41 protein-coding genes, 3 tRNA genes and 2 pseudogenes are annotated in these 54,182 nt (G+C 30.6%); 26 read left to right on the top strand and 20 right to left on the bottom strand.

Going from position 1 to position 54,182, the window contains the following annotated elements; genetic code table 11:
- Positions 1 to 293 precede the first annotated feature (293 nt).
- The 10 genes from L3J35_09535 to L3J35_09490 all read left to right on the top strand — a co-directional run bounded on the left by L3J35_09535 (position 294) and on the right by L3J35_09490 (position 18,461).
- On the top strand, positions 294 to 3,407 hold the full coding sequence (locus L3J35_09535; GenBank protein ID MCF6366427.1) for a hypothetical protein: 3,114 nt from the start codon (positions 294 to 296) through the stop codon (positions 3,405 to 3,407).
- 38 nt (positions 3,408 to 3,445) lie between these two features.
- Positions 3,446 to 6,091 carry a TonB-dependent receptor gene (locus L3J35_09530; GenBank protein MCF6366426.1) on the top strand — a complete coding sequence of 882 codons (2,646 nt, stop codon included), beginning with the start codon at positions 3,446 to 3,448 and terminating at the stop codon, positions 6,089 to 6,091.
- 24 nt (positions 6,092 to 6,115) lie between these two features.
- Positions 6,116 to 7,330 (top strand): hypothetical protein, encoded by a 1,215-nt coding sequence (locus L3J35_09525; protein MCF6366425.1) that lies wholly within the window; start codon positions 6,116 to 6,118, stop codon positions 7,328 to 7,330.
- Between the two features lie 3 nt (positions 7,331 to 7,333).
- On the top strand, positions 7,334 to 7,978 hold the full coding sequence (locus L3J35_09520) for a hypothetical protein (GenBank protein ID MCF6366424.1): 645 nt from the start codon (positions 7,334 to 7,336) through the stop codon (positions 7,976 to 7,978).
- Between the two features lie 40 nt (positions 7,979 to 8,018).
- Positions 8,019 to 11,003, top strand: a complete 2,985-nt coding sequence (locus tag L3J35_09515) for an MFS transporter (GenBank protein ID MCF6366423.1) — start codon at positions 8,019 to 8,021, stop codon at positions 11,001 to 11,003.
- Between the two features lie 12 nt (positions 11,004 to 11,015).
- A complete protein-coding gene (locus L3J35_09510; protein MCF6366422.1) occupies positions 11,016 to 14,216 on the top strand; it encodes a SpoIIE family protein phosphatase in 3,201 nt (1,066 codons plus the stop codon).
- 108 nt (positions 14,217 to 14,324) lie between these two features.
- Positions 14,325 to 15,422 carry a redox-regulated ATPase YchF gene (gene ychF, locus L3J35_09505; GenBank protein MCF6366421.1) on the top strand — a complete coding sequence of 366 codons (1,098 nt, stop codon included), beginning with the start codon at positions 14,325 to 14,327 and terminating at the stop codon, positions 15,420 to 15,422.
- An 83-nt stretch (positions 15,423 to 15,505) separates the two neighbouring features.
- On the top strand, positions 15,506 to 16,456 hold the full coding sequence (locus L3J35_09500) for a PKD domain-containing protein (protein ID MCF6366420.1): 951 nt from the start codon (positions 15,506 to 15,508) through the stop codon (positions 16,454 to 16,456).
- A gap of 20 nt (positions 16,457 to 16,476) precedes the next feature.
- Positions 16,477 to 17,397 carry a leucine-rich repeat domain-containing protein gene (locus tag L3J35_09495; protein MCF6366419.1) on the top strand — a complete coding sequence of 307 codons (921 nt, stop codon included), beginning with the start codon at positions 16,477 to 16,479 and terminating at the stop codon, positions 17,395 to 17,397.
- Between the two features lie 104 nt (positions 17,398 to 17,501).
- Entirely contained in the window at positions 17,502 to 18,461 is a 960-nt protein-coding gene (locus L3J35_09490; protein MCF6366418.1) for a SpoIIE family protein phosphatase, read from the top strand.
- Positions 18,462 to 18,463: 2 nt separating this feature from the next.
- Here L3J35_09490 and L3J35_09485 read toward each other — a convergent pair whose 3' ends face one another.
- From L3J35_09485 to L3J35_09475, 3 genes are all read right to left on the bottom strand, one after another.
- On the bottom strand, positions 18,464 to 19,189 hold the full coding sequence (locus L3J35_09485; protein MCF6366417.1) for a thioredoxin domain-containing protein: 726 nt from the start codon (positions 19,187 to 19,189) through the stop codon (positions 18,464 to 18,466).
- Positions 19,190 to 19,319: 130 nt separating this feature from the next.
- A complete protein-coding gene (locus tag L3J35_09480) occupies positions 19,320 to 19,979 on the bottom strand; it encodes a LysE family translocator (GenBank protein ID MCF6366416.1) in 660 nt (219 codons plus the stop codon).
- A 47-nt stretch (positions 19,980 to 20,026) separates the two neighbouring features.
- On the bottom strand, positions 20,027 to 21,808 hold the full coding sequence (locus L3J35_09475) for a lysophospholipid acyltransferase family protein (protein MCF6366415.1): 1,782 nt from the start codon (positions 21,806 to 21,808) through the stop codon (positions 20,027 to 20,029).
- A gap of 262 nt (positions 21,809 to 22,070) precedes the next feature.
- Here L3J35_09475 and L3J35_09470 point away from each other — a divergent pair, with 262 nt between their 5' ends.
- The gene (locus L3J35_09470) at positions 22,071 to 23,009 is read left to right on the top strand and encodes a hypothetical protein (GenBank protein ID MCF6366414.1); all 939 of its coding nucleotides are present in this window, start codon (positions 22,071 to 22,073) and stop codon (positions 23,007 to 23,009) included.
- A gap of 287 nt (positions 23,010 to 23,296) precedes the next feature.
- Here L3J35_09470 and L3J35_09465 read toward each other — a convergent pair whose 3' ends face one another.
- From L3J35_09465 to dut, 3 genes are read right to left on the bottom strand one after another with little or no spacing between them, the layout of a single operon-like run.
- Positions 23,297 to 25,618 (bottom strand): T9SS type A sorting domain-containing protein, encoded by a 2,322-nt coding sequence (locus L3J35_09465; protein ID MCF6366413.1) that lies wholly within the window; start codon positions 25,616 to 25,618, stop codon positions 23,297 to 23,299.
- 55 nt (positions 25,619 to 25,673) lie between these two features.
- Complete coding sequence (locus tag L3J35_09460; protein MCF6366412.1) at positions 25,674 to 26,249, bottom strand: non-canonical purine NTP diphosphatase; 576 nt, start codon at positions 26,247 to 26,249, stop codon at positions 25,674 to 25,676.
- A gap of 57 nt (positions 26,250 to 26,306) precedes the next feature.
- Positions 26,307 to 26,738: a dUTP diphosphatase gene (gene dut / locus L3J35_09455; protein ID MCF6366411.1), complete on the bottom strand. Its 432-nt coding sequence runs from the start codon at positions 26,736 to 26,738 to the stop codon at positions 26,307 to 26,309.
- A 104-nt stretch (positions 26,739 to 26,842) separates the two neighbouring features.
- On the opposite strand from dut, the gene L3J35_09450 reads away from it, so the two are divergent.
- A complete protein-coding gene (locus tag L3J35_09450) occupies positions 26,843 to 28,540 on the top strand; it encodes an MFS transporter (protein ID MCF6366410.1) in 1,698 nt (565 codons plus the stop codon).
- 63 nt (positions 28,541 to 28,603) lie between these two features.
- Positions 28,604 to 28,678 (top strand) — tRNA-Val (locus L3J35_09445).
- 373 nt (positions 28,679 to 29,051) lie between these two features.
- Here the strand turns inward: L3J35_09445 and aspA are convergent.
- The 5 genes and pseudogenes from aspA to L3J35_09420 all read right to left on the bottom strand — a co-directional run bounded on the left by aspA (position 29,052) and on the right by L3J35_09420 (position 35,766).
- Entirely contained in the window at positions 29,052 to 30,503 is a 1,452-nt protein-coding gene (aspA, locus tag L3J35_09440) for an aspartate ammonia-lyase (protein ID MCF6366409.1), read from the bottom strand.
- A 114-nt stretch (positions 30,504 to 30,617) separates the two neighbouring features.
- Positions 30,618 to 30,920, bottom strand: a pseudogene (locus L3J35_09435) (cyclic nucleotide-binding domain-containing protein).
- Positions 30,921 to 30,980: 60 nt separating this feature from the next.
- Positions 30,981 to 33,059 (bottom strand): helix-hairpin-helix domain-containing protein, encoded by a 2,079-nt coding sequence (locus L3J35_09430; GenBank protein MCF6366408.1) that lies wholly within the window; start codon positions 33,057 to 33,059, stop codon positions 30,981 to 30,983.
- Between the two features lie 62 nt (positions 33,060 to 33,121).
- Positions 33,122 to 34,258, bottom strand: coding sequence for a hypothetical protein (locus L3J35_09425; protein ID MCF6366407.1), 1,137 nt, complete (start codon positions 34,256 to 34,258; stop codon positions 33,122 to 33,124).
- Positions 34,259 to 34,305: 47 nt separating this feature from the next.
- On the bottom strand, positions 34,306 to 35,766 hold the full coding sequence (locus L3J35_09420) for an AAA family ATPase (GenBank protein ID MCF6366406.1): 1,461 nt from the start codon (positions 35,764 to 35,766) through the stop codon (positions 34,306 to 34,308).
- 114 nt (positions 35,767 to 35,880) lie between these two features.
- Between L3J35_09420 and L3J35_09415 the strand changes: the two genes are divergently transcribed.
- The 4 genes from L3J35_09415 (at position 35,881) to L3J35_09400 (ending at position 38,452) form a co-directional block, all read left to right on the top strand.
- Complete coding sequence (locus L3J35_09415) at positions 35,881 to 36,795, top strand: hypothetical protein (protein ID MCF6366405.1); 915 nt, start codon at positions 35,881 to 35,883, stop codon at positions 36,793 to 36,795.
- A gap of 151 nt (positions 36,796 to 36,946) precedes the next feature.
- Positions 36,947 to 37,801 carry a DUF3822 family protein gene (locus L3J35_09410; protein MCF6366404.1) on the top strand — a complete coding sequence of 285 codons (855 nt, stop codon included), beginning with the start codon at positions 36,947 to 36,949 and terminating at the stop codon, positions 37,799 to 37,801.
- Positions 37,788 to 38,318, top strand: a complete 531-nt coding sequence (locus L3J35_09405) for an RsmD family RNA methyltransferase (GenBank protein MCF6366403.1) — start codon at positions 37,788 to 37,790, stop codon at positions 38,316 to 38,318. The genes L3J35_09410 and L3J35_09405 overlap by 14 nt, the downstream gene beginning before the upstream one ends.
- A gap of 59 nt (positions 38,319 to 38,377) precedes the next feature.
- A tRNA-Asp gene (locus L3J35_09400) sits at positions 38,378 to 38,452 on the top strand.
- A gap of 110 nt (positions 38,453 to 38,562) precedes the next feature.
- Here L3J35_09400 and L3J35_09395 read toward each other — a convergent pair.
- The 9 genes from L3J35_09395 to L3J35_09355 all read right to left on the bottom strand — a co-directional run bounded on the left by L3J35_09395 (position 38,563) and on the right by L3J35_09355 (position 46,212).
- The gene (locus tag L3J35_09395; protein ID MCF6366402.1) at positions 38,563 to 38,970 is read right to left on the bottom strand and encodes a hypothetical protein; all 408 of its coding nucleotides are present in this window, start codon (positions 38,968 to 38,970) and stop codon (positions 38,563 to 38,565) included.
- A gap of 36 nt (positions 38,971 to 39,006) precedes the next feature.
- Positions 39,007 to 39,465: a hypothetical protein gene (locus L3J35_09390; GenBank protein ID MCF6366401.1), complete on the bottom strand. Its 459-nt coding sequence runs from the start codon at positions 39,463 to 39,465 to the stop codon at positions 39,007 to 39,009.
- Between the two features lie 66 nt (positions 39,466 to 39,531).
- On the bottom strand, positions 39,532 to 40,929 hold the full coding sequence (locus L3J35_09385) for a hypothetical protein (GenBank protein ID MCF6366400.1): 1,398 nt from the start codon (positions 40,927 to 40,929) through the stop codon (positions 39,532 to 39,534).
- Positions 40,926 to 41,429, bottom strand: coding sequence for a hypothetical protein (locus L3J35_09380; GenBank protein MCF6366399.1), 504 nt, complete (start codon positions 41,427 to 41,429; stop codon positions 40,926 to 40,928). The genes L3J35_09385 and L3J35_09380 overlap by 4 nt, the downstream gene beginning before the upstream one ends.
- Positions 41,426 to 41,737, bottom strand: a complete 312-nt coding sequence (locus L3J35_09375; protein MCF6366398.1) for a helix-turn-helix domain-containing protein — start codon at positions 41,735 to 41,737, stop codon at positions 41,426 to 41,428. Before L3J35_09375 ends, L3J35_09380 begins: the two co-directional genes overlap by 4 nt.
- Before the next feature lie 97 nt (positions 41,738 to 41,834).
- Complete coding sequence (locus L3J35_09370) at positions 41,835 to 42,980, bottom strand: hypothetical protein (protein MCF6366397.1); 1,146 nt, start codon at positions 42,978 to 42,980, stop codon at positions 41,835 to 41,837.
- A 23-nt stretch (positions 42,981 to 43,003) separates the two neighbouring features.
- On the bottom strand, positions 43,004 to 44,305 hold the full coding sequence (locus L3J35_09365; protein MCF6366396.1) for a site-specific integrase: 1,302 nt from the start codon (positions 44,303 to 44,305) through the stop codon (positions 43,004 to 43,006).
- 396 nt (positions 44,306 to 44,701) lie between these two features.
- Positions 44,702 to 45,310: a hypothetical protein gene (locus tag L3J35_09360; GenBank protein MCF6366395.1), complete on the bottom strand. Its 609-nt coding sequence runs from the start codon at positions 45,308 to 45,310 to the stop codon at positions 44,702 to 44,704.
- Between the two features lie 29 nt (positions 45,311 to 45,339).
- Positions 45,340 to 46,212: a hypothetical protein gene (locus tag L3J35_09355; GenBank protein ID MCF6366394.1), complete on the bottom strand. Its 873-nt coding sequence runs from the start codon at positions 46,210 to 46,212 to the stop codon at positions 45,340 to 45,342.
- 259 nt (positions 46,213 to 46,471) lie between these two features.
- Here L3J35_09355 and L3J35_09350 point away from each other — a divergent pair, with 259 nt between their 5' ends.
- The 9 genes and pseudogenes from L3J35_09350 to L3J35_09310 all read left to right on the top strand — a co-directional run bounded on the left by L3J35_09350 (position 46,472) and on the right by L3J35_09310 (position 53,773).
- Positions 46,472 to 47,878 (top strand): CCA tRNA nucleotidyltransferase, encoded by a 1,407-nt coding sequence (locus tag L3J35_09350; protein ID MCF6366393.1) that lies wholly within the window; start codon positions 46,472 to 46,474, stop codon positions 47,876 to 47,878.
- A gap of 97 nt (positions 47,879 to 47,975) precedes the next feature.
- Positions 47,976 to 48,359: a DUF4878 domain-containing protein gene (locus L3J35_09345; protein ID MCF6366392.1), complete on the top strand. Its 384-nt coding sequence runs from the start codon at positions 47,976 to 47,978 to the stop codon at positions 48,357 to 48,359.
- Between the two features lie 73 nt (positions 48,360 to 48,432).
- Positions 48,433 to 49,089: a hypothetical protein gene (locus L3J35_09340; GenBank protein ID MCF6366391.1), complete on the top strand. Its 657-nt coding sequence runs from the start codon at positions 48,433 to 48,435 to the stop codon at positions 49,087 to 49,089.
- Positions 49,090 to 49,283: 194 nt separating this feature from the next.
- Positions 49,284 to 49,586, top strand: a pseudogene (gene rplU, locus L3J35_09335) (50S ribosomal protein L21).
- A 444-nt stretch (positions 49,587 to 50,030) separates the two neighbouring features.
- Positions 50,031 to 50,291, top strand: a complete 261-nt coding sequence (gene rpmA / locus L3J35_09330; GenBank protein ID MCF6366390.1) for a 50S ribosomal protein L27 — start codon at positions 50,031 to 50,033, stop codon at positions 50,289 to 50,291.
- Between the two features lie 85 nt (positions 50,292 to 50,376).
- The gene (serS, locus tag L3J35_09325) at positions 50,377 to 51,648 is read left to right on the top strand and encodes a serine--tRNA ligase (GenBank protein ID MCF6366389.1); all 1,272 of its coding nucleotides are present in this window, start codon (positions 50,377 to 50,379) and stop codon (positions 51,646 to 51,648) included.
- 5 nt (positions 51,649 to 51,653) lie between these two features.
- Positions 51,654 to 52,106, top strand: a complete 453-nt coding sequence (locus L3J35_09320) for an FKBP-type peptidyl-prolyl cis-trans isomerase (GenBank protein ID MCF6366388.1) — start codon at positions 51,654 to 51,656, stop codon at positions 52,104 to 52,106.
- A 17-nt stretch (positions 52,107 to 52,123) separates the two neighbouring features.
- Positions 52,124 to 53,398 carry an IgA Peptidase M64 gene (locus L3J35_09315; protein ID MCF6366387.1) on the top strand — a complete coding sequence of 425 codons (1,275 nt, stop codon included), beginning with the start codon at positions 52,124 to 52,126 and terminating at the stop codon, positions 53,396 to 53,398.
- 291 nt (positions 53,399 to 53,689) lie between these two features.
- Positions 53,690 to 53,773 (top strand) — tRNA-Leu (locus L3J35_09310).
- Positions 53,774 to 54,182 lie beyond the last annotated feature (409 nt).

Below are 54,182 nucleotides of genomic sequence, written 5' to 3'. Positions count from 1 at the left end.
GTTTATCAAATAAAATCAGCGATATTAATAGCTTGTATAATTTGTTCTAAATTAACAATTTACAATCAAACTAACAACTTTTTTTCATTATTTCGAGCATTTTTTTAACTTCGTAAAGTAGAATTAATAAACCTTGCATAATTTTTGTTTAAAGTATGAAAATGTTTTGATAAATAGTGTTATAGAAAATAGTTTTATCTATAATCATTTGATTTGTCTGTTATTTTTTATAAATTTGAATGTCTGAAATAAGAAGCACACGATTTTCAAATTAATACTTAGATTTAAATTATATGGTCGGTTTAAAAGAAAATCAATTGCAAAACAATCCGTATCCGGGTATCAGGAGTTTTGAAATTGGTGAAAGTCATTTATTCTTCGGAAGAAGTAAACAAACTGAGGATTTACACAGGATTTTAAGGAAAACACATTTTATTGCAATAACAGGTGCTTCCGGAAGCGGAAAGTCATCATTGGTTAAGGCAGGTCTTATTCCTAAATTGCACGGAACTAATGATAATTGGTATCATCATATATTCAGACCCGGTAGTAACCCGATAGGAAATTTTGCAAAATCTGTTTATAAAACTTTTAAAATAAACGGAAATCAAAAAGTATTTGATACAAGCAATGAAGTAGAAAAAATACTGAGAACAGAAAATAATCCTATTGAGTATATATTCTCAAAAGCTAAGCCTGAAACCAATCATTTAATCTACGTAGATCAATTTGAAGAAATTTTCAGATTCAGACAAAATGAATATCAGGTAAATGCAGAAAGTGATTCAGAATTATTTGTTGATTTATTGGTGCAAGGTTCAAAATTATCAAACCTTCCTATTTACCTTATAATAACATTACGTACTGATTTTCTGAGTGATTGTTCTTATTTTTCCGGTTTAACAAAAATAATAAATGACGGACATTATTTAATTCCGCAGATGACTTCGGAAGAAAAAGAAGAGGCTTTAACAGGTCCTGCAGGAGTTGCAGGTGCTGTAATTTCCCCCGGTTTAAAAGAACTTATTAAAAAACATTTGAGAGAATATGATATCAGTTTGCCGGTTTTTCAGCATGCACTAATGCGAACATGGGACTATTGGTTGAATAATGCAGAGTATGGAAAACCAATTGATAATGAACATTATGAGGCAGTCGGCACAGTAACTGATGCTTTATCTGTTCATGCCGAGTATTTATTTTCTTCATTAAAAGATAATTCGTTAAAAAACATCGCAGAACGTATTTTTAAATCATTAACACATTTGGGAGATGATAACAGAGGAACAAGAAGCCCGAAAACATTAAATGAAATTATTGCAATTTTAAATGAACGAAAAGAAGATATAACAGAAGTCTTAGACAAATTCAGAGATGAAAAAAGCGGATTTCTATTGCCGGCAAAAAAGACAAAACTAACATCTGATACTGTTATTGATATTTCGCACGAAAGCATTATGAGAGTTTGGGGAAGACTTGTAAGGTGGGTTCAAAGCGAAACAGAATCTGCACAATTGTATTTACGAATATCAAAATCTGCAGAATTGTACCAAGAAGGGAAAACAGGTTTGTTAATAAATCCGGATCTTCAACTTGCATTAAAGTGGTTTGATGAAAATAAACCTAATGAAGTTTGGGCACAAAGGTATGATCCTGCATTTGACCGAGCAATAACATTTTTGGAACACAGTAAGAAAAAATGGGAAAATGATATAAAAGCAAAAGAAGAAAAACAAAAAAAAGGTTTAAGAAGAGCAAGGTTTATCGCAGTGTTTTTAGGCTCGGCTTCTTTAATTTCAATTTTATTCCTTGTTGTGGCAATGAACCTAAAATTTAAAGCTGACGGCAGTAAAAGGAAAGCATTAGAAAAAGAAAAAATTGCAACTCAAAAAAGTCTTATTGCCGAAGAAAAAAAGAGAGAGGCAGTTTCTCATAAAAAAATTGCAGAGCAACAACAACTTATTGCTATTGAACAAAGATTAATAGCCGAAGAAAACAAGCAATATGCCGTAAGTCAACAAAGAGAAGCATTAATTCAAAAAAGGTTGGCATTAATTGCGAAACATGATGCTGTAAGAGCAAGAGATATTGCAATGGAACTGCAATTAAAAGCCGAAAAATTAAGAGATGAGGCATATCAACAAAAATTAATTGCTGAAAATCAGACCACAAGAGCCGAGTTGTCAGAAGCAAAAACAGATACACTCAGGAAATTAGCAATTGCAAAATCACTTTCTGCACAAGCTGTTAAAATTTATCGCAATAATAAAAAAGCCCAAAAACTTAGCGAATATGATAAGAAATTACCTAGTTTGTTAGCTCTTCAATCTTATTATTTCAATAAAAAATACGGAGGAAATAAAAGTGATGCTGATATTTTTTCTGCATTATCAGAAGTTTCCGAAACAGGAGAAGTTCTGAGGGGTAAAAATATTCATACAGACGGAATAAGAGATTTAGCTGTCAGCCAAAGCGGAAAATATTTCGTATCATGCAGCGATGACGGTACTGTAAATTTATTTGATTTCAATAATCCCGAAACTCCGGAGAGATTAAATATGGGAACAAACGGAGATAACAGTATCAGGTCGGTTGATATTGATAAAGTAGGTAAAAATGTTGTTGCAGGTACTTACAGAGGTGAAATTTTATTATGGAAAAATGTTGCAATACAACCGAAACCAATCATTTTAAAAGGACATTCTTCCGTTGTAAACAGCGTAGTATTCAGTAAAGATAATAAAAAAATATTTTCAGCTTCAGGTGACGGAACAGTCAGAGAATGGGATATTAATACAAACTCTTCAAAAGTTATTTATAGGAGAAATACTCAATTACAGGATTTTCAGATTAGCCCGGGAGGAAAGTTTTATGCAATAGGAGCAGCATCAGGGGAAATTACAATTCTTTTCAGCGATGATACAAATAAACAAACAATTTTAAAAGGAGACAATCACAAGAAAGTAATCTCTTTGTTTTGGAAATCTGACAATGAATTAATTGCAGGTTATTCTTCCGGAAAAATAAGAATAATAAAGAATAACAAATTTATTGAGGAGTTCTATGCTCATCTTTCGGGTGTTACATCATTACAGTATGATAAAAACTTTAATAGACTAATTTCAACAGGCTATGACGGAACAATTAAAATATGGAATTATGATAACTTGAAATTAGAACCGATAACTTTATTTAAACACAGTTCTTGGGTTTATTGTGCAATTACAAATATTGAAGGAAAAAAACTGATTTCCGGAAGTGCCGATAAAAAAATTGTAATTACACCTATTAATATTGAAGATATTAAAAGTATAATCAGAAAAAAAGTATCTTCAAATATGAGTAAAAATGATTGGTACAGGTTTGTAGGAAAAGATATTGAATATAACTCGGAACTTCCTCAATAAAAAATTGATAATTTATACAGAAAGTAAAAAAGATGCTTATGAATAAATATATACTCTTAATCACAGCTTCCTTAATAGGGCATACATTATTTTCTCAAAATAATTGTGATTGGTCATCATTAAATGATGCTGATAAAAACTATCAGTCGGGAAATTTTAATGAAACAATAAAACTTATAAACCGATGTATCAGCGAAGGCTTTAATGAACAGCAGAAAGTTCAGGGATACAGGCTTTTAGCAAAAACATATTTAGCATTTGATAATGACAGCAGTGCAAATAAAGCCGTAAACGAATTATTAAGTATTAATCCTAAATTTCAACCGGACTATTTAACAGACCCGCCTAAGTTTATTCAAATTATTGAAAAAATTAAACGCTTAAAAAGTTCTATGCTTGTAACATCAGTTTCTAAAAAAGCAGAGAATATTTATGAAACACCCGCAACCGCAATGTTAATATCCGAAGACCAACTAAAAAACAGAGGATATTTAGATTTGGAAGCAATGCTTCATGATTTACCCGGTTTTGACATTTCAAGATCGAACGGAAATTTATATACTCACGCTTACCAAAGAGGTTATCGTTCAATTAATACAAACAGAACATTATTTTTAGTTGACGGAGTTGAAGAAAATGATTTATGGTCAAGCAATGTGTATCTTTCAAGGCAATATGCTCTAAGTAATATTAAAAATATTGAAGTAATATACGGACCTGCATCAACAATGTACGGTTCAAATGCTTTTTTGGGAGTTGTAAATGTAATTACAAAAGAACCTGCAGATTTTATTAAAGCAGGAAAAGTAATCGGAATTGATGCAAGAATCGGCTACGGTTCTTATAACACAAAGTTTTTTGACGGAACTTTTGCCGTAAGAACCAAAAACAATAATATCGCTTTTTCCGTAACAACAAGAGCTTTTTTCTCCGATGAACAAAACTTATCTGAATATGAACAACATGATTTTGCTCCTGCAACCTTTGAAAATAACGCAGACGATTATCATGCACTTCTGGATATTAAAGATACTGCTGCCGTAAACAACTTTTTGTCTGCAAATGCTGAAACAGGAACTTTTTATTACACCCAAAGATTTACACCCGACAGTGCTAATATAATTTTAACTGATGCCGGTATTCAACAAGCTATTAATTTTGACAATACTTTTTTTGAAAATGTATCTTATAAAGATATGACAGAAGCATATTCGGTAGATTTTAAATTAAAAGTATATGATTTTTTAATCGGATGGAATTATTGGAGTAAAGCAGAAGGAACAGGCGGTCAATATACTGACTTAGTGTACAGAACAGCAACAGAAGGCGGAACATGGCGACCTGTTCATAATTATTTTTACACGAAGTATGATAAAGATATTAACTCAAAACTTAATATCAGCAATTTTATAAGATTTAAAACCCATGATTTTCAGCCTGATAACAGCGTTGTGCCTTCTGTAACATATTTTAACGGAGGTTTAGATTTAGGTGCTTTAATTCATGATGTAGCACCTTTACCGATTAATGTTTATTTATTTCAAAAATCAAATCAATTAAGAGAAGAATTTAAAACATTATACCAACCCGTAAGTTGGTTAGATATTGTAGCAGGTTTTGAAGCAAGGTTCAGTTCAATTCAAGGAGACTATAATAAAAAAGTTATTGTCGGAAGCATGGAGGTGCCGGATTCAATTATTGCAGAAGAACAAGGAGCCGGAGGTACTGATATTCCCGGAGGAAATCAATTCTTTTCAAGAGATTTAGGGTTTTATACACAAGCAGGAATAAGTTTAATAAAAGATACTAAAATTTCACTCGGTATAAGATACGATAACAACTTAGTAAGACAAACAGAAGGCTACGGAAGTGCTTTTAACCCAAGATTTGCAATTGTTTACACTCCGGGTACGTTTATTTTTAAAGGAATTTATGCCGAAGCATTTAAAGATGCAACAAACAGAGAAAAATATTCAACATCTCCCGGCAAAAGAGAACTTGCAAATCCGCTTTTAGAACCGGAAAAAGTTAAAAACTATGAATTTGTTTTCGGGAAAAGCTTTTTTGAAAATTCATTGATGGTTAACGCTTCTGCTTATTATTCACAATACAGCAATATAATACAAGAAGTTTCTGTGCCTGTTGAGGGCGGAGGAACAACAAACCAAAATCAAGCAGTAGGAGAAGCCGAAATATTCGGAATAAATGCATTTGCCGATTATAAATCAAATAATTTTACGGCTTATCTCAACTACACTTATACAGAACCTTATGCAATCGACCCCGTTGATAGTGAGGACAATCCCCAATTAGACAGTCTTGGAAATATTTATCATAAACTAAGAATAAGTGATATTGCAAATCACAGAATTAATGCCGGATTTAACTATGTCTTCAAAGATGTGTTAAACATTAACCTCAGAGGAAATTTTGTCGGAAAAAGATTAACAGGTTATAACACAACTGTTCCTTCAAATCCGGATACTTTTAACCCTTATGTTGTATTTAACGGTGCAATAAGTTATTCTCCTAAGAAAATGGGACTAACAATACAATTGTCTGCATTTAACATTTTAAATAAAGAATACGCATCACCGGGCTTAGATTATGCAACAGGAGATTTGGCTTCAAGTCTTATACAAAACAAAAGAAATTTACATTTGAGTTTAATATACGAATTTTAAAGAATCAAATTAAGCATTAATTATATGGATAGAATAGCTGATTCATTAAAAAACAGCAGAATAGTTTTCTGGGAAGAAGTTGCCAGAGACGGAGCACAAGCTAAGACAATTATGTCTGCTGCTCAACGTATTGATATAGCTCGAATGCACGGAAAGATGTTTAATGAAAACGGTCCGGATCATTTAGTTTTTGCAGTAGGGTTTGTTTCCATAGGAAAAGAAGAAGCCGAAACTATTAAAGAAGTTGCCGATAATGTTGACAACTGCTATCTTGCAGTAAATTGCCGAAGTAATAAAGATGAAATAAATCAAAGTTTTGATGTTATCAAAAATGCAAAATACGGACGAATTGCATACGTTTTACCTGCCTCTGAAAGGTTATGCCGATTAATGCTTCATAAAACACAAAAAGAAACATTAAAAGCCGGTGTTGAAATGGCAAAATATGCACTGGACAAAGCACAAGGTTTACCCGTTGATGTTCAGCTTGCTGCTGCCTTTGATGCAGATCCGTTATTTATTGCAGATATGGCTTCCGCAATTTCTGAACAAGGTGTTGCAACCGTTGGAATGGGAGACACAAGGGGAAGTATTTACCCGAAAGAAACAGCAAGATTTTTAGATGTTGTACTCCAAAAAGCTGATGAGAATGTCCTGTTTTCTGTTCATTTTCATGATGATATGGGTTTTTCGCTTGTTAATAATTTAGCAGCAATAAGAAGAGGAGTTTTTATGCCTTCAACTTCCTGGTTAGGAATAGCAGAAAGAAACGGTTTGTTAAGAACAGAACTTCTTACCGTTCATTTGGCTTATGAGCCTGAAAAATTAGTAAGTAAATTAGATATTGACGGAAAAGGTTTATTTTTATCTCCTCCAAAAATAAAGATGTTAAAAGATATTGCTCGAAAAGTTTCCGGTTATACAGGCATAAATTTAAAAACAACAGATCCGATTATAGGAACAGGTGTGAATTCTATTTCAACCGGAACTCCGTTTGTAGATACTTGCAGTTTTCAACCGTTTGACCCGAATGAAGTATTGGGAATTCCCAGAAAAATACATGTTACACAATTAGCAAGCAAGCGAGTTATTAAAGAAGTGAGTTCTGAAATGGGATTTCAACTGTCTGATAACCAAATTTCAAAAGTTTTACTCGAAGTAAAATCAAAAGCATATAAACTTAACCGATCAATTTTTCCGGAAAATGAACTTATTGAACTCTTTAATAATATAAAATAGTTTATGAGAAGAATATTCATCATATCATCAGTTTTATTGTTTCTCGGACAAAGTTCCTGGTCGCAAGAGAATTTTGATATGTGGTATAAACTTTCTCCCGAAATAAGAATGAACAGAGAAAATAAGGCTTGGGAAATAAGATGGCGACCTGATGACCACATAATAATTCCGAGTATAAAACAATACATAGGGAAGAATAATATCGGCAGAACAGATATAATGATTGGTGCAAATATCGGCAGTTTTAAGCTGTTTAATTACTGGAAACTTGACGATTTAGGAAGAGTTTGGTCAGGGATACGCTTTGATTATAACACGGCAATGTTCAACAAAAAACTATTAATTAATATTCAAGAGCGTCTTTTTTTCGGTTTGAATGAAAAATCCGATAATCATTATTATTTGATACAATATATAAGGTATAAAGTTTCAAAAAAAGTGCAAGCAGGAGTTTTAAGTTACGGAAAATGGGAGTTTGATGCACCTTTTAATGAACAACATTGGTTTGTAGGTCCTACGGCAAATTTCGGATTACCGTATAACTTTAATTTTCATGTTGCAATAACAAAAAGTATTTTTTTTAATAATACTTACATGACATTTATTCGAGTGGGATACCGAATAAAATTAAAAGACAAAGGGAATTAAGAAGAGAAATAATAATTATTAACCTTTTAATATTATAATTTTGTCAGGAAAGTCGAAAATATTCAATATAATAAATATAAAAGAAGGCGAAGGAACTCTTGTTTTTTTACCTATTATTTATTCTTTTTTTACGGGTGCCGCATTAGCATTTTTTGTTACAAGTGCCACTTCACTTTTTTTAAGCAGTTTTGAACGTGAAATGTTGCCTCTGGCTTTTATTGCAGCAGGTGTTTTGGTTTGGTTGTCCGGTTTGCTGTATTCATATTTTCAAAAGAAATACAAATACACGAGTGTTTTAACCGGAGGATTACTTTTATTATTAGTTTCTGTGTTGGTTTTCCTTAGCTTATATATAAAAACAAATTCGATAATAACAATCTTTTTATTGTATGCTTGGATTAGAGTTTTTGCATATATGCACGCAATAACATTTTGGGGATTAGCAGGTCGCCTTTTTACCTTAAGACAAGGAAAACGTGTTTTCGGCTTAATTACCGGAGGCGAAGTTTTTGCAAGTATATTAAGCTTCTTTTCTGTTCCTTTTCTTTTAAAGATTATAAATACGGAAGATTTATTATTTATTTCCGGTGCTGCTTTAATTTTGGGGTTTTTAATGTTAATTTATATTGTAAGAAAATTTAAGAATAAACTTTCAGACCAAAAAACAAAAGAAGTAAAACAAAAGATAAGAACAGATAAAGGCAAAGTTGTTTTTTTAAGAAACAGATATTATAAATTATTCTTTTTAATAGCCTTTTTACCTATTTTTGCCCAGTATTTTGTTGATTTTATTTTTCAGGCACAAGCAAAAATCGAATTTCCGGTAAGAGAATCTTTAACATCATTTGTCGGTTTATTTTTTGGTGTAAGTGCAATCGTAGAATTTATTCTTAAAACATTTGTTTCAGGAAGGCTAATGAATAAATACGGAATGAAATTCGGACTTGTTGCATTTCCCGTAATGTTGGCTTTCAGTTTTGCATTAGCATCGATTTTCGGACTTTTCTACGGTGCTGTTTCTCTATTTTTCTCATTCGTAAGTTTGGGAAGATTATTTACAAGAGCAGTAAGAACATCATTTAATGACCCGGCTACTCAAATTTTATATCAACCGCTGCCTCCGGAAGAACGAATTGTTTTTCAAAATAAAGTAGAAAGCGGACCCAAAGCATACGCAGGAATTGCCGCAGGGATATTATTATTTGCATTTACAAAAATATCTTGGTTTACCCTTGTTTATTTTTCAATTTTTCTGCTGATTTTTATCTTTTTCTGGTACAAAAGTGCAACAGCAATATTTAAAGAGTATAAGCAAATATTACAAACAGTTCTGCTAAAGAAAACCGGCAAAAAAATTAAAACAGTTAATGAAGAAATATTTGAATTTCTCAAAAATAAAGCAGAAACATTAAATGATAAAACAAAAGATATCGTAAGCTATATGTGTAACTCTGTTTTCCCGTACAGGAAGAATCTTATTTTTGCTGAAGAAAAAGAAATAAACAAAAAATATAAATTAAAAGAACTTATTGCTTTTGCAAATTCAGAAAATCAGGATGAACGAGAAAAAGCAGCAAAATTGTTTGAAGATTTTAATATTTATAAAGTTGAGATATTTCTTACAAAATTACTTACCGATGAAAATTTCAATGTTAGAGCACAAGCAATTTTAACTGCAGGAAAACTTAAAGAACCTGAATTATTCAAATATTTATTTGCGAATTTAAGAATCCCGGAATATCACGATATTGTTTTTTCCGCAATTATTAATATCGGAAAAAAAATACTGCCCGACTTAGATAAATTCTTCTATACTATTGAGCATATCCCTGACATTCAGATGTCTGTAATTAAAATAACAGAACTGATAGGAGGAGAAAAAGCAAAAGAAATATTACATACAAAAATAAATTATACAAATAAAACAGTAAGCAACAGAATTATTGATGCTTTAAGCAGGTTGTCATTTCAAGCAAAGAGGGCAGATATTTCGCACCTTTCAATAAAATTGGAAGATGAAATCGGAAACTTTGTTTATATAACGGCTTGCCTTGCCGATTTAAAAAAACAATTTAATGAAAATAACGATATATTAAGGGCTGTTAACCATGAAAAAAAGAATAAAACAGAGCGTATTTTTACAATCTTATCCGTTTTATATGATTCAAAAGCAATTGAACTGATAAGAACAAACTTAGAAAACATCGATTCTGATTCAAAAGGATATGCTCTGGAAATAGCCGATATAATAATTTCGGAATTACATAAAAAAATATTAGCTCCTATTTTTGACGATATTCCCGAAAGTGAATTGGTCAATAAATATAAATATTCTTATCCTCAAGAAAGATTATCTGTTAAAGAAAGATTAATTGACATTATTAACTCCGATAACTCAATAACCGTAAATTACACAAAGGCTTTAGCTGTTAATTTGCTGTCTTCTTATAAAACAGATGATGTTTTTCAGGTATTAAAAGCAAATATTATTCATCCGAATTTAATTATACGAGAAAGTGCTGCAATTACTCTCTATAATATGGAACCCGAAATTTTCAACCATCAGGCAAAATTATTTAAAACAAAAATTAAAGGGTTTAATGACTTAATTAAAAAAGTTACTATAAGCGAAGAAAATCAAAACTTATTAGTTCTTGAAAAACTTAAATTGTTAAGATCGCTTGACATTTTTTCAAATCTAAGTTATGAGAAACTCACAAAATTTGCCGTTCATTCAGAAGAGTACACCATAAAAAAAGGAGAAAAAATGAATTGCGAGGGAGAGGATAAAAATACGATTTATTTATGTATTTCAGGGCATATCTTTGATAAAGAAAGAAATATAGAAATTAAAGAAGGCAAAATAATAAGTTTATACAGTAAAAACGGGAATATTAATAAACTTAATTTTATTGCAGATGAACCTACGTTTATGTTTAAAGGGAAAATTTATTTGTTAAATAATTTATTTGCAGAAAATATCGAGTTTGTAGAAAAACTGACAAAAAATATTATACACAGCTAATAAGAAAATAAGATGCTTCGAAATATCAAATTGAAAATAAGTATTGTGTTGTTGTTATTTGTAACAATAAATAGTATTAATGCTCAAAATTTTAATAAATACAGAGGCTTACCTTTTATCAGGAACTTTACACCTGAAGAGTATAATGCTCATGAGCAAAATTTTGACATAGTTCAAGATACTTCCGGAATAATGTATTTTGCTAACTTTTCAGGAATACTGCAATATGACGGAACAAAATGGATAAAAACAACTACAAAGTCAGGTATGAGAGTACTATCTCTTGATGTTGACCTTAACGGAAGAGTTTATGCCGGCGGCTTAGAAGATTTCGGTTATATAGAACATTTAAAAAACGGAACAAACTCGTATGTTTCATTAGCAAATAACTCAGAAGAAGAAATCGGGATGATTTTCGAAGTTTTATGTAATAAAGATGCAGTTTATTTTATTGCAGCTGAAACTATGTATGTTTATAAGGATTCAACAGTTTCAAAAGTCAAATTTGAAAGTAAAGTTAAATCCGCATTTCTTATGGGAAATAATCCGGAAAAAAATCTGTATCTGTTTTTTGAAAAAGATTTCAAGAACAAAAATAAAATACAAAACGGTTTAGTTTTATACAAAAACGGTTCATTTCAAAGCGTTAAAGACAATTCAGAATCTCAAATTGTTGATGTTCAAACAATGTTTAATAATGTTGACGAAGAATCTTTTGTGCTGGGTACCGCAACCCAAGGAATGTTTCTTTTAAGAAATAATACAATTACTGAATTTGAAATTCCGATAAATGATTTTCTGAAAAAACAAGGACATACCTGTGGCTCAAAAATTTCCGAAACAAATTACGCCTTAGGAACACATACCGGAGGTATTATTATTTCTGATGATAAAGGAAGATCCGTGCAAATTATAGATAAAAACAGCTCACTACAAGACGAAACAATAAATGCCTTATATACAGATAGATATAATTCGCTGTGGGTTGCAACCGATAACGGTATTTCAAAAATTGAAGTAAACTGGAACTTGTCATATATTGATAATATTTCTTCGGGGCTGGAAGGTAAAGTGCAAGATATTGTTGATTTTAACGAAAAAACATTTTTTGCCACTGATAACGGGCTGTTTTTTATTAAAAATAATAAAGTTGAAAAAGTAAACGGAATAAATTTCGCTTGCTGGGATATTGAAGTAGTAAATAACATAATGTTGCTTGCAACTACAAGAGGAATTTATACTGTTGAGGACAACAATGCCGTTCCTTCCGAATATAAAGATTTTTCTTTTTGCTTAAGCAAATCTGAATATGACAATAATGTTATTTATAGCGGACACAACGGAAGAATTGATTTATATAATCTGAAAAATAATAAGTTAAAAAAACAATCGAGTATTAAAACAATTGAAGGTGATGTTTATAAAATTTCTGATACAAAAGAAGGAGATTTATTTGCAGAAGTATCACCCGGTAAAATTTTCAGATATTCTTTTATTAACGGCAACGGAAGTGAGATAAAAACCGAGCAACACTTAATTTCTTTACATATTCAAAAGAAAGCGGAAGATATATTCTTTACTTCGGAAAAAGGTTTATATAAATATGAGAATAATAATTTGGGAAAATATTTATTGTTTCCGGAAGATACAAGTTCTTACCGGCTTTGGATACATGATTTATATGAAATATCGAACGAAAAATATATTATCACTGACGGCGAACAGAAAAACATCGCTTTTTATGAGAAAAATGACAAATCATATAAAATTACACAAACCCCTTTTCTGCCTATTGCAAACTTTACCGTAAATACAATTCATTATTCTCCCGAAACATCAATTGTTTGGCTCGGAGGTAAAAATGGTCTTATTTTATACAATAATAAACAAGCCGCAGTTTATGATAATAATTTCAGCACACTTATAAGGACTGTTAAATCTTTAAATGCCGACTCATTACTTGGCTTCAAAAGCGTAGATTATACAAAATTAGAATATTCAGATAATTCATTAAGGTTTGACTTCAGTGCACCTGTTTACGTATCAAAAGGAAAAACATTATATCGTTATTTTTTAAAAGGATTTGATAAAGACAGTTCCGATTGGACAGAATTAACCTATAAAGATTATACAAATATTCCCGCAGGAAAATATTCATTTACGGTTGAGGCTAAAAATGAATTCGGGAAAAATCTTAATAAATCAAGTTTCGATTTTGAAATTTTAATTCCGATGTACCGAAGATGGTGGGCTTTTATAATATATGCTTTGCTTTTATTCGGAATAATCAGGTTATACATGAATTGGCGAATGAAAGCTGTTGAAAAAGAAAGAAAGGTTCTTGAAGATACCGTTAAAGAAAGAACAGAAGAAATTGAAGAAAGCAAGGAAGAGATTGAAAGTCAGCGAGATGTGTTATATAAACAAAAGAAGGAAATTATCGACAGCATAAACTATGCAGAAAGAATTCAATCGGCTGTTTTACCTTCTGCTGAACTGATGAATGATGTTGTTAAAGATCATTTCGTGTTTTTTAAACCGAGAGATATTGTAAGCGGTGATTTTTATTGGGTTAAAAAAATCAGAACTTTCTCATTTATTGTTGCTGCCGATTGCACGGGGCATGGTGTTCCCGGTGCATTTATGAGTATGCTGGGAAGTTCGTTCCTTAACGAAATTGTAACTTCCAGAACACTTGACAGTGCCGGTGAGGTGTTAAATCGATTAAGAAACAAAGTAAAGAAATCATTACATCAAAAAGGAGCAGAAGGAGAACAAAAAGACGGTATGGATATTTCTTTATTAATAATTGATTGGGAAACATTAGAATTGCAATTTGCAGGAGCATATAACTCTCTTTATATAGTCAGGAAAAACGGAGAGCAAACAAATGAAGAAGCAAATTATGAATTTATTAAATTAAAAGCCGACAGGCAGCCGATAGGAATTTACATCCACGAAAAAGACTTTACGAACCATTCTTTTCAACTACAAAAAGGCGATACAATTTATGCACTTTCCGACGGATATGTTGACCAATTCGGAGGAGATACAGGCGGAAAATTCAAAAGCGGAAGATTCCAAAAACTACTTCTTTCTTTCCAAGATAAAAGTATGGAAGAACAAAAACACATACTCGGCAGAACATTCACAAAATGGAAGCGCGATATTGAACAAATTGATGATGTTCTTATTATCGGTATGAGGATTTAAATTTTGAGATAAAATCATATATTTAATCTGTGTTCGGTATAAGAAATAAGATTGTTTTAATATTTTTATGTTTATTTTTGCATTTTAATTTTAAAACAGACTTTGAAGATGGCACTAAAATGCGGTATTGTAGGATTAACAAACATAGGTAAAACAACAATTTTTAATTGCTTTTCCGAAACAAAAGCAGAAGTTACAAATTATAGTTTCAGTACGGATAAATCAAACCTCGGAACCGTAAAAGTTCCTGATAACAGATTAAATGAGTTGGAAAAATGCCAAACTACCGAAAAAATAATCCCTACGGTTGTTGATATTATTGATGTTCCCGGTATTGCAAAAGGTGCCGGTGAAGGCGAGGGGACTGGCAATAAGTTTCTTGGAGATATAAGAAATACAGATGCTTTAATACATGTTTTACGTTGTTTTGATGATGAAAACTTGCAACATGTTGAAGGTTCTGTTAATCCTGTTCGAGATATGGAACTTTTAAATTTTGAATTACAAGTTAAAGATTTAGAATCTGTTGAAAAGAAAATAATTCGTCTTGAAAAAATATCAAAATCAAATGATAAAGATGCAAAAAAAGGCTTAGAGGTTTTAAAAATTTATAAAGAACATTTAGAAAACTTTAACCCTGCAATTTCGGCTCCAGTTAAAGAAGAAGATAAAAAACACGTGAAAGATTTAAATCTCCTGACTATCAAACCCGTAATGTATGTCTGTAATGTTGATGAAGAATCTGCTATAAACGGAAACAATTATACAGAGGCTGTTTTAGAATCTTTGAAAGATGAAGATACACAAGTTTTAATTATTGCAGCAGCACTGGAAGCTGATATTTCAGAACTGGAATCAAAAGAAGAGCGTAAAGAATTTTTAGAAGATGCCGGGCTGGTCGAGCCCGGAGTTGATAAATTAATTCGTGCAGCTTATGACTTATTAAATCTTCAAACATTTTTTACCGTAGGACCCAAAGAAATTCATGCGTGGACATTAAAAAAAGGAATGACGGCTCCGGAAGCTGCCGGTGTTATTCACAGCGACCTTCAAAAAGGTTTTATCAGAGCAGAAGTAATGCATTATGCAGATTTTGTTGAGTTGGGTTCTGAGCAAAAATGTAAAGAAAAAGGCAAGTTCTACATTGAAGGGAAAAATTATATTGTAGAAGACGGTGATATACTGAATATTAGATTTAATGTTTAAAAAGATTCGCTAAAAAAAGGTTTCAAAATACAGACTTGGTTCTTTTTTTGTATATTTACACTGTAAATTAAAAACCTTACAAAATGAAAACAAACGTACAAACTAAGCTTGCCGGCTTATTAATAGCGGTATCTGCTATTTTTTTCTCAATTTTTTTATCAAACTGTAAAGGACATGTTGAAATCTTTGGTATTACTGACAGTATTACTAATTGTTCTCCTCCCTATGTAGTATATTTTTATCCGGATGCAGAACACAGGAGAAAAGACTTAGAATATACTTGGGATTTCGGTGACGGAACACAATCTCACGATCAGGAAGCTGTTCATATTTATCAGGAACACGGGTTATATGATGTAACATTGTCTATCAAACAAAATAAATCTTTTGATTCTAAAACAATTCCGTTATATCTTACGATTGACTCAACTGCCCCTGAAGCAAAATGGGACTATTTTCTTAATACAGATTCACTATGGGCTCCGTCAAAAGTATATTATTTAAATGATTCAGAACATGCAACCGATTTCTATTGGGAGTTCGGTGACGGAGACACATCACACATGAAAGTCCCTGATTTTCACATATTTGATACACCGGGAACTTTTGCTACTACACTTAATGCAGTTTGCGGAGGAGATACTTCGAAATTCTCACGAGACATGATAATTAAAAATTCTCCCAATGTTATGTGGGTAAATGAAGTTACTGTTTGGATGCCGAGTGCGGAAATCGGAAGTGACTTAAAATTAGAAGTTTGGTACGACGGACACAGAGATTTTGAATCCGGTTGGGTTACGGGTGTTGCATCTTATCCGATAACATTTAATATTGAAACAGTATTATTCCTTTTCGACGGTATTTATGACAGACGTAAACTGGAGTTCATTGTTTTCTTAAACGGAGACCCGACACCTGAAATTATTTTTGATGTAGAGGCAAGGGATTTGCAAAGTGATTTTTACCCGATGTTATTATCTTTTGATGACGGGTACGGCAGAGCATTAGAATCTACGGTAGGATACAGAAATTAAAACTATAAAAACATAAAACCATGAAAAAATTAAAAACCCATTTTTTTTCAGTCCTGTTTATATTAGGTCTGTTTAACGCTGTTTCAGCACAATCAACAGATGGAGATTGGTGGAATTCTTTATCTCCTGCATGGAAAAAAGTAATTCAAAAACAGCATTTTAAAGGAAAAGATGTAAATCCTACAGAGGAACAGTTACAAGAAATAGGTAAAATGGTATTCCTTGATATTGAAGATAATAAAGATATTAAAAGTCTTCGCCCTGCTTCGGCATTACTGCTTTTGGAAGTTATAAAAGCAAAAAACAGCGGGTTAGAAAGCCTTGACGGAATAGACGGGTTAATAAATTTAAAGGAAATTGACTGCTCAGATAATGATAATATTAATTCATTGATTCCGCTTTCGTCTCTTAATAATTTGGAAAAGATTAACTGCGGAAACACAATGGTAAAAAGCTTAGTTCCTCTCAGGTATCTTGAAAAATTAATCAGATTAGACCTTCATTATACAACAATTGTTGATTTAAGAATACTAAAAGATTTAAAAAATTTAAATGAATTAGATGTGTCAGAAAATATTTCACTTTATACTTTAGACGGTGTAAATTATATGCACGATTTAAGGTTCTTGAATTGCAGCAAATCGAATATTGACGATTTATCTCCTCTTTCTAAGCTTAAAAACCTTGAAAGATTAGATTGTTCAAATACAAAGGTTTATTCGTTGAGACCGATACAATTAGTTAAAACATTGCAAGATATTGATTGTTCCGATACTGATATTAAACCTAAAAGTTTAGATTACTTGTTAGGACATTCTAATTTAACTATGCTGAGAGCAAAAAATATTGAAATAACAGATGCCGAAATAAGGGTTTTTGAAAAGCTTATTCAAAAAAGAAATCCGGAAGCAACTATTATTATTCTGCCTAAAAGCAAATAATTATTTCAAATAAAACAATATTGAACCGATAAAAGTTATTTTATCGGTTTTTTTATGATATTTATAACGAATATTTGTATATTGTAATTTAAAAAGTATTTACTATGAAACAATCAGAAATAAAATTAAAAGAGGCATTGGCAAATGCAGAAATGAAAAAAAATAAAACTCTTATACAACTTTATTTAAAATCATTAGCCGATTTTTATGAGGATAAAGCAAATTATAAAGAAGCATTAAACTATTATAAGAAACTTCATAAATTTGAATTAGACTTTGCAAACAGGGAACTGGAAGAAAGAAAAAAAGATTTATTAGACAGTATCAGGTATGCTTACCGTATTCAAACAGCAATTGCACCGCCTAAATACTTAGTTGACAAACTGCTTCCTAAACATTTTATTTTATATATGCCTAAAGATGTAGTAAGCGGAGATTTTTATTTTGTTTCTGAATTTAAAAATAAAGTGCTATTTGCTGCCGTTGATTGTACCGGACACGGAGTTCCCGGAGCACTTATGTCTGTAATAGGTTTTAACGGGCTTATTCAAGGTGTCGGGAAAGACAGCGTAAATACTCCGGGAGAAATTTTATCTTTCCTTGATGAATATGTTAATGATGTATTAAGACAAACACATGACGAAAGCGGAGTTAAAGACAGCATGGATTTGGCTGTTTGCACAGTTGATTTTGAAAAAAAAGAAGTTATGTATGCAGGAGCTTACAATCCGATGTATTATGTGAAAAACGGAGAACTTATTGAAATAAAAGCCGACAAATTACCCATAGGAGTTAATGTTGACGGTGTTGTAGATATTTTTACAGACCATATTGTTCAGCTTGACGAAGGCGATACTGTTTATATTTTCTCTGACGGATATGCCGATCAATTCGGAGGGCCGAGAAATAAAAAGTTTAAATATACTCAATTAAAGGATGTAATTATGTCCGTTCAAAGTAAACCTATGAAAGAACAGGGAGAAATTTTAAAAAACAAACTTATTGAATGGCAAGGAAATGAAGACCAAATAGATGACATTTTGATTATGGGTGTGCAAATGTAAATTTATTTTTTAAATTCGTTAACTAATTCTTCTCGGGTTGCAAAACCGCTTTTTTCAAAAAGCAATTTGTTACTTTTATAAAGAACAAGGTAAGGAACTCCTATAAGTTTTAATTCTTTTACTAGTTTTTTACTTACATCAGAATTAACTTTTACAATTTTCACTTTTCCGTGGTATTCAGTTTTAAGGCTGTCAATCATAGGCATCATTTTTCGGCAAGGACCGCACCACGGTGCATAAAAATCAATAAAAACAAGTGTGTCGGAAGCAATAAGCTTTTTAAAATCATCAACACTCATTGCGTTTTCTTTATTCAGAAGCGATTTATCTCCCTCAACAACAGGCAGTTCTTTTAAATTCCATTCCATAATACCATGTTCAAGATTATAAACATTTTTATAACCGCTTTTAATAAGAATTTCCCCGGCTCTTTGGCTGCGGTATCCTGTGTTGCAGTATAAATATATTGGTTGGTTTTTCGGCAGAAGTAATAATTTTTTCTTAAAATCGAGAGCATAATAATTCAGTTGCCCTGCATTTTCAATATGTTCTGCACTATATTCCGAGTTTGTACGAACATCAATAAAAGTTGCATTTTTGTTTTTAATCAGTTCTTTAAATTCACTTGAATTTACCTGGGTAACTCCGTTTTTTTCATTAATCTTTTGTGCATTAACATCAAATAAAATATATATTAAAAAAAACGGGATAAAAATATATTTAATCATTATTTTATTTTTTACGGGTTGTTTTCATTATAAGTCGTAAAAAAGTGAGAACCTGACATTTTTTATAATTCTGAATTATAATTATCTAAAATACTTTTGTGAAAGCTGATTATGTAAAGCCACTTAACACTTATTTTTGAAACTGCGTTCCTAAATCGGAAGTTTCAGGAATAAAAGCACTTATAATTAATAAAACGGCAAAGAGTACAATTAAAACTCCTGTTATTCTGTTAATCCAAAGAAGATTGCGTAAACGAATTTTATTTTTAAAAATAGTTGTAATTGCGGTAAGGGCAATCCACCAAAATGCAGCACCGCTGAAAACAGTAATTATCAGAATAAAAACAGAAAAGGTACCGCTTTCTTTATCTACCATATTGAAACTTGCAAAAATAGCACCGAAAGCAAGTATTGTCAACGGGTTTGAAACAGTTACAAGAAAACTTGTGAAGAAATCTTTATAGTAATTGTTTCCTTTTGTTCTTAGTTTCCTAATTTGTTTTGCAGGGTTAGATATAAATATCCTGTATCCTATCAGAATTAGAAACAAGCCGCCTATTATTCTTATATAAGTTTGGTTTTCAATTAAAAAATCTGATATAAAAGTTATACTGAAACCTGCAATAACAGCATATACAATATCTGCAGAAGCTGCACCGATGCCTGTAATAAAGCCCGATTTAAATCCTTTGTTAAGAGAGCGTTGTATGGCCAGCACGGCAACCGGTCCTACCGGAATAGAAACTAAAATGCCTATGGCAACTCCTTTTATAATAAATGTAATATCCAAATGATTTTTTATAAGAAACTTACAAAAGAATTAAAAATTATTGACTTTTAAAAATTAAATCTTTCAAGAATAGAGTCGTCTTCAAATTCTTTTGATAATGATTGAAGTGTGCTTAAGGGCACATCAAAAATGTCAAGAATCATTAAACCGTCAACACAATTGTTAAATTTAGGGTCAACATTAAATCCTAATAGCTTGGCACTTAGTTGAATATATTTCTTAAACAATATGGGTGTACTGTATCCGGGTTCAATATCTTGTATAAATTTATCTAGTTTTTTCACATCACTTCCCGTATTTTTGATGAACACTTCATTATCAAAATTAGGATTTTGTTTAACTTTAAATTGTTTTCTGGGAACAATATATTTTGCTAAATCATTATCAAAATAATTTGCCTTGAAAAAATCAACAATTAAGCTTTGAGAAAATTTTGTAAAATCATTGCTTATGCTGGCAGGACCAATTAGGTATCTGTATTGTCTATTTTTTAACAGGAAGTATAAAATTCCTTTCCAAAGCAAAAATAAAGATAAAGGTTTTCGTTGATACTCTTTAATAATGAATGAACGCCCCAATTCTAAGGATTCTTCAAGTATAGGATGAAATTCTTTTTTAATATTAAAAAGAGATTGAATATAAAACCCTTTCGGTCCGAATTGTTGCATAATTTCATCTCCCCTTCCGGCTCTGTATGCTCCTGCTATTTTGTTGTTTTTGTTATCCCAAATAATCAGTTGATTAAAATATAAATCAAATTCGTCAAGATCTAAGCTTCTGTTTGTTCCTTCTCCTATCTCTCTGAACGTAACTTCTCGCAATCTGCCTACCTCTGTCAGTAAATTTGGTGTTTCGACTGACGGGCCGCATAAAACACTATATTCATTACTGTCAAATAAGAAATAATCTTTTTTTAGCATTTCAATTTCCGGAAGTAATTTGCTTACAGGTATAGGGTCAATTATTTTCTCAACCTTTTTGCTCCGAGCAATAAACTTAGGTCTGAAAAATTTTTTAACCATCAAAGGCGTTCCCAGAGCATACGTTTTGGCTCTTAAAAATCTTGAAAAAATTTCAGTTTCTTTGAATTCGTGTTGTTCTTTTACTGAAATAGGTTTTCCTATCCTGACATAAATCTTTTTTCTTTTTTTATTGAAAAACTCTTTCGATAATCTTACCGACTGAAAAGCAGGGTTAATACTCCTTAATAAATGAAAAATCCAGCTGTTTTTCCCTTTAAAATAAACAGGAACAACCGGAACATCTGCAATTTTTACAAGCTTAATAAGAGAATTTTTCCATTTTTTATCGCTTATATTGTGTAACGAGTGAACTTTTGAAATTTCTGCAGCTGGGAAAATACCCACGGCATTTCCTTCTTCGAGATGTTTAAGTGTTCTTTTTAATGTGGTGAAATTGAACTTGTTAGCAATTCCTTTTTGTTCGCTTATAGGAATTGAAAAATTATTTAAAGGTTCTATATTATGGAGCAAATAGTCTGCAAGCAACTTGAAATCAGGTCTTTTTTCTAATATTATTTTTAATAACAAAAGTCCGTCAATTCCTCCGAAAGGCTGGTTAGATACTGTGATAAAAGGACCTTTCTCCGGAATTCTGTCAAGGTCGCTTTCTTCAACTTCATATTGAATTCCTAATGAATCCAGCACTGAATCTATAAATTCAATACCGTCTTTATCAAAGTTAGCTGAATAAATTTTATTTAGTTTGTTATAACTTTTTAGTTGCAGAATAAATTTTGCAACTACATCATTATTAATCCTTTCAGCATATTTGGGGTTTATAAAATCTTCGCCTTTTAATCTTTCCATTTATGAGTTTTGTCTATAATTTAACCATATTCTACTATTTACAAATATAAAATAAAAGTCGGTTATTTAATCAATTTTTTGTTAAAATAGCTTTATTTTGTGTTAAAATGTCTTGTTTTCAGTAAACTAAATTAATCGCAGAATTGTTTGTAGCGACAGGATGTAATGTTTTTTGAAAAAATGAAGCAAGGTTTGATAATGAATTTCTGAAAAAAATTATAATTTTGAGATAAGAATTGGAATATTCATTTAAAAAGATGTTATGAAATTAACAATTTACAGATTTACTTTTTTGATGTTTTTTGTGGGTTTTCTTTCATGCAAAAGTAATATTGAAATTAACAGACAAGACGATGCCGTTAAATTAGAGATTGATTTATCCGGAAGTATTCAAAATCCGGCTTTTTCGCCCGACGGCAAAACAATTGTTTTTACTAATTTCCGGAAAGGTTACAACAAGCCCCCTTCCGATTTATATACATATAATCTTGAAACTAACGAGTTAAAAGAACTTATTGTTGACGGAAGCAGTAATGTAAATTTGCCCGGCGAGTGTTGGAACAGTTCAAGTAATTCTATTGTTTTCTCATCCGACAGAGAACCGCATGATGAAATTTTTTATATTCGGGAAAACGGCATAACAGGGAATGAAATTCGTATAACTAACAGGCAAGACAGCGTTGCCTATGAACCTACTTTTTCGCCTGACGGAAAATGGGTTGTTTTTGAAAGTCATAAATTAGACGAAGAAAGTAACGGGGTAATCATGAAATATAAACTTGACGGAACTTCAGGATATATTAATTTAACGCCTTTAGGAAAAGATTGCAAGCAACCTAACTGGTCACCGAAAGGTGATAAGATTTTGTATCAAAAAGAAGAAAATAATCAATGGGATATTTGGATTATGAATACCGACGGTACAAATAAAACTAAAATAACAAATTTTGAAGGGAGCAAAACAGATGCTGTATTTACACTTGACGGTCAATACATTATATTTAGTTCCGATTACGGAGTGGAGTATGCAAATATTTATAAAGCACCAATAACGGGCGAAAGTCAAACACAACTTACAACTTACAAAGGTTACGACGGAGCACCCTCAATTTCACCCGACGGAAGTTTGCTGATATTTGAAACATCTGTCAAAGATCCTGACAAAAGTAAAGGAACAAGTCTTTGGATGTTAAAGTTATAAATAACAATAAAAAAATAAAAATGCTGAAAGCAATTGAAAAAACAGAAGTCGGTTCGTTAATATCTCTTTTTGAAGTTGCCAGAGTTGAATAATGGGTAAATGAAGCTGTTGAAATCGGAGGAAGATTATTATGCGGGGAAACCGCATTTCAAATACTTGCTATGAACCTACGGTGCTTTTAAACCTGCCGGAAGATGCAATAAAAATTGCAAACAGTTTAAATGTTCATTTTCATATTTTGATTTTCACAAAAGTATATTTTCACTGTTTTCAGCCAAATAATTTAATCAATTTAGAAATAATAATTTGGTAAGAAAAGTTTGACTTCCGTCATCATTTGTTGAATATACAAGATAAACTCCGGAACTTACTTTTCTTCCGTTAAAAGTTTGCCCGTTCCAAATTGCTTGTCCGCCGAGAGAATTTGTTTCAAAAACAACATTTCCGGAGATGTCGGTAAATTTTACATTTACATCGTCAGCCAAACCTGTTACGGTAATTAATCCTGAATAATCAGGTCTTACAGGATTCGGAAAAACATAAACATTCCCGAATGTTTCTCCGGCTTTTGTGGCATCACTTCGGTAAGACATCATTCCTTTATCGGTTAAGAAAAAAACTTCACCGGATTTATGGTTTATTGCAATATCATTAATTGAATTTGAAATTAAAGGGCTGTTATATTTATTAAAATTGTGAATTTCTTCTTTTCCGTTATCCGAAACCAAAAATACTCCTGAATTTTGTGTAGCAATCCACTTTCTGTCGGCTCCGTCCGTTTCAATGTCCGTAATAACATCGGTACTTAATAAATATTGCTCGGTAGTATCATTTCCGTATGATGTAAGTTGTATTCTGTCGGCATAAATACTTTCGGTAAATACATCATCAGGATTATAATAAATAACCACACCCTCGCCTGTTCCTACCCAAATATTCCCGCTTTTATCTTCTTCAACAGAAAAAATAGTATTTGAAACAGGCTCTCCTTCACTTGTAACCGGACTGAATAATTTATAGTCGTCATCATTTTTGTCAAGCGGAGTATTATTATCATTAAATGCAAGAATGCCTTTGCTTTCTCCTAAAACAACCCATTTTGTATTGTTTTGTGTTGTAATTATTTCTTCAGGGTAGTAGTTTGTTATGCTTCCGTTAAAATTGAAGCTTTGCCATTCATTATCTTTTGTTTTAACAGAAATAGGTTCTCCTGTATGTTGGTTAGCAACCCAAAGGTTGTTATTATTGTCGAAAGTTAAATCACTTATTCGTATAAACCCGTAATCATATCCGGAAATAGCTTGAAGAGAACTGTTTGTATTATTGTAGCTTTTTGTCCAAACATTATTGTCAAATTCAAAAATTCCGTAACCCCATGAACCTATGAAAACATTATCGGGATTATTCGGGTTAATTTCTATTGAAAAAAAGTTCATTGCAGTATCATTTGAAATGCCGTATGTTTCCCACATTTCATCTTTAAATATATTATAGACGGGAGCACGCCACCCGGTTGCTTTATTGTTTCCGTTTGTCGTAATCAATGTTCCGTTAAAGGTTTCCGCTTTTGCAGTGTAATTGTCTGACGGTCCGTCGGGAAGTGAAGATTCAAAATATCCGAAATTAGTTTGAACTAATCCGTGTAAATTGTCAGCAATAAATATATTCAAATTTTCATCGGTAATTCCGAACCTCATATCTGTCCATGTTGATACTCCGCTAATTAAAGGATACCAATCAACTGTTTTCACCAAATTAAATGAAGTGTCGTATATCTTCAGTAACCCTTTTTGTGTAATAACTATATTATTTTCAGTATTTGTAACAGATTTAATATTGTCAAAATTTTCATTAAAAATGTTCCAGTTATTATTGTTCAGAAAATATAAGGTGTCATTATCAGTTGCCGGGTTGATTTGATTGGCAAATAAATTTCCGTTAAAAGAATTTAAAATGTTGATTTTGTATTGGTAGTCAGGAATGTTTGTAACTAAATGCCAATTTCTGTAATCGGAAAGATTGCCTTCATTAATATCGGCATAATACAAACCTATGTCCGTTGCTGCATATAAATTGTTATTAAATAAACTGATATCGTTAATGTTTAAGTATGATGCGTTTTCTCCTATTATATATGTGTCAGAAAACTCTAATTTTTCGGTATTCAGAAGAACAATGCCGAAACCGCATGATAAATATGCCGTATTTCCTATAAATGTAATTTTATTAATAGTTTTACTGTGGCTTATTTGTTTTCTTTTAATGTCAGAAAGGTTATAGATTATGTTATCTTTTAGAATGTCAATATTTGAATTTTTGTAAGCAATTACTAAAGAGTTATTTGCCTTATTGAATGCAATTGTTTGAATTTCAGCGTCAGACAAGCCGTTAACTTTTGACAGTCGCTCGATGCTTCCATCTTCTTTATCGAAAGAAAACACGGCAAGTTCTCCTGCAACATATACTTTATCTCCGGCATCTGCAACGCACGAAGTTTTGCGATAAGAAAAATGTTCTCTCCATTCTCCTACTTTTACTTGAGAAAAGGAAACAGTATTTGTCACAAAAAAAATAACAGAAATCAAGATTAAACGAATAGAATATATCATAGGTTTTAGCAAATTGTGAATTAAATTTTAACGCAAAAACAGGATATTAAATTGTTTAAAAAGTTTTTAAAAATTCCGCAAGTTTATTTGTTGCAATTCCTCTATGGCTTATTTTGTTTTTTATTTCTGATGACAGTCCTGCAAAGGTTTTGTTGTAACCTTCGGGTAAAAAAATAGGGTCGTAACCAAACCCGGAGGTTCCTCTTTTTTCTTTAATGATTTTACCTTTTATAATACCTTCAAATTGAAATTCTTTACCGTTTATTATCAAAGAAATAACAGTTTTAAATCTTGCTTGTCTATCAGAAACATTATTTAACTCGCTGAGAACTTTATTTACATTATCTTCAAAAGAACAATTTTTTCCTGCATATCTTGCGGAATAAACACCCGGAGCTCCGTTCAGAGCATCTATTTCAAGTCCTGTATCATCTGCGAAACAATTTATTTTATATTTTCCATAAATATAATTTGCTTTTTGAGAAGCATTTCCTTCAATTGTATTTTGAGTTTCCGGAATTTCTTCAAAACATTTTATATCTTTTAAACTGAGGAGTTCAAGTTTGTTGTCAATTATCGTCTTAACCTCTTCAAGTTTATGTTTGTTATTTGTTGCAAAAACAAGTTTCATTTTTGTTCGGATAAATTTATTTATAAAATGATTTTACATGAAATTAAACTTCAAACTTTATTTTCCTGTATGCCCGAAACCGCCGGCACCTCTTTTTGTTTCATTTAAAATATCAACTTCAATAAGCTCTGCTTTTTCGTGTTTTGCAATAACCATTTGGCAAATTCTTTCTCCGTCTTGAATCGTAAAATCTTTATCAGATAAATTTACTAAAATTACTCCTATTTCTCCGCGATAATCTGCATCAATTGTTCCGGGAGAGTTTACGATACTCACTCCGTGTTTGTATGCTAAACCGCTTCTGGGGCGTATTTGTGCTTCGTAACCTTCCGGAAGTTCAATAAATAATCCGGTTTTTATTAAAGCTCTTTCGAGAGGTTTTAAAATTACAGGCTTAACAATATTTGCCCTTAAATCCATTCCTGCCGACAGAACTGTTTCATATTCGGGAAGTTGATGTTTTGATTTATTAACAATTTTTAGTTTCATCTTTTTAATGTATTTTTTATGCACCAAATATGAAAAAAAATTTTATAATTCGGTATGAATTTACGTTATTTGTTCTCTGATTTTTTAAAATAAAATTTTAAATAATGACTGATAAAATAAAACAATCATTGCGAGAATCAAAAGGAGCAAGGTGGACTGCCTTAATTCTTGCCTCATTATCAATTTTTGGTGCATACTATTTTAATTATGCTTTATCTTCCATTAAACCGATGCTTGAAAGTATCTTGGGTTGGAACAGTGAAGATTTCGGAACCTATACATCAGCTTATGCTTGGTTTAATGTGTTCTTATTTATGCTTATCTTTAGCGGTTTTATTCTTGATAAACTCGGCGTAAGAAAAACAGGTTTAGGAGCAACTATTATAATGTTTTTGGGTACAGCTTTGAACTATTGGGCTGTTAAACATCAATTTGCTGAAGGTGCGGTAATCAATATTCCTCTTCTCGGAGCTATGAAAACTCAAGTATTTCTTTCTTCTATGGGGTTTGCAATTTTTGGTGTAGGAACAGAAGCTATCGGAATTACAATTTCAAAAGCGGTTGTTAGATGGTTTAAAGGAAAGGAAATGGCATTAGCAATGGGTATGCAAATGTCTATTGCCAGGTTAGGGACATTACTTGCTCTTGCAATATCATTGCCTCTTGCAAAGAATTTTACTGTAACAGCTCCTATTTTATTTGCATTAATTGTAATGATAATGGGTGTTGTATCGTTTACTCTTTTCTCTATTTTAGATAAAAAACTTGATAAATCAGAAGAAAGTATAAAAGAAGAAGTTTCAGCTGATGATGAGTTTAAAGTTAAAGATATTTTATTAATAATAGGCAACAGAGGATTTTGGTATATTGCAATTTTATGTGTGTTGTTTTATTCGGCAGTATTCCCGTTTTTATTCTATGCAACTGATTTAATGATTAACAAATATAATGTAAGCCCTTATCTTGCGGGAACTATTCCGGCATTATTACCTTTCGGAACCTTGTTTTTAACTCCTTTATTCGGAGGGATATATGACAAGTATGGCAAGGGAGCAACAATTATGATTGTCGGATCATTAATATTAATTTTTGTTCACGGAATATTAGCAATCCCGGCTTTAACATTATGGTGGGTTGCTGCAGTAATGGTTATTATTCTTGGAATCGGATTTTCTCTTGTTCCTTCTGCAATGTGGCCTTCAGTTCCGAAAATTATTCCTGAAAAACAATTAGGTACTGCTTATGCCGTGATTTTTTGGATTCAAAATATTGGTTTGTTGTTTATTCCTTTGATTTTAGGGACTGTCTTAAACACTACAAATCCGGATGTTTCACCAAATAAAATTGTAGTAAAAGATGCAATTGAAAAAGCATTTAATGAAGTTCTCATCGGAGATAATTTCACAACAGAAGATATTGATAAAGCAGTTGAAAAAGCAACAGGAACAGCAGTAGATTCTATTGTTCAATATGCCGATTATGTTCCTGTGCCCATTAAAGATGTTGATACTGAAAGTGTTAAGAGTGAAATTTATCTTAGTATTTCTCAGGAAATAAACAGTGTTAATTTTTCTGATAAAAAAGAAAATATTTTGGATAATGTAATTCAAATAGGAAAAAGCAATGCGTTCAAAGTAATTGAAAAAGAAAAGTTAAATATAAGATATGATTATTTCTATGACATGTTAATATTTTTGGGACTTTCTATATTGGCACTCCTTTTTGCATTTATGTTAAAATATGAAGATAAACGAAAAGGCTATGGTTTGGAATTGCCGAATATTAAAAAAGAAGAAGTATAAAAATAAAATTAAAAACTGCTTGCGTAATTATGCCGGCAGTTTTTAATTTTATATTCTGAGAAAGATCCTTTAGCTCAGTTGGTTTAGAGCACTTGCTTGACAGGCAAGGGGTCGGCAGTTCAAATCTGCCAAGGATCACATTTAAAATGAGAACGTTACAAGTAAATATTTTTGTAACGTTTTTCTATTTGCATAGGATTTGCATAAAACACCTGTTCAAAATATCAAAAATTATTTTAGGGCTGTAACATTTTTTCAAAATCTGAATAATTAACTTGTTCAGCTTTTTTGAGTTGGTTCATTATTCTTTTGTACCTTTTGGTCGGCTTTCCGGTTACAGGGCAAGCAAAGTAATAACAATACCCTTTTTCTAAATTAGATTGTTGAATTTCTAAGGATACCTTAATAATTTTGTCGGTTTATCTCTGTATTTATAATCTTAAAAAATCTAAATGGTTTTTCAGGGACAACCATGCTGCAGAGGTTTAAAATCTTAATTTATTTTAAAGGTTTATTTAAGCTTATGAGGTGTAATCATATTTTCGGGGGAAAGAATTTTTTTAAGTTCCTCTTCTGAAAGCAAACCTCGTTCCAATGTTAAATCATAAACGCTTTTTCCTGTTTCCAATGCCTCTTTTGCAATTGAACTGCTGTTTTCATAACCGATAACAGGATTAAGAGCCGTAACAATTCCGATACTGTTTCTGACCATATTTTCAATATGTTCTTCGTTTGCCGTAATTCCTTCAATGGTTCTGTAACGAAGAACCGACATTCCGTTTTTCAGCATTTCGATAGATTCAAATAAACTTTGGACAATAACCGGCTCCATAACATTGAGTTCTAACTGACCTGCTTCGGCAGCCATCGTAACAGTTATATCATTACCTATAACTTTAAAAGCAATTTGATTTACTACTTCCGGAATTACAGGGTTTACTTTGCCCGGCATTATTGACGAACCGGGTTGAACGGCAGGTAAATTTATTTCGTTTAAACCTGCTCTCGGCCCGGAAGACAGTAGCCTTAAATCATTCATAATTTTTGATAATTTAATTGCCAAACGTTTTAATGCTGAGGAAAACATAACAAATCCTCCGGTATCTTGTGTTGCTTCAACTAAATTTTCTGCAAGTGTTATATCAAGGTCGGTAATTTCTCTCAAATATTTAATTACAATAGAACTGTATCTCGGGTCTGCATTGATGCCGGTTCCGATTGCAGTTGCTCCCATATTTACGTTCAGCATTAAATCTGCATTTCTTGTTATTCTTGTTATTTCTTCTTCTAAGGTTGTTGCGTAAGCACCGAATTCTTGGCCTAAAGTCATAGGCACGGCATCTTGAAGTTGGGTTCTGCCCATTTTTAGAATATGGTTAAATTCTTCGGATTTTTTCTTAAATGAATTAACTAACAGCTTCAACTCTTTATTAAGTTTAATACTGCTGTTTTTTAAAGCAATTTTTACAGATGTAGGATAGCTGTCATTTGTTGATTGTGAGAGATTTACGTGATTGTTGGGGTGAATAAATTTATACTCGCCTTTTTCTTTGCCCATATAAACTAAAGCCAAATTTGTAATAACTTCGTTAGCGTTCATATTTGTAGATGTTCCCGCACCTCCTTGAATCATATCAACTACAAATTCTTTATGATATTTTCCGTGAAGTAATTCATCACAGGCAAACACAATTGCTTCGGTTAAATCGTCAGGCAATAATCCTATTTCATTATTTGCTTTTGCCGCTGCTTTTTTAACCATTGCAAATGCAATAACAATGTCAGGGTAGAAACTGATGCTTATTCCTGAAATATTAAAATTTTCTCTTGCACGAAGTGTTTGAATTCCGTAATAATATTCATCAGGAACATTTCTGTAACCTAACAAATCATGTTCTTCTCGTGAATGTCCGGAAACATATTGAGCTCCGATATTAATAAGGCGAACCGTTGCATGGCTCATTCTTCTTGAAATAATTTGGGATATTTCGGTAAAAATTTTAACGGCTATTTTTCCGTCTTTATTTAACAGTTCTTTAAATTTTTCGGCATTTATGATGTAAATCTCAGCATCTGTTAAGGTGCTTGCCGATGTAGAATGAGGAGAGTCATCAACTATTGCACCTTCTCCTATAAAATCATATTTTTGAAATTGGGTAATCGGTATTTTTTCACCGAATGAACTTGTTTTATACAACTGAACTTCGCCGGACAGGACTACATAGGTGTTTTTTCTGTTAAAATCTTGCTCATATAAAACTGTGTCTTTTTCAAAAGTTTTTAACTCAATAATTTTAATTATTTTATCAAGCTCACTGTCGTTAAAAGCTTTAAAAAGTTCAATTTTTTTTAAAAATGATTTTAATTTGCCGTTTTCCATGGTGTATTTTTTTAATACCTGAAAAATACTACAATAAAATTTATTTATGAAATTTATTTGTTAAAACTTAATTCTTATTTGAAATTTTACTTCGGATTTATTGATTCCTTGAATTTCATCAAGTGAGGATCCTATTATATCTCTGTCAGAATATGAATAATTAGCATAACGCAACCAAATGTCAATAAAATCTTTAATAACTGTATATTTTAAAGTCAGGTAAGTTCTTATTCCTTGTCCGCTTAAACCCGGTATTGAGTATCCGTAAAGAATATCATTTTCATAAGTATATATTCGTGCATTATATGCTGCATCAAAAAATGCCAGTCTGAAATTTAATTTTAAGGGAAATGTTTCAAATTTATAATTCACATCTTGATAAAACATAAATCCTGTTTCAATATCTTCTCCTTCTTTATCAAATTTAGCAAATGCAATTCTGTTTTTCAATACTAAGTTCCTTGAAAGAGAATATGTTATGTGATATCGGAATTCTTTTTTTAATGTTTGCACAAGCGGTACGGCACCCGTAAAATCATCTGATGAATTTTTTAATACAGATTCTTGCTTGTATCTGACGTGCATGTTTACATACCTGCTGAGACTATAGTCTATTTGCGAGAAAAATTCATCTCCTGCCGACGGTGCGTATGCTCTGTATCTTAGCCAAGGTATTTTATATAAATCGTAATAAGCTGATACTTTAACTTTTCTGACAGGGCTGATTTCCGTTCCGAAATACATACCGTTTTCATTAATTGTATTTGATTGTTCGCCGAATCCTGCAGCATAATATGCTTGATAGTCTTTTGCTATATATCGTTGAAGAACAGCTAAAGACATTTGCGGAGCAAGTTTTATCATAACAGAATTCAGTAATGCATATCCTCCCGAATGACTTATAGCTTCTTCTCCGAAAAAAATAAAGTTTTTATAGTTTGCCTGATAATCAATACTTGCATTCATTCCTTTGTTTCCTTGAAATGCAAATTGATTATATATTTGGTCTTTTTGAAGTTCTTCGCTGAAAGAATATTGTATGTATGTAGCTCCGAGTTTAAACCATGGTTTATTCCATTTTATATTTCCGCCGTAAACTAATTCCGAAACAGAATGTTTGTCAAAAACTTCATTTGGGGTTCTGTGCAAACCGGTTGTTTGAAACGTGCCTTCAAAATCAATTTGGTTTGTTACGGTATCGGTAAGTGTTCTGTTTCCGTCAATGTTTTTGAGAGAGAAAAAACCGGTAATGTCAAAATTTTTCAACCTTAAAGTTGCTCCTGCTCCTCTAAAAAATTTGTTTTCGTCTGTTGAGGAATATTTTCTTAACCCGTCATATTTCTTTTTTATTGACATTACATATACAGATTTTCCTGTTGACATACCTGACCAAGAAACCAAACCTTGACCGAAACGAGCTTGAAAATCGCCCAAAGTAATTGTTTTGAACTTCCAAACATCATCTACTTGTAAGTGTACGCTGTAATAGTCAAACCCTTGCTTTTGAGTTTCTTTGAAGAATTGTTCTCCGGGATCTTTTTCTGTTACAAACCCGAATCTTATTTTTCGTTTATAATCGAACTGATATTTTGTGTAAAATTTAAGCCTGTTGCCCATATACAAATTTGTATCGGGGTTAAGCTCAAAAGCATTATCGTCATATACAAAGCCTTTCCCTTTTTGTATGTTAAATTGTGTTCTTAAGAAGATGCTGTTTCTTCCGTATTTTAATGCTCTTTTGAAATCGGGCATTTGCTTTACTCCCTTTTTTGCAACAGTAATAAAGGGTAAAAGTTGTCCTATTTCTTTTGCCGAGAAACTTTCTAAAAGTTGTATTTCGTATATTGAATGCATTTCACCGGAAGTTCTTTGGTATTCTAAAATATCTTCAATTTGAAAGTCGGAAAGAAATTGAAATCGTTCCAAATCCTCTCTTGTTGCCGTATTTAAGTTTAAAGGGTTTCGGGCAAAATAATATAAATCTTCGTAAAGTAATGTATAATCGAGTTCTTCGTCACTTGCTTCTGCTATTTCTTCTATAAGATTATTAATTACATCTCTATCTGCAATTTGAGCTTTTATTTGTAAGGTAAATACCAGAAGTGTTGATGATAATATGAATAATCTTTTTAGTATCATTATTTGTTATTTTAGCAATAAAATATTCGTAAAATTAGCAAAACAATCTTTTAATAAAAATGTCATTGAGTATTTTTATCGGAATTAAACATTTCGTCAAAACCGTTTCCTAATTTATAGTGTTTTGTCCATTTCTTAATATGAGTTAAGCTATACGGGATAATATTGTTTTTTTTGAGTTTGTTAATAATGCCTATTTCAAAACTTCCTATTTTGCCGTCAAGTAAAAAACCTAATATAAGTATTTGACCGATTGCAAGTTTTATGTCTTTCGGGAGCAGTTTTATTTTTTCGAAATAATTTTCTGAGAGTTTGTGTTCGTCTTCTATTTTAATATTAAAAATACTAAAGAAATGTTTTGCAAAAATATAATCCGTAGGATAAAAACTTTTTTTGGTAACAGCAATGTATTCAAATGTATCATAAATTAAATCGGTAAATTCTTTGTTGTTTTTATATTTATCTGAAAAATATTTGCCGGTTTTATTCATTTGTTTTATTGCTTTCATTCGCATATCTGTTTTTCTGATAACGATTGAAGATGCATAAGCATTCCAAACAGCATATATGGGAATGCCTGCTAAATCAACAACTGCTCTTATTGCAAGCCTTCCCAATACTTTTTTTATAATTATTTTAAATATAAAATTTGAAAGCATTGCTTTTACAATGAATAAAAGCCGAAGAAAGAGTACGCCGGTTTTTGAGAAGTTTTGATAAGGGTTTATGCCTACCTCAGTAAAGCGGCCTCTGTCTTTGCCGAGTCCGATTAATGCAAGTTCTTCTGATTCAAAGTTTTCGTTGTTTGCATTATGTCCGTAAACCGCAGCAATTTTACTTACGGCTTTTAAATCTCCCTTCATTAAAAGCCAAATTTCTAAACCGACAAGTACGAAACCGTATAAAAGTTCGAATATTGATAAATCAAAACTGTAATTAATATAAGGAACGGTGTATTGAGTTTTTGAAAATGATTCGGAAAAAATATATTGCGGAATATATAAGAAAGCAACACCGAGAGCTCCGTACAATGCAGCAATTAAAAGCGTTTTTCTTTTGATTTTCGTTGTAGCATCAAGAATTTTAGTCTTTTCTTTTTGTGAAATGTTTGCATATTTTAAAGACTTTTTTCGTAAATAATTTTCAGCAATTCTGTCTGTTATATCTTTAAAATTTATTTTAATAGTTTTATCGGACATTCAAAAATTTTATATATTGAAATTTGCAAAAATAACCAAGTTTAAAATTATTCAAAAATTTCGTCGTTATAAAAAAACTCTTTCTTGAAATTTATTAAACCAAGTTCTTTAGTCGAGCGTGTAAATGCAGTATAAAGCCAACGCAGATACTCCCTGTTTATCATTTCTTCGGTTATCCATCCTTGATCTACAAATACTTTTTGCCATTGTCCGCCTTGGGCTTTATGGCATGTAATTGCATAAGCAAATTTTATTTGAAGTGCATTAAAAAAAGGGTGTTCTTTAATTTTTTTAAACCTGCTTCGTTTGTTTTTAATATCTGTAAAATCTTCTTCAATTTCGGCATATAATTTTTTATTTTCCTCAAAAGAAAGAGAAGCTGTTTCTGATTGTAGTGTATCCAGCATTACTTTAGCTTCTATTTCTGTTTCATTATAGTCATAAAATTTTAACAAAACATCAGCAAACCTGTAGCCGTATCTTTCGGTGTATCTGTGTATTTTTATAATTTCAGCTGTGTCACCGTTTGCAATAAAGTCAATTGAATCATATTTCTCCGCCCAAAAATAATTATTTTTTACAACCATTATTAAATCGCCTGTTGCAATTTCGTCTTCTTTAAAAAAGACGCTTGAACGAATTCCTTGATTAAACTTATTAGCTCTTTTGTTTGACCTGCAGATAATTGCAACATCTTTTTCGGAATATTTATTATATGCATCAGAAATACTGTCTATTAAATCTGCTCCTTCGATTCTGTTAATGTCATTAAAATCACTCAGTTTTATTTTTGGAAAGCCTTTAAATTCAATATTTTGCTCAAATGACATACTTTTATCAAGAATTTTTCTTATTTTAGTTGCATTATATAAAATGCCGGAATTTTTCTCCTGTCTGGCAACTTCCGTAAGTATATGTTCAATAACGTCATAACCGTAAGATTCCAGTTCTTTTTTATTCAAAGCAGGGCTTATATCTAATTTGACAGGAGGTAGCTGTGCAGTATCACCCACTAATATTAATTTGCAATTTTTTTTGTTATAAACAAACTCTATTAAATCATCCAAAAGTCTGCCGCTTCCGAAAACGGAGTTTTCAAAGGATTGGTTTGCAATCATAGAGGCTTCGTCAACTAAAAAAAAAGTGTTTGAACGGAGGTTGATATCTAAAGTAAATTTTCCTGTTCCGTCACTTGAAGATTGTTGCCTGTATATTTTTTTATGAATTGTATATGCATTTTTATTTGAATACGCACTTAGAACTTTTGCTGCTCTTCCTGTGGGAGCCAGCAATAAGGTTTTAATTTTTAATTTTTCGAGAGCATTAACTAAAGCTGCAATTGTGCTTGTTTTTCCTGTTCCGGCATAACCTTTTAAAAGAAAGATTTCGCTTTCGGAAGAACCGGAAGAAACAAACTCTGATAATTTTCTTATAAGTTCTTTTTGACCGCTCAAAGGGTCATAAACTAAATTGTTAATTACTTCGTTATATATAAAGTTATTCAGCATTAAAAAAATCAGTATTATTTCAGAAGGTCAATATATATTTTATTTTGTAAAGAAAAATTAAAATAAAAAGATATTTTTTTTAAATTTGCAAACGAACTAAAATTCTAATAAAAAATGACAGTTTATATAATTATTTTAATCGTAGCAACTATTGGTGTTGCCCTAGTTACTTTTATTGAGAGTCTTGCAAAAAACAAGTTAATAAAATACGGTTCATATACCGTTTATTTTTTACTTATTGAAATAATATTGTATGCAATTACTGACAATATTGACATTCCTGTTATTATCCTTGCTGTTGCGATAGGAGTTGCTGTATTGATTCTAATTATTAAAGGGAGCTTTTTAATATCTTCCAAAAGTAAAACGATAAAAGTTATTACAGGATTTTTGTTTTTAGCTATTGCAATTTTTGCCGGATATAAATTATACGAAAGTATTATGACTCCTATAAGATTCAATGCAGAAAAAACTAAAAGATACCAAGCGACTGTTGATGAATTAAAACGTATAAGAACAGCACAGATTGCGTTTAAGAATGAATACAATAAATATTGTCCGAATATGGACAGTTTAAAACATTTTATTCAAACGGATTCAATGTCTGTAATAAAAAGAGTAGGGGAAGCTCCTGATTCAATTTATTTGCAACAAGATAACAATTTGGAAAAAGCTGAAAGAGTTGCTTGGGAATTAGGTATTATTATACGAGATACATTTAAGCTAAGTATTATTGATACACTTTATAAAGAATACGATATAAAAAAATTCGGACTTGTTCCTTTTACTGACGGTAAAAAGTTTAAAATGGATACTGCATCTGTAAGTGCAGGCGGATTAACAATTAATGTTTTTGAAGCAAAAGTTTCAAACCGAGTATTGCTAAACGGTTTGGATAAACAACTTATTGCAAATATTGATGATGATGCGAAGAATTTAAAACGTTATCCGGGATTAAAAGTAGGCTCATTAGAAGAAAATAATAACAATGACGGAAATTGGCCGAAGGATTATGATTTAAACAAGTAAAAAAATAAAAAAAAATTATATATTTGGAATCCGTAGTTAAGATTGATGCAAAAGCTAAAATAAACTACGGATTTAATTTTTGGTATGTTTTATGCTAATAAATTTATAAATAAAGCTTTAGAACTCAATTTTGAATAAGTTATAAATAACAATGAAAAATTTCTTTGTATTTAATGAAGGTTTCTCTAAAAGTAAAACATCAGGTTATATATTATCTCTGCAACTTGATGAGATTGGCTACTCATATGTGATTACAGATACTGTAGGAAATATATATGCTGCTTTAAATCATCATAATTTTGAAAAAAAACTGGCTGATAAATCGATTGTTGAAAAAGCAGAAGCAATGATTAAGGAAGATTTATTTTTAAGTAAAAATTATAAAACTGTTTATTTCAGTTTGGTAACAAACAAATCAACTCTTATTCCGGCTGAACTTTTTGACAGAAAAAATTTGAAAGATTATTTTACATTTAACCATCGTTTGGGCGAATATGAAGAAATACATTTTAATTATATAAAAAAAATTGATTCATATAATATTTTTGCAATCCCTTCTGATTTAACAACTCTTTTAGTTAATAAATTTCCTGAAATTATTTTTGTTCATCAAAATAATATTTTTATTAATAACTTATTAAAAACAGGAGAAGCAGTTAAATTTAAACTTCCGGTTGTTCATGTAAATATAAATTCAGATTCATTTGAAATCGGAATATACAAAGACGATAAATTTTTAATGATTAATTCATATTTATTCAGTGATGAAAATGATTTTGTATATTATTTATTAAACACCCTCGAACAATATGACATTAAGCTGAATAAAATGCACCTTAATATTTCAGGCTTTATTGAAAAAGACACAGAGTTTTATTATTTCGTTCATAAATTTATTCCTAAATTGAAGTTTATGAAACTTGATAATAAAATTCAATACAATTTTAAAGATGTAGAACAACATTTACTTTATAATGTTTTAAATCTACATAATGAGGATAATTAGGGGAAGCCGAAAAGGGAGAAAGATATTTCCTCCTAAAGGTTTTAGTTCTCGACCGACTACTGATTACGCTAAAGAATCTCTTTTTAATATTTTGGAAAATAAATACGAAATTGAAAATTTAAATGTTCTTGATTTATTTTCAGGAACAGGAAATATCAGTTTAGAATTTTTTTCGAGAGGGTGTAAAAGTGTTACTTCGGTAGAAATCTCAAGAAAAAACTGTTTACATATCAAAAATCAGATATCAAATTTATTTTCAATACCCGGAAATGTTATTTCTGCGGATGTTTATAAATTTTGTTTAAAAGCAGACCTAAGTTATGATATAATTTTTGCAGATCCGCCGTTTTCTGATGAAAAAATTAATACACTTCCTCGTATTATTCTTAATAATGAAACAGCAATTAATTCGCTGTTAATTCTTGAACATTCGGCAAATTTCAATTTTGAGAATAACAAGTATTTCAAGGAAACCAAAAAATATGGCAATGTAAATTTTAGTTTTTTCAAGAAATAGAACAAAAAAATTTTGCAGAAAAAAAAAAAGATTTACATTTGCAATCGCAAAAAGAAAAAGGTCCGGTAGTTCAGTTTGGTTAGAATACATGCCTGTCACGCATGGGGTCGCGAGTTCGAGTCTCGTCCGGACCGCACAAACAAAATAAAAACCCTTGTTAATCAAATGATTAGTGAGGGTTTTTTATTTTGGGGTACGAATAAGGGTACGAATAGATTAAAAATACTCTGTTTTTGATAAAAAACTATTCATTTTTATACATATCATATCTACTTGTTTTGTTGGTATCATATCTACTTTTTGAAAAATCTATATAATCAAAGTCTTTTTTTAAAAACTTAAAAGAGTTAAGAGATATAAAACAACCAGATACTCCTAAAATACTGCCTGTTATTGTTCCTACATAGTACATAGGATTATTTGGATTAATTACTACCGCAGAAATAACTGTAATAAAAGTGCCGGACAAAGAAACAAATACACCGGTTCTATATCTTTTTTGATGTAAGTCAATTTGATTAACAATATTCGTTTGTTTTTTTTCTATTTTCTTAATTTCAAATTCTAATGAATCAAGTCTTTGTTTATAGTTTTGTGAATAAGTTGTTATTGACAAACAAAACAAAATGATAATAGCTATTATTTTTTTCATGTTATAAATATTTATGATGAGTGCCAAAATTAATATTTATTCAGTTTCTATTCCGTGCAACTTACATAATTCATTATATTTATTTTTATTAAAATTGTTTGAAACCCCCCAATTATCAAACATTTCTTTTGTTTCAGTACATTGATTTTTAATTATCTGTTTTGCATCAGTCAAACCAAAATCAATATTTTCAACCTTATCAATCAAATAAAGAGCTGTTTTTAATCTTATATTGTCATTGTCGGATTTTAGGCAACTTTCAACCGTTTTCAGAGCCTCATCATAAAGACTTAATATTTTTTCTTTGGTGTGTTCCTTTACTTCTTTTATAAGACTGTTATAATATGCCTCAAATGTTGGTTTCTGTTTCCATTGCCAAAGGGTAGTACGGTCAATTTTTAATTCTTTTGAAACTTCATTGTAATTTTTACCGATTGCCAAAAGTTCAACCGCCTTTTGTTCTTTTGCTGTTAAATATGTCTTAAATTTACCCATAATGTTGTATTTTGTTGTAATTTGTTTTATTTTATCTCTTATAGATAGGAAAACGACGAAAATTTTTTAAATCATTCCGGCAACCTTTAATTTTTGATTGTCGATTAAATTCAAATTATTAAATAAACTCGGTATTGATAAAATTTTATTGATACTTCTTTTTGTATTATTGATAATATTAAAATATTCATTTCTTATACTGTGTGCAATTTCAATATTTCTTTTTCCTAAACTTGCATTTTCCCATTTTTCCGATAATCTTTTTTCAAGTTTTCTGTAAATTTCAGGAAAATATATTTGATAAAATTCTATTCCGGATATACATAAAAATTTACTGCCTTTTTTCTGCATTGATATATCTAAATTTGTTATTTTACATACTCTTTTATTATTGGTACAAATTAACACTATATTAGAAGTGTCATTTTGTACCGTTTTTGCATTTTCTAAACTATTAAAATCATGGTCATTTTGTACCGTTTTGTGTTCGGTTTTTTGATTAGAAATTTCATTTAAAAAGGCGGTCAATTTGTACCGTTTTTTTGTACCAATTTTTAATAAATTATTCCATTTGTTTACTATCAATTTTGATATTTCTTTCTGTGATTGATTAAGATTATATTTTTTGATGAGGCTCTTAAACCTGTTTAATTCATAATAATATTTTTTCCTGTCTTTTTTATATCGAGGTGTTTCGTTTCCGTTTTCATAATCTTTTGAGTTTGGTTTTAACCGTTCCCAAAACATCGGATTTGTACCGTTTTGATATATTTCTTTTTCTTTTGCTGTTAAAATTTTTGTATCAATCTTATCAATAATCAATAATTCGCTAAATACTTTATCTAAATTTTTACCTAAATTTTGAAGTTTCTCAATGTTTAATAAATCTGCAAGTGTATTTATTCCGATAGTCTGCAAATATTCCATTTTCATAACCTTAATTTCAAAACGAAATATGTTATCCGGTCGGTTAAACTGCAAACCTTTATCATAAATTTTAATATAATATTGAGAGTGTTCAAATTCTTTTAAATATCCGTTTCCTTTAAATGTTTTAACACTTGCCGGCGTTCCTTTATGACTTATAATATTTTGCCTTATATAAGTTTTCGGATTAAACGGTGTCTTTATATTAACTGCAAATTCAACGTTGTTCAGGGGCGTTAAAAAGGGGTTTATTTTAAATCTTTCGTTTAGTTCTCGGATTGTCAGGAATAAATCATATAAATTAAAATCATTATAATTATGTTTTCCGCTGTTATGGTATTTATGAATACTGCCCGAAATATTTACATATTTATTCGTAATGATTTCAAACTTTAAATTTTTATGTTCTGCAATATACCTATTTTCGTTTATTTCGCCTGTTTTTTCACTTACAAGGGCGTTAAATTCTAAATAGGTGTTATTTAGTAATTCAGAAATATTTAGCGGTATATTCAAAGATTTTATGAAGTCAATCATTTTTTTGTATCTTTGTTATCAATTCCGAACGGTTTGCCGTTGGTTTTGGTTTGAACATTTAAGGGGGGCGTGGTTGCCTCTCTTTTTTTATTCAAACTAATCATAAAATCAGTAATAAATTTTAATCTTTTTTTCGGGTATAAAGTGAAATGATTAAAAAAATATATTGTCAGCTCTCTTTTATTTTCAGAAAACTGAAATATTATAAAACTGTTTTTCTTTTTTCTTTTTACATATTCGTAGTGGTCGCCGAAGTATTGATTTTTATATCCGGTCGGAATTAATCCGGTAAAAAATTTATACTTTCCGTTTTTAATACGTCCGAGAATAACGTGTTTTGATTTTATTATGTCTTTTCGTTGTGTCGGCTCAACTTTTAAATCAAACGGCATCTTATTAAAAGACAAAGGGGCGTTTGTTTGTTCGTAGTATCTTGTATCAGAATTAAATTTATATTTCAATTCCTTATGTTCCGGTTGTTTTTGATTTGAACGTCTCATAATTCAACCCCCCTTTTGTGTTTAAGTGATTGAATTAACTCTACACTCTTAAATACTTCATTCCATTTGTACAATACACGTCCGCCAATACGATAACCTTTTAAAGTGCCGTTTTTGGTGTGTTCTGTTAATGTAGGGAGTGAGAGTTTTAACTCTTTTGCGACTTCTTTACGTGTTCCGTAGATGTCGGTTTTTTCGTTGCTCTCTTTTTTAGGAATAAGATTTTTTACTTCATTCCTTAATGTTTCGGATATGATGTTTTGTAAATCTGAAACATTGATGTTTTGAATAATTACTGAATTTGTCATATTTACACAATTTTAATTATTAAATTTTGTGTAAAATTAATTCAGTCTTATACGATATAACTTACCTTATTGACTTTGGTAAGTTTGGTAAGTAAATTTACAGAAATGAAAACAATTTTTTTAAAGGGTTTATGTTATCAATTTCACTTGTTTTAAACATAGTTTTTGAAATATCTATATTAAAAAAAGATGTAAAACTTTCCCAAATTTCAGTATCGGTATATGCCTTGTTGTATTTGTTTTCTAATTTTAAAGACAATGCAACTAATTGACTTTTAATATTATTTTTGCTGTGGAGTGGGCTACCTTTCCAAATATATTTATTTTCAGAATTTTTTATTACAAATTCTTTTTCTTGTAATCTCTTCAAAATTTTTTTTAATTCGTTTTCGGGTATCATATCTGTTAAGGAAATACTTTTTGATATTGGTAGTATTTTAGTTCTTTTTAAGTTATTAATAACTTTAAATTCTGTTTCAATATTTTTTATTTTTTTTTCTGCACCTAAAAGAATAAGTTCTTTTTTAGTCTTTTTTATTAATCCTATGTGTTCGGTTTTGTTTACTTCATACAGTCTAATAAGTTCTTTTTTGAAATATTTTTTTTGTTCTTTTTTGGTTTCCGGTTTGTTATTTAGAATACATTCAAAGAAACCGTAATCATTATCGAGGTCAATCCATTTTTCTGAAAGATAATTGCAGTTTATAATAGTTTCCGGCAACTCATATTTAAGGTTGTAATATTCAGTATATCTTTTTTTACTCTCATTATATCTTTTTTTTCTTGCCTCATCAATAATTTTACTGTTTACAATCCTTAATATTTCTGTTTGTTTCTCATAGGTTAAATTTTGCCAAGTTTTAGAATTTATAACATTATCAAAATCATTTAAGTTTAATATTTTGTTTTCAATCTTAACTAAAAAAGGATATTCCTTTGCAAATTCATTAATGTTAATCGGTTTGTATGACAAATAGTTTATGATTAAACTTTCATAGTCTCCGTAATTCCACCTACTATATTTTTGATTATTCTCAATAGAGATTACATGGTTTTGTAAAATATTATCTGTCGTGTTTAAAATTATTAATGTTTCAAGAAAAATAAATCTTTCATTTACAGTTAATTTTTTCCACCCTTTTGAAATAATAAAACTGTCAAAATCAATTAATTCAATTATATTATTTTTTAACTCTTTAACTGCAAATTTATATTTGTCTGCAAATTCCTTAATCTCTTTCATGTTTGGTATTTTAACAATATCCATTATTCAGCAATTTTTAGAGGTCTTTTAAAGAAAGAGTGATTAAGTAATTTCTTTGCATTTTCTAATTTAGAAACACGTATATATCTCATAAATGCCGTTTCTGTTTTATGTCCTGTTATTTGCATTATATCAATCGGTTTAACATTGTTCAAATAAAGATTTGTAGCACCCGAACGCCTTGCGGTGTGTGTGGTTATTAATTCGTATTTTTTAAATTGTTTTTCAATAGTTAAATTCCCTTTTTTTACAGTTCTTATAACAACCTCATCAATACCGGCAAGTTTTCCGACTTCTTTTATATACTCATTCATTTTTTGATTTGAAATTGCCGGCGGTATTGAATTATCATATTTTTGCATAATTTCCGACACTCTGTAATGAATAGGAATATAAACAACCTCATCAGTTTTTTGAGTTCTGAATTTTAATATTTTACCATTTTCAATTAAGTTTTGTTTTTTTATCCGGCTAAAATCCGAAAATCTTAATGCAGTATAACAACCGATAATAAAAAGGTCTCTTACTTTGTCAAGTTTTTTGTTGTTACTTAAATCTACATTATAAAGGGCTGTAAGTTCGTTTTCTGTTAAGTAAATTTGTTCGGTGGGTTTGTTATGCGACTTAAATTTTTTGCTCTTATATGCTAAATTTGTGTTGTAATTCCGTTCGGTTGCATCATTAAGAAACGTTTTGATAGTTTTAATATATTTTCCGACTGAATTTTTTGAAAGATGCAAGTAATTAGAAAGATAATCTACGAAACTATTGTAAAATTCTAAATTGATATGTTCAAAATCAATAGTCTTTAATCCTTTGTATAAAATATAATTTTGTAGGTGTTGTAATGTAGTTTTGTAAACTGAAACAGTACCTTTTGTTTTTGATTTTTCACTTTCATTAATGAATATATTAATAAACTCAATGAAAGTAGTTTGATGAGGCTCTTTTGTAGGTTTTGAAAGTTTATTAAAATGAAGTAGTAATTTTTCTTTTAATAGTTCTGGGGTTGGTTTTGTTTTGTCATTTGTTAATGTTCTGTAAATATCAAAAATTGTTTTTTCAATATCTTTTAAACGTGTGTTAAATTCAGGATATTCAGGAAACGCCTTTGTTTCTTTTGCTCTTTGTTTGTCAGAGTTCCAAAATTTAGGATTAATTTTTTCCCCTGTATAGTATTTAAGAAATTTATATTTTTTCTTTCCTGTATTATCGGTTTCAGAATAATTAAAGAAGAAATGTAAATTAATAGGGGTTTCCGATTTACTCTTTTTGTCTTTAAGATAAAATTTTGCATTTGCCATGATAAGATGTTTTTAGTTTGAACATGACAAATATACAAATAAAAAAAGTAGGGTACGAATAAGGGTACGAATAAGTTTAATTATACTTTACTTTATTTAATTTCGTTTAATTACGTATTTTTGGAAAGTCTTATATAATACGGTGTTTAGAGTTTAGTTTAAGAAAATAAAATAATAAAGGGTTTGGTCTCGTCCGGACCGCTTTTAAAGCATTTAAACCCTTGTAAATCAAATGATTTGTAAGGGTTTTTTCTTTAATGGTACAACATAGGTACAACAAATCAAATATTTTTTTATTCTCCCTTTTTTATGTATGATTAAGCATTGCATTGTTTTGCAGCTTGTTATTTAAATGTATTAGCGTTGTATTTACCATGCCATTTACCAATGATACCACTAAAACAATTTATATTTTAATGAAACCATTGCTCCGTAATTGTATTCACTATGATATGAGTGCTTAATATAGGACAAGATATCAGTATTAAAATCTAATGACAATTTGCACTTCTCATTTAACTTATAATTTATACCGACCAATAAGCTCAAATTATAAAATCTGTATGTATCATAAATCCTCATTTTACTAATCAAAAAGTTATTACTTAAACCGGTACTGAAACCTATTTTTTGTTTTTCTAAAAAATTAATGCTAACAGGTATACTGATATAGAAATTTCTATTTTGGTCAGTAAAATTATTAACGTAATATGTAGTATCTTCCTCAAAAACCTTTAAACTGTCTTCAAATTCCAAATTAATTTTTGTTGGTTTATAAGAAAACAAAACACCGACATTATAACTTTTGTTTTTTTTAATTTCATACATAAACCCGATACTTGAAGATAAAACAGGAATAGGTTCTCTTACAGTTTCATCCAATAAATAAGGATTAATTATTACATTATTTATACCAACAGACGCTTTAACATTTACATTATTCTGCCCGATTAGTTTTATTGTATAAACTGTAATAATTATTATAAAAAATAATATTCGTTTCATTATAACTTCATTTTTAATTAATAAAACTTTTAATACCCACAACTACCAACTTTCCATTCATTACCTACACCTCTACTTGAAAATTCTCCGGTATATTTAACAAAATATGGCTCATAATAATAAGCATTAGCAAAAGTCCAATATTTACTTAAATTAACACCTACATCAATCCATTTAGTTTCAATTGATTCATTAGGGAGAACATATGATTCCTCATCCCAATAAGTAGTATATGTATAGTCAATCATATATGGATCCATCACTGTAAAAGCAATATTTTTTAAATCTAACAACGTTTTATAAGATCCCCAAATACAAGCATATTTTTTTCTACCCTGAACTTTCGCTCTTGCAAAATTACTAAGATGCTGAGTACGCTCTAAAGTCTCACCATAAGCCCATGTTTCAAATTTTAAGCTAACTTTTCTGTCTTTCCTACACCATTTTTCATCCTTTAGTATTGTATAGAATTCACTTGAAGAACCACATCCTGCTTTTTGATTTGCTCTTCCTCTATATTGAAAAACATTAATTTTATTATCATGCTTCAAATTTTCTAGATTATCATCATTAATATTTTCTAACACACTTTTTTCTGTGTAATCGGATGATACTAAATCATTTTCTAAAACTTTTGTCAGCCTATTCTTAACTTGAAATATGTTATCAACATTACAAATACTTGCAAGAACATTTATGTCGATTTTTGCTTCAATTTCTTTTTCTCCATTTTCATTAAAAACTATTTTAAAGAAATTGATATAATTTTTAACATGTCTTACTACATCTTCTTCTGCAAGATTTTCCTCATCTATATTTTCTAGTTGAGAGTAAAATTTGTTTTGAATCATCCGAACCGATGTAAAACCGAATACTTTTTCCCAGTCGTCAAGTTTCGACATTCTTAATTTCTTCCGGTTCTTTCTTTTTACAACTCCGGAACAATACAGATAATCCAAGCAATAAAACTAATAATAATTTCAATTTGTTCATTTTTTATATTTTTATGGTTTATATATTTTTATTACTGCAAAGCTTTTTTTTTTTTTGAAATTACAAAATCAACACCTGTGTTAAATAACACAAATACTTCATGCAACTATAAAATTAGTTATTTTGCTTTTTTACTTTCATTAAGTTTTTATTCCTTTGCAACAAATTATGCAAAAACATCTTACACATCCGATATTTAATCTTATAAAAAAAATTGCCGGAACAGACAATCTTCAAGTTTTTGTAATAGGCGGTTATGTTCGTGATTTAATTATGAATCGCCCTTCCAAAGATATTGATTTTGTGGTTGTCGGCAATGGTATTGAATTGGCAAAAAAAGTTTCGGAACAACTGGAAGGCAAACCGAGAGTTACTGTTTTTAAACGATTCGGAACAGCAATGTTTAAACATAACGATATTGAATTTGAATTTGTAGGAGCAAGAAAAGAATCTTACAGCCCGGATTCAAGAAAACCGGCAGTTGAAGAAGGAACATTACAAGACGATCAGAACAGAAGAGATCTTACAATTAATGCTTTAGCAATCAGTTTACATCCTGATAATTTCGGAAAGTTGATTGACCCTTTCAAAGGGTTGGAAGATATTCAAAATAAAATAATCAGAACACCCTTAGACCCGAGTATCACTTTTTCGGATGATCCTTTAAGAATGATGCGTGCTGTCAGATTTGCTTGTCAATTAAACTTTGAAATATATCCGATAACCCTACAAGCAATCAAAGAAAATAAAGAAAGAATAAATATAATTTCAAAAGAGCGGATAATTGATGAATTAAATAAAATAATAAAATCCGAGAAACCGTCAAAAGGGTTCAAACTACTTGACAAAACAGGCTTACTTGAAATAATATTTCCTGAATTTGTTGCACTGAAAGGTATTGAAACAAAAAACGGTTTAAGTCATAAAGACAACTTCCTTCATACCTTGCAAGTGCTGGATAATATTGCCGGTAAAACTGATAATTTGTGGTTGCGATGGGCTGCAATTTTTCATGACATAGCAAAGCCTTCAACAAAAAGATTTGCAAAACAAGGCTGGACATTTCATTCGCACGAATTTGTAGGGGCAAAGATGATTCCGCAAATATTTAAAAAAATGCGATTACCGATGAACGAAAAGATGCAATATATTCAAAAGTTAGTTCTGCTGCATTTAAGACCTATTGCGCTCGTGAAAAATGAAGTTACCGACTCGGCAATAAGAAGATTGTTATTTGATGCAGGGAATGATGTTGACGATTTAATGACCTTGGCAGAAGCAGACATAACCTCAAAAAATGAAAGAAAAGTAAAACTGTTTCTGAATAATTTAGAAAACGTAAGACAAAAACTTAAAGAAGTTGAAAAAAAAGATAAAATAAGAAATTGGCAGCCTCCTATAACCGGCGAAATTATTATGCAAACATTTAATATAAAACCCTCAAAAGATATCGGAATTATAAAAGATGCAATCAGGGAAGCAATCCTGGACGGATTAATACAGAATGAATATAATGCAGCTTTTAATTTCATGGTTAAAGAAGCAAAGAAACTGGGCTATTTGCCTGACAAATAGAATCTGTAGAATTTTATTTGTTATTATTCGGTATTTTAAAATAAAATTGTATTTTTACCGTCTAATTATTTATTAAACATAAAAAAAAATTTAGATTATGAAAAAATTATTGAGTATCGGATTTGTATTGGTATTTTCAGCATTTATGTTTTCTTGCGGTGGCGGCAGCAGTGATAACCCTGCAGATGTAGCAAAAGATTTTTTGACAGCTCTTGCTGAACAAGATTATGATACAGCAAAAGATTTAGGTACTGAAGAAACCGGTCAATTAATCAGTATGATTGAAGGAATGGCAGCAATGATTCCCGCAGAAGAAGCAGAAGCAGGGAAAGAAGATATTAAAACTTTAAAAATGGGAGAAGTTACAGAAGACGGAGATAAAGCAACAGTAAAATATTCGACTGATAAAGAAGGAGAAAAAACTGTTGACATGGAAAAAGTTGACGGCAAATGGAAAGTTGCTATGAAAAAAGAAATGTAAAATATCTTTTTAAAATAATAAATAAAGCCGGATAAGAAATTTTCCGGCTTCATTTTATAATAAATTTACAATAGTGAAAAAGTTTTTACTAATATTTTTCTCGTCTGTTTTCGGGCTAATATTTTCTTTTTGGTTATTCAGAGCAATATACAATAAAATTGAACTGCGAAAAGAAAAAGCAGTTACATATATTTTATCCGAAAAAGAAAAAGCACTTATAGAAGACGGTGATATTATATTAAGATACGGCCACGGTTTAGTCTCTGATTATATCGTAAACAGTTTTAATGAAAAATACAGTATTTCACATTGCGGAATAATCAATAAAAAAGAAAACGGCAAATTAGAAATTATACATTCAGAATCAAGCTCTTTCTTAGTTGAAGACGGAATTCAAAGACAAGATTTTGACGGTTTTACTGATGCCGGGCACAAAAATTCAGTAGTTATAGTCCGTTTTAATAAGTGTGAGAAAAATGAATTAAAAAAAATCACAAAACGTGCTCAATACTATCTGAACCAAAATATACCTTTTGCATATACATGTCAACCGGAAGATACTACACGAATGTTCTGCTCAGAAATTATATGGCATGTTTTCCAAGATGTTTTCGGAGTTGACATTTTTGCCGTAAACGGGAAAGAAAGAGATTTTAATCAATTTAAAAATTTCTATGACTCTTCTCAATTTGACATTGTACTTAACCATCAAATAAATGTGAAATTTTAAACATTACAGCAATAATAATTTGATTCTGATTTTATAAAAATCAAACTAACATCATATTTCTTCTGTTTTTTTAAAAAAACATTTGTTTTTAATAAAAAATAACTAATTTTGCAGCCCTGAAATAAAATATTTACATGGGGCATATTTAAGTATCTTTTACAGATCGCCTCAGTAACACATTAAAAGAAAATAAAATGTACGCAATTGTAGAAATAGCCGGGCAACAGTTTAAGGTTGAAAAAAACCAAAAATTATTTGTTCACAGGCTGCAAACAGAAGAAGGAGAGAAAGTTATATTCAATGATGTTCTTCTTACCGATGACGGAAAAAAAGTTAAGGTCGGAACACCGAGAGTAATCGGAGCAGAAGTAACAGCTAAGGTTTTAGCTCATATAAAAGCTGATAAAATAAAAGTTTTCAAGAAAAAAAGAAGAAAAGGATATCAAAAATTAAACGGGCATCGTCAGTATATGTCTCATATAGAAATTGAAAGCATTTCTCTTGACGGAAAAGCTCCTGCAAAAAAAGCAGTAAAACAAGAAACAAAAGCTAAACCTGTAGAGAAAAAAGCAGTTGAAAAGAAAACAACAACTGATAAAAAACCTGCTGTAAAAAAAGTTGCTGAGAAAAAAACAGAAACTAAGAAAACAGCAGTAAAAGCTGACAACTTAGCTAAAATTGAAGGGATAGGACCAAAAATTGCAGGAATTTTAAAAGATGCAGGTTTTGACACTTTCAAAAAATTATCAGTAGCAAAAGCTGACAAAGTTTCAGAAATTTTAGTCGAAGCAGGCGGAAATGCATATAATAGATTTGACACAACAACTTGGCCGCAACAAGCGAAATTAGCAGCAGAAGGAAAATGGGATGAACTAAAAAAATTACAAGACGAACTTGACGGCGGAAAATCAAAATAAAAAACCTATCTAAAATAAAATATTATGGCACATAAGAAAGGAATGGGTAGCTCCCGAAACGGAAGAGATTCAGAAAGTAAAAGACTGGGAGTTAAATTATACGGCGGACAAAAAGTTACCGCAGGAAGCATAATCGTTAGGCAAAGAGGAACAAAGCATTTTCCCGCAACTAACGTAGGTATGGGAAAAGATCATACACTTTATGCTTTAACTGACGGAATAATTAAATTTCAAAAGAAAAGAAACAACAAATCACATGTTTCTGTTGAGCCTTTTGAAAATTAAACCTCAATACCCATAAAATTATTAACACCCGTAAATTCGTATCAAAATATGGATAGCGGGTTTTTTTATTTAATAATATCAGAATATGCTCACAATAACCCAAATAAAAAGTAAAACAGAAGAGGTAATAAAACAACTGACTGTAAGAAATAAGAACTTCGAAGAACTTATAAACAAAGCCATTAAAGAAGACGAAACCAGAAAAGTGATTCAAAGTGAATTAGATGCAACATTAGAAAAATCAAATAAAATTGCTAAAAGTATAGGTCTTTTATTCAAAGACGGAAAGCAAACAGAAGCTAATGAAGCCAAACAAGAGGCAGTTCAACTTAAAGAGAAAGCAAAGGAACTAAATGAAAGAATGAATCAGTCAAAAGAAAATTTACAATCAATTCTTTCTGAAATCCCTAATATACCACACTCTTCCGTTCCCTCCGGAAAAACAGATGAAGATAATGAATTAATAAGAGAAGGCGGAGCAAAACCAAGTTTGACAAACAAAGTTCCGCATTGGGAATTAGCAAGCAAATATAATATAATTGATTTTGAACTCGGAAATAAAATTACCGGAGCCGGTTTTCCTGTTTACAAAGGAAAAGGGGCAAAACTTCAAAGAGCATTAATTGCATTCTTTCTGGAAGAAGCTGAAAAAGCAGGTTACACAGAAATAATGCCGCCTCTGATGATAAATGAAGCATCAGGCTTCGGAACAGGGCAATTGCCTGATAAAGAAGGACAAATGTATCACATGACGGAAGAGAACCTATTTATGATTCCGACAGCAGAAGTTCCGGTTACAAATATATACAGAGATACAATTTTAAGCAGTGAAGACTTCCCGATTAAAATGACTGCATATTCTTCATGTTTCAGAAGAGAAGCCGGTTCATACGGAAAAGATGTAAGAGGATTAAATCGTTTACACCAATTTGATAAAGTTGAAATAGTTCATATTGAACATCCGGAAAAATCTTATGATACACTGAATAAAATGGTAAGCTATGTTGAATCTTTGGTTCAAAAACTTGAGCTTCCTTACAGAATTGTCAGACTTTGCGGAGGAGACTTAGGATTTACATCAGCATTAACTTTCGATTTTGAGGTATATTCAGCAGGGCAAGAAAAATGGTTAGAAGTAAGTTCCGTTTCAAATTTTGAAAGTTTTCAGGCAAATCGTTTAAAATTACGTTTTAGAGAAAAAGGAGAAAAACAAACAAAACTTGCTCATACTTTAAACGGAAGTGCATTGGCATTACCGAGAATTTTAGCTGCACTACTTGAAAACAACAATACCGAAAACGGAATTAAAATCCCGAAAGTATTACAAAAATTTATTAACTTTGACATTATAAATTAATAAACATGAAAAAAAATATTCTTACACTAATAATTATACCTTTTATTTTCTTTTCATCTTGTAAAAGTAAAGAAGAAAAAGAAGCGGAACTATTGCAAGCATATATAACAGAACATAATATTACAACCGTTCCTACTGCAAGCGGGTTATATTATATTGAAACACTTGAAGGAACAGGAGAAACATTTAAAACAAATGATATGGTAACCGTACATTATACGGGGACTTTTCTTGACGGAGAAAAATTTGATTCATCTTATGATTGGGGAACACCTTTTACTTTTGAATTAGGCACAGGGCAAGTTATAAGAGGTTGGGATGAAGGTATTTCTTATATGAAACCGGGAGGAAAAGCAAGCTTAATTATTCCGAGCAAGCTTGGTTACGGAAGTGTTGACAGAGGAAGTATTCCTGCGTACTCTACGCTTATATTTGATATTGAAGCACTTACCAATTAAAAAATAAACAAAGAAAAATGAAAAATGCAATATTTCTCTTTTTATTCTTACTAAGTTTTAGCATAAAAGCCCAAATTAATTTTGATGATTTCTTTATTGATAAATCAATGCGATTTGACTATAATATCGGGGGCAACAACAAAGAAACAAGAGTATTTTATAATAAGTTGAAAGAGGAACCGTTTTTGGGAGGTTCAAAAATTAACCTTATAGATACATTCAATTTAGGAGATTTCAGAATAAAGATTTTTGATGCTGCATCAAACAAACTTATATATTCAAGAGGTTATTCTACATTATATTATGAATGGATTGATACCGAAGAAGCTAAAACAACATCTCGAAGTTTCTATGAATCTGTTACTTTCCCTTTTCCGAAAAATAACATCATGTTAAAAATTGAAATGAGAAAAAAAAACAACTCATTTGTTACACTTTTTGAAACAGAAATAAACCCCGGCTCAATTTCGATTATCAAAGACAAGCAAAGCAAGTATAAAACTCAAAAATTACATTATTCCGGCAATCATCACAAAAAGCTTGATATTGTTATTATTCCTGACGGATATACAAAAGAAGAACTCAACAAGTTTCATTCTGACAGTAAACGATTTATCAAATACTTTTTTGAAACAGAACCGTTTAAAACACATAAAAATAAAGTTAACTTTTGGGCTGTTGATGCAATTTCGGAAGAATCAGGAACAGATATTCCCGGAAGTGATATTTGGAAAAATACGGTCATTAATACCCATTTCTACACGTTCGGCTGGGAGCGATATTTAACAACACAAGACATTGACGAACTAAGAAATGTCGCAGCTTATGTTCCTTACGACCAGATATATATACTTGTAAACACTTCAAAATACGGCGGCGGCGGTATTTATAACTATTATAATTTATGTTCGGCAGATAACGAAGAGTCCGGACGAGTTTTTACGCATGAATTCGGACATGCATTTGCTGCACTTGCAGACGAATATCAATACGGATATGATAAAGCAGAGGATATTTATGATATGAAAGTTGAACCTTGGCAAGTAAATATTACAAATTTGGTTAACTTTAAATCAAAATGGAAAGAGTTGGTTAAAAAAACAACACCTATGCCTACACCGGATATTGAAAAAAACAAAAATTTGATAGGTGCTTTCGAAGGTGCCGGTTATGTTAAAAAGGGAATATACCGACCGGCACACAATTGCAAAATGCGTTCTAACAATACAGATGAATTTTGTCCTGTATGTTACGGAACTGTTTTGCAAATGCTTTTATTTTACTCGGAATAATTTTAAGAAAAGCCCGTTTGCGGTTTTATTCCACTTTTAATAATTACAGCCAATTTACTGCTATACTTGCCCTAATTTGAACTTCTGTTACATTTTGATTATTTTCCAATAAATACTTTAATCGGAAATTTTGTTTTAACGGAAAAAAAGTAAGTTCCTGAGTTTGTTTTGTATATTCAACAAATGATGACGGCAGCAAAACTCTTATTCCCAAATTATTATTTCTAAATTGGTTAAATTATTTGGCTGAAAACAGTAAAAAATATACATTTGTATTCTTATTAAAGAATAGCCTGAGTGGCGGAATTGGTAGACGCGTTGGTCTCAAACACCAATGGTAGCAATATCGTGCCGGTTCGATCCCGGCCTCAGGTACAAAACGCACGGAATTATTTTTCTTGTGCGTTTTGTATTTTTTACACTTTTGTTTATATTATTGAATTATTACAAAACCTCACTCTTAATAACCATCAACTTTTCCCTTGTCATTTCATGGATTGTGTAAGGAATACTGCCCATACTGATTAAAAAAGCTATTTTTACAAGATGTTTTATTATAATATTTCTATTATATACCTGAATTATGTTTCTTTAATACAGAATCAAGTTCTTTAACCCTCCCAATAATATCAAACCCTAATTTTATATCTTCTTCTTTAATTAGGGCTTGCTGATTTTTAAATTAGATGAACATAATTATTTGAGGCACAGCAAAATAATAGCAAAAAACATGTTGAAATATTTGTATAAGTGCAATGCTTTTTATATATTTATAGCATAAAAC

This window comes from Bacteroidales bacterium (assembly GCA_021648725.1).
GTDB lineage: Bacteria > Bacteroidota > Bacteroidia > Bacteroidales > JAADGE01 > JAADGE01.
This window is presented reverse-complemented; position numbering and strand designations above follow the sequence as displayed.

Bases quoted from the DNA above. Each gene is read 5' to 3' on its own strand.
- L3J35_09535 (MCF6366427.1), top strand. From the start codon at position 294: ATGGTCGGTTTAAAAGAAAATCAATTGCAAAACAATCCGTATCCGGGT.
- L3J35_09530 (MCF6366426.1), top strand. From the start codon at position 3,446: ATGAATAAATATATACTCTTAATCACAGCTTCCTTAATAGGGCATACA.
- L3J35_09525 (MCF6366425.1), top strand. From the start codon at position 6,116: ATGGATAGAATAGCTGATTCATTAAAAAACAGCAGAATAGTTTTCTGG.
- L3J35_09520 (MCF6366424.1), top strand. From the start codon at position 7,334: ATGAGAAGAATATTCATCATATCATCAGTTTTATTGTTTCTCGGACAA.
- L3J35_09510 (MCF6366422.1), top strand. From the start codon at position 11,016: ATGCTTCGAAATATCAAATTGAAAATAAGTATTGTGTTGTTGTTATTT.
- ychF (MCF6366421.1), top strand. From the start codon at position 14,325: ATGGCACTAAAATGCGGTATTGTAGGATTAACAAACATAGGTAAAACA.
- L3J35_09500 (MCF6366420.1), top strand. From the start codon at position 15,506: ATGAAAACAAACGTACAAACTAAGCTTGCCGGCTTATTAATAGCGGTA.
- L3J35_09495 (MCF6366419.1), top strand. From the start codon at position 16,477: ATGAAAAAATTAAAAACCCATTTTTTTTCAGTCCTGTTTATATTAGGT.
- L3J35_09490 (MCF6366418.1), top strand. From the start codon at position 17,502: ATGAAACAATCAGAAATAAAATTAAAAGAGGCATTGGCAAATGCAGAA.
- L3J35_09485 (MCF6366417.1), bottom strand. From the start codon at position 19,189: ATGATTAAATATATTTTTATCCCGTTTTTTTTAATATATATTTTATTT.
- L3J35_09475 (MCF6366415.1), bottom strand. From the start codon at position 21,808: ATGGAAAGATTAAAAGGCGAAGATTTTATAAACCCCAAATATGCTGAA.
- L3J35_09470 (MCF6366414.1), top strand. From the start codon at position 22,071: ATGAAATTAACAATTTACAGATTTACTTTTTTGATGTTTTTTGTGGGT.
- L3J35_09465 (MCF6366413.1), bottom strand. From the start codon at position 25,618: ATGATATATTCTATTCGTTTAATCTTGATTTCTGTTATTTTTTTTGTG.
- L3J35_09460 (MCF6366412.1), bottom strand. From the start codon at position 26,249: ATGAAACTTGTTTTTGCAACAAATAACAAACATAAACTTGAAGAGGTT.
- dut (MCF6366411.1), bottom strand. From the start codon at position 26,738: ATGAAACTAAAAATTGTTAATAAATCAAAACATCAACTTCCCGAATAT.
- L3J35_09450 (MCF6366410.1), top strand. From the start codon at position 26,843: ATGACTGATAAAATAAAACAATCATTGCGAGAATCAAAAGGAGCAAGG.
- aspA (MCF6366409.1), bottom strand. From the start codon at position 30,503: ATGAGCCATGCAACGGTTCGCCTTATTAATATCGGAGCTCAATATGTT.
- L3J35_09430 (MCF6366408.1), bottom strand. From the start codon at position 33,059: ATGATACTAAAAAGATTATTCATATTATCATCAACACTTCTGGTATTT.
- L3J35_09425 (MCF6366407.1), bottom strand. From the start codon at position 34,258: ATGTCCGATAAAACTATTAAAATAAATTTTAAAGATATAACAGACAGA.
- L3J35_09420 (MCF6366406.1), bottom strand. From the start codon at position 35,766: ATGCTGAATAACTTTATATATAACGAAGTAATTAACAATTTAGTTTAT.
- L3J35_09415 (MCF6366405.1), top strand. From the start codon at position 35,881: ATGACAGTTTATATAATTATTTTAATCGTAGCAACTATTGGTGTTGCC.
- L3J35_09410 (MCF6366404.1), top strand. From the start codon at position 36,947: ATGAAAAATTTCTTTGTATTTAATGAAGGTTTCTCTAAAAGTAAAACA.
- L3J35_09405 (MCF6366403.1), top strand. From the start codon at position 37,788: ATGAGGATAATTAGGGGAAGCCGAAAAGGGAGAAAGATATTTCCTCCT.
- L3J35_09395 (MCF6366402.1), bottom strand. From the start codon at position 38,970: ATGAAAAAAATAATAGCTATTATCATTTTGTTTTGTTTGTCAATAACA.
- L3J35_09390 (MCF6366401.1), bottom strand. From the start codon at position 39,465: ATGGGTAAATTTAAGACATATTTAACAGCAAAAGAACAAAAGGCGGTT.
- L3J35_09385 (MCF6366400.1), bottom strand. From the start codon at position 40,929: ATGATTGACTTCATAAAATCTTTGAATATACCGCTAAATATTTCTGAA.
- L3J35_09380 (MCF6366399.1), bottom strand. From the start codon at position 41,429: ATGAGACGTTCAAATCAAAAACAACCGGAACATAAGGAATTGAAATAT.
- L3J35_09375 (MCF6366398.1), bottom strand. From the start codon at position 41,737: ATGACAAATTCAGTAATTATTCAAAACATCAATGTTTCAGATTTACAA.
- L3J35_09370 (MCF6366397.1), bottom strand. From the start codon at position 42,980: ATGAAAGAGATTAAGGAATTTGCAGACAAATATAAATTTGCAGTTAAA.
- L3J35_09365 (MCF6366396.1), bottom strand. From the start codon at position 44,305: ATGGCAAATGCAAAATTTTATCTTAAAGACAAAAAGAGTAAATCGGAA.
- L3J35_09360 (MCF6366395.1), bottom strand. From the start codon at position 45,310: ATGAAACGAATATTATTTTTTATAATAATTATTACAGTTTATACAATA.
- L3J35_09355 (MCF6366394.1), bottom strand. From the start codon at position 46,212: ATGTCGAAACTTGACGACTGGGAAAAAGTATTCGGTTTTACATCGGTT.
- L3J35_09350 (MCF6366393.1), top strand. From the start codon at position 46,472: ATGCAAAAACATCTTACACATCCGATATTTAATCTTATAAAAAAAATT.
- L3J35_09345 (MCF6366392.1), top strand. From the start codon at position 47,976: ATGAAAAAATTATTGAGTATCGGATTTGTATTGGTATTTTCAGCATTT.
- rpmA (MCF6366390.1), top strand. From the start codon at position 50,031: ATGGCACATAAGAAAGGAATGGGTAGCTCCCGAAACGGAAGAGATTCA.
- serS (MCF6366389.1), top strand. From the start codon at position 50,377: ATGCTCACAATAACCCAAATAAAAAGTAAAACAGAAGAGGTAATAAAA.
- L3J35_09320 (MCF6366388.1), top strand. From the start codon at position 51,654: ATGAAAAAAAATATTCTTACACTAATAATTATACCTTTTATTTTCTTT.
- L3J35_09315 (MCF6366387.1), top strand. From the start codon at position 52,124: ATGAAAAATGCAATATTTCTCTTTTTATTCTTACTAAGTTTTAGCATA.